The following is a 57,671-nucleotide window of genomic DNA, read 5'->3' as shown; positions in this document are numbered from 1 at the left end:
CTCCCATGTCGGTTCGCAGGTCGTTCTGGACCATCTTGGAAGCGGTGCGAATCGCTTCATGCAGCTCATCTGGATGGATCGGTTTTTCTACATAATGGACAGCATGTAAAGAAATAGCGGCTTTCAAATACTCCTTATCCGAGAAGCCGCTCATGAAGATGATATGAACTTTCGGACAAAACTCCCGAATACTGCGAGCTGCCTCAATACCGTCCATATGGGGCATACGGATATCTGTAAGCAGAATGTCGGGGCGGAACTGCTCAGCGATCCGCACGGCATCGCGACCATCTTCTGCTTGCATCACTTCATTGATTCCGCATTGCTTCCAGTCGGTCTTCATCAGAATCCCTTTGCGAATCAACTGTTCGTCTTCCACAAGTAAAAGCTTCATGATGACCCTCCCGTACACATTAGTAGATAGTTTCATTATAGTATGTTTCATTTGGATTCAAAACGGAATCTTAATTTCAGACATATATTCGAAAGTTTAGCGGGGTCATGGGAGTTTCGACCGATTCTGTTGTTCTCCTCGATATTGCCGGGGGGATAGTCCGAAATGGATACGAAATTGTCGGTGGAAGTAGGTATAGCTGTTGAAACCGCATGACTTTGCGACATAATCAAGCGACATTGCGCTGAAACGAATACGTTCGCACGCGACAGTAAGACGGACTTCAATGGCATAACTCATGATGGATTGACCAAAATTGGACTTAAACAAATTGACAGCTCTAGAGACGCTAATCCCCGCATGTTTGGCGATTCGCTCGAGGGTGAGCGCTTCTGTCGCATGTTGATCGATAAAAGTTTTTATTTGATAAGCGATGTAGGAGGGACTTAATGTTTTTCCTATGCTAGCTGTTTCATGCAGGCGCTGTAAAGTCAAGCAAAAGACACGCATTAAATAATCAGTTAATTCATCGACGGTGCCGTTCCTCCGTAACGTTTCCTTCGCCAACTGTTTCCACAGTTTCAGCAGATCATCGTCAAGAGGTATGGTTGACTTCTGCGGAGGGGAGAAATTGTCCCACCACTGGTCAATCCATGTTCCATTGCAGATCACATAGTAATCGATGCTGTTATTTTTTAAGATAAGCTCATACTTTTCACCAGGACGAAACATCAGCAGATCTCCAGGCTCAATCACAACGTATTCGTTATTAATCAACGCCTCGCAGGAACCGCTTGTCTGCAATCGAATGATGTATGTGGTTAAAAACTCAGAAGGATACCTGAGGCGCTTCTTATGGTGCGCCATGGCTACATCAATTGTTTCCGCTCGCAATTTATCCTCGCCCATCCATCATCAGTTTTCTCCTTTGTCTGCGCAAATTGTTCATGTTTAGTAACTATTTCATTATTATACAAGCTTTCTAGCCAATTGTACGCACATATTCCTTGAACAAACACAACCGCCCTTAATCAGGGCGGCTGGTGCTTATGCTTAACTTAATGAGGTTATTCAAAATAAATGGCTTTCCCAGTCTTCGAAGACTCATAGATGGCTTCTAATATTTGCGTGACAACAAGCGCTTGCTCCGGTTTTACTACCGGTTCGGTATCATGAAGGATGCATTCGAGCCACAACCGCGCTTCCAAGTCGCTTGGACTCTCTGTTTGGCCTTCAAAAAAAGCGACGCCTCCTGCGCTCAAATCAATGGTGGTCGTAGTCATTCTACCGAGCTTTTCGCTATTAATTCGGAGTCCGTCACGCATATCCGCTCCGCCTTCCGTACCGCAAAGCGTCGTTTTGGCCTCTAAAGTGTCAAGTGAGTTAAGCGCCCAACTGGATTCGAGTATAACGCTCGCGCCGTTCTGCATCGTGATGAAGGCGAAAGCCGAATCCTCCACTGTAAACTTTTCTGGATCCCACGGTCCCCAGAGATTCGCTGCGTTTTCTTTACGGCTAAGCTCGTGATAGGCCTTGCCCAAAACACATTTTGGTGCGTAATTGTTCATCATCCGAAGTGTTAAATCCAACGCATGGCTACCGATATCAATGAGAGGGCCACCCCCTTGTTTCTCTTGATCTAGAAAGACACCCCAGGTGGGAACAGCGCGTCTGCGAATCGCATGAGCCTTGGCAAAATAGATCTCGCCGAGCTCGCCGTTATCGCAAATTTGTTGCAAATACCGACTGTCTGGCCGGAAATTATTCTGATAGCCGATGGAGAGCTTTTTGCCTGTACGTTTGGCAGCATCTACCATGGCTTGTGCTTCGGCAGCCGTTTTGGCCATCGGTTTCTCACACATGACATGTTTGCCTGACTCCATGGCGGCAATCGAGATTTCCGCATGCGAATCGTTCGGCGTACATACATAGATGACATCAATGGCGACATGGGCTAGAACTTCTTTATAATCGTAAAATGCTTTTGCATCAGTTGAACCGTATCCTGCCGCTGCTTTTTCTGCTTTTTCGATAATAATGTCGCAGAAGGCAACCAATTCCAGTTCCTTCAGCTTGGAAAGTGCAGGGAAATATTTCTCGAAGGCAATACCCCCGCAACCAATTACTGCCCCTTTAAGTTTTTTCGCCATCTTAAATGACCTCCATAAACCTATAATTTTGGCTTAGCCAATCCATACTGATCTGTACACTTTCTAACGCAGGCAAGTCACAATCGTCTTGTTCGACGATGAGCCATTCTGTTCCCGCCGTTGCTGCTGCCCTAATAATGGCTGGTAAATTCATTTCACCGCGTCCCAGTTCCACCGTTTGATAACTGTCACCTTCGAACTTGCGAATGTCCTTCAAATGAATTAACGGTATGCGTCCGGCATATTTGTCGAGGTAAGCAATAGGATCGCTGCCAGCTTTATGTACCCAGCAAACATCGAGCTCACTCTTCATATTTTCTGGGGATGTGCTTCCAAAAAAGGCATCAAACCAAATTTGATCTCCATAAGCTTCAGTGAATTCAACATAATGATTATGAAATCCAAATCCGATGCCATTTCTTCTAAACTGTTCACTGCACTTGTTGAAGAAAGCAACAGTCTCGGGAAGTGCTTGTCGTTGTTCTTGCGTGATTCCAGGACAGATGACATAACGGCTTCCTATTGCGACATTCATAGCAATCTCTTCTTCAAGATGGTTTTGCAGCCGCTCCATGTTTACATGACTGCCAACGGCTTGCAGTGACAGCGTGTTCAACAGCTTCTTCAGCTGCTCAGGGCTAAACCCGTAATAACCTGCAAATTCCACACCCGCATAGCCCATCTCGGCAACTTTTTGCAAAGTCGCTGCAGCGTCTCGATTCATTTCATCTCGGAGTGTGTACAGTTGTAGACCTATTCCCATTTTGTTCATGGAAGGCTCCTTTCATTTCATATAATCGTTCATCTCTGATTTATTATAAGATGAACGATTTTTTCATTAAATGAAGGATATCATTGAAACATGAACAATCTGATTAAGTTTTCCAACGCGGGGGAGAACATTATAATCGCGATGCTTCGAACTTCACCTCCGGAAAGCGGCTATCCGGTCCTTTTAATAAGATACCTCCTTGATTTTTCAGATACGTATCGAAGAAATCCAGCATGTAGGCATTGATAATGGCGTTCGCTCTTTGTGGCGCAATCTTTCCTGTAATGCCAAGCAATTTGAATATCGGAGAAATGAATTGTACGTCGGTAAAATTCAAATGCTCCGAATTTTCGATATAGAGGAATTGCCCCCCTGAAGCGACCGATTCGCGCATGCGTTCAAGTTCTAACTTTTTGTCTTCCGTTACTTGATCCATCCACGCTCTTGTGTTACCCATGTGTTTAAGCTCTGCCTCCGTATAGACGTGGTTATCCATCACGAGCTTTAATCGTTCGAATTCGCTTTCCGAGTTCATGAACAAAAACGGCTTTCGTAGACTCTCTCGGTCACGCAGTCGATAAAGTGCGCCATCCAAGTCGATTCCAGCCGTGATTCGCGGATCGTAAGAAGCGTCATAGGCCGTCGCTCCGCCGATGGAATGACCGAACACCCCGACATGACCTAGATCTATCCTCCCTTTTAGACGACTTGGCATCTGTCCCGATTGGATGAGTCCGAATTGGTCCAGCACAAACGTCACATCGTCGGTTAACATTTTTCCCAACTTGTCGCGATTTCCGCTTTCCGTCTGGTAATCATGGTCGGGGGAGAATAAGTCGTTGGTTGAGCTGACCGTGATTCGACCGTCAGGAAACTCAGTTGCAAATGTATTGTAGGTGTGGTCGATTACGGCCACGATATATCCGTGACTTGCGAGATTTTCAGCTTGCGACGTGTGGAGGAACCTGGAGGAGCCGAAGCCGGGATTCGCAAGGATTAGCGGGTATGAAGTCTGTGCTGAAGAGATTTCGCCCCCCGAATACGTATGACTGGATACGTACTTCAGGTGCTGCAAAGTAAACCCGGGAAGGCCATAGTTCGCGGCCATATAACGTAATATCCGCGTATCGGGAATAAGAGGAGCAGGCTTGCCTGTGCCAGCTTGAGCTGGATACCATACCTGAACCATCAATTCTCTTTTGCCACCTCTGGGTCCGCCATAAATCTCTTCTCTATTGGTATCCACGAAATGTAACGATTGCATGCCTACCTTAAATTTGCCTGTCGGTTCAGATAATTGAAATACAGGAAAAGCGTACATAAGACCCGCTGTTGCTACCAGCAGGATCGCCAAAGCGGTATAAGCCGAACCCAATAGGAATCGCGGGATATGTGTTGGGCTGGATTTTTTCAAATAACGATAACCTGAAATGGCTAAGAAAATGATCGTTATGCCATACAAGCAAAATAGCTGAACTCGATATCCTTCCACCGTCCAATGAATGACCAGTATAAGTGTGGCGATCCCGCTTGCAACGAAAACTGGCATTTTACGCTGTCCTTTTTTTAATAGGATTGTTAATGCAAATAAGCCGGTGATTGACAACAAAAGCAACAATTCAAACAGCCTCATCTTGATTCTCCTTCATAAAAATTCTAATATTTTGTTCCAATCTTATCCTGCCAGAGAGGCCTAAGCTATCGATTTGGCTTACATCTACCTTACAATGTTGTAATTCGATCTCACGGTAATAGAAGACTCGTAAAACCGTTTCTTTTCACCTTGAAAGAGTGCCGCTTAAGGTTATAATAGCTTACAAAGGTACTTCATCTTTAAAATCAGGAAGGGGCGGAGTCTTATGTTTAGTATCTTGATAGTAGAAGATGATCTTAAGCTGGCGCAGCTGCTTCAATCATATATGGAGAAATACGGGTACCGAGCGGAAGCGGTCCAGGAGTTCGACCGAGTTATGGAGGTGTTCCAGCGCATTCGGCCGGATCTCGTGCTGCTCGACGTCAATCTGCCCCATTACGACGGCTATTACTGGTGCAGACAAATCCGAACGGTATCCACCTGCCCCATATTATTTATCTCTGCCCGTGACGGCAAGATGGAGCAGGTTATGGCGCTGGAGAATGGGGCGGACGATTATATCGCCAAGCCCTTCGATTATGAAGTAGTCATGGCCAAGATTAAGAGCCAGCTTCGTCGCGCATACGGCTCATACGCCTCGAACAAGAGGGAACGAACCGTGGAATGCACAGGACTCGTGTTGTATCCAGAAAGGCTTGAACTAACCTTATCCGGCAAAACCGTAGATCTCAGTCATAAAGAATCCATGCTGATGGAAACGCTGATGGAAAGCAGTTCCAAGGTGGTCAGCCGAAATTGGCTTCTGGAGAAGCTGTGGGATGGTCAACAATTCATTGACGACAACACGCTTAATGTCAATATCACGCGCATCCGCAAAAAATTAGCCGAGCTCGGCATTGAAGAAGCGTTGGAAACCGTGCGGGGAGCCGGGTATAAACTGCGGCCAATCTGGAGGGAGGAGCCATGAGGCTATTTTGGAAAGAGCATGTTCCGTTAGTGTTTATGTATGCCGGACAGCTTCTGCTGACGGTTTATATGTGCCGATTATCCGGTTTCCGAAATACCTTCGATCTTGCCTACATGTGCATGGTAAATACGGCCTTGTTCGCTTTTTACTTGATATACCGTTATATCCGACATTTTCACATGTATCAGAGGCTGACTCGTCCTCTTTCGTCCCTTGACGAATCGGCCGGATATATCGGGAATGCGCCGCTAGCGGATGCACTTGGGCATCTGCTCCAGGAGAAGTATCGTCTCTATCAGAACGATATAGAGAGGTACCGTAAGAAGCTAACCGATCATGTCACCTTTATCAATCAGTGGGTGCACCAGATGAAAACCCCGCTATCCGTTATGCACCTTGCGGTTCAGCAAGAAACCGATCCCTTTTTTGATAACATGCGAGAGGAATTAGATAAGCTGAAGAAGGGGCTCGACACGGTGCTCTATACATCGCGGTTGGATGCGTTCGAGCAGGATTTCGTGGCGGAGCCGGTGGCTCTTCGTCAGTTGGTCGGGAAAGTGGCGGCTGAACACAAAAATTTGTGGATCCGCAATAAGGTTTTTCCGGAAATTCAAGTGGATGACGGATTGATGGTTATGTCCGATGACAAGTGGCTTGCATTCGCGCTCGGCCAATTAATCACCAATGCCGTACGGTATTCGGCCGGCTTAAGCAGCCGTATCATGATTACTTCCGAAGTGCGCGGACAGCAGGTGGTTCTTGAAATTCGGGATCATGGTGTCGGAATTCCCAAACAGGACATCAAAAGGGTGTTTGACGCTTATTTTACAGGGGAAAACGGAAGACGGTTCGGCGAATCTACGGGCATGGGGCTCTACCTGGTTCGAGAGATCGCCTCGCGACTTGATCATCACGTCGAGCTTGAATCTGAGCAGGGACAAGGAACTGCAGTACGTATATGGATGAGAATCGCGCATGTTCAAGCTCTATGAACATGCTTTTTCATTACAACATTGTAAGATTCGTATAAGAATAATCGATGGGATCGTGCCAGGGGATCGGCTATGATGATGCGAGAGCGTAATGGGACTTGAAGTTGCGACTGTATGAAAGGAAGAATGAAGGATATGGATATGCTAATCGTGCGCAATTTAGGAAAAGTTTATGATGGTGGCAGCATTGCGTATAGGGCGATGAGCGACATGAACCTCGTTGTCGAGAAAGGTGAGTTTGTTGGGATAATGGGTCCATCAGGCAGCGGCAAAACAACCCTGCTGAATGTAGTATCCACAATCGACACGCCTACCTCTGGGGAAGTGTTGATAAATGGGGAGAATCCCCATTTATTATCCAAACACGATTTGGCCCTGTTCCGCAGAAGGAAGTTGGGCTTTGTCTTTCAGGATTTTAATTTGCTAGATACGCTGACGATCGGGGAAAATATCATTCTCCCTCTTACGCTGGATGGGAAAAGTGTGAAAGAGATGGATGCCAAACTCCATCTAGTGGCCGATAAACTGGGCATCACCCAAATTCTGAATAAACGAACCTATGAAGTATCGGGAGGGCAGCGGCAGAGGGCGGCCATTGCAAGGGCCATTATTCATACTCCTTCACTTCTGCTGGCCGATGAGCCGACAGGAAATCTCGACTCCAAATCTTCACGTGATGTCATGGAAACGATGGAGGCCATCAACCAAGCCGATCATACGACCATGCTGCTGGTCACCCATGACGCTCTCGCGGCTAGCTACTGCCACCGGGTTGTATTCATCAAGGATGGTCAGCTCTATAATGAATTTTACCGAGGGAACAACCGGCAAGCCTTCTTCCAACAGATTATCGATATGCTTTCGTTAATGGGAGGGAATGCACATGAGCTTTCACCGCTTCGTGTCAATTAAGAAGAGTTCCCTGGAGGGTCAATAGATGACGTTGCGACAATTTGCCTTCCGCAATGTAAGCCGGAACAAGCGGACATATGCCGCTTTTTTTCTGAGCAGCACATTTTCAGTGATGATCTTTTTCATTTATGCCGTTTTTATTTTTCACCCTACTATTACTAATTCCGGTTTCAATTGGTCGGCCCTTCAGGCAATGACGGTTGCAGAATATATTGTCTATGTGTTCTCTATCTTTTTCGTATTCTATTCTGTCAGCGCCTTTCTGAAATCCCGCAAACGAGAATTCGGCGTGCTGATCATGCTTGGCATGACCTACAATCAGCTGCGTTGGATCGTTTTTATCGAAAGCATGGTGATCGGATTCGCTTCCATAGTGGGGGGGCTTGCCGCGGGAATGCTGTTCGCCAAGCTATTCATGATGATCGGAGCCGATCTGATGCAGATGAGCCCATTGCCATCCTACATGCCTAGCCAAGCCATTCTGCTCACGCTGTCTGCATTCGTGCTGTTGTTTCTCGTCATCTCAGCGTTCACTGCCGCATTCGTACGAGCCAGCAAGCCCATCGATCTGCTAAAAGGAAGCGCCAAACCCAAGTCTGAGCCTAAATCATCCCTCTTTCTTTCCATGGCAGCGTTCTGCCTGCTTCTTGCCGGATACATCATCTCGTTCTTGGTTCAAGGAGTCTCGGTCGTTTTCGCTCTATTGCCGGTCACAGTCTTAGTCATTATCGGCACTTATTTGTTGTACACACAGTTGAGCGTGTTTGTGATTCGCACGTTAAGAAGCAACCGTTCTGTCTTTCTCCGCAAAACGAATGTACTGGTTTTGTCCGACATGGCGTATCGTATGAAGGACAACGCCCGCATGTTCTTTCTCGTTACGATCGTTTCGACAGTCGCCATTTGCGCTATGGGCGGTTTGATGGGGTTTCTGGAAACCATCCACAAGCAAATTTCGGATGCTTACCCGTTCGCTTATACCTATAGCCAAACTAACGGTGATGTCGGGCAAGCAGCCCATCAAACGAAAATAATTGAACAAGCGCTCCAAGAACGGGAAATTCGTTATGATACATTGTCCGTTCATATAGCGAACATCGAATTAACAGATGGACAATCATTGAATTTCATCCGCCTGTCCGAGTATAACAAGCTTGCGAAAGCCTTGGGTTATCAGGACCTGTCGCTGCAGGGGAATGAAGCGGCGGCCATCTGGACCATGAAAAACCGGCCGTTTCCGGAACACGCGTGGTCAGTAAAAGGAGCATCGATCATACTGGATGTGAAACAATCTGTTGCCAAGGCGGTCACGCCCCCCATGGTCGATGAACCGTTGTTGATCGTTCAGGATGGGATACTTGACTCCTTCGGCAAGCCGAGAAAAGATCAGTTTATAACTGCTTACGATACGGACAGCGCCGATTCAACGGCGGACACGGGGGAGGCCATCGCGGAGCTGCTCGGACATGCACAAACCTCCGATTTTTGGTTTGCATCTCCTGCCTATTTGGAAGAACAGATGAAGCGGACTTATAATCTGATGCTTTTCGTCGGGATGTTTGTCAGTTGCGTATTTTTTGTTGCATCGGGAAGCTTTCTCTATTTCCGGCTGTTTACCGATCTCAACGATGACAAGATGAAGTACCGTTCCATCACGAAGATCGGATTAACCGACAAGGAACTCGAGAAGGTGGCCACGCTACAGATGGCATTGTTGTTTTTCGTACCGCTCGCGGTCGCGTTCATCCACAGCTCGGTTGCGCTCTACGCTCTGCATAATCTGCTTCATGCGCCGGTGGTTCAATCGGCCATCACGGTCTGCATCGTCTTCCTTGCCGCGCAAATCCTCTACTTTCTATTGATACGTGCCCGTTATTTAAAGCATTTGAAACAAACAGCGGGCTTTAACTGATTGCTCCATTGAAGAAGAGGCTGTTTCAAAAGTCTATGTACGGTAGACTTATTGAACGCCTCTTTTCGCAATTTAACTGGATTTTCTCCATCTATTTGAAACGGATTTACCGATTTCGGTTGATTAACTGTATTTCCTGTAGTTAAATTTCTCCAATTGTATGGATTTCTCAAATTTCTTAGAATTTACCTGTACTTTTTCCATCTAATAACGAAAATACCTCAAATTCGAGCACATTAACTGTAGTTTTTACATCTAAATGTGATGCGGCAGTGGGACAGCCCCTTCCATGCAAGTAGGCACATTTTCTCGGTTGCTGTGCGAAGGGAACGAAATATATCCCCACGAGATTTTTGTGCTATAATGGACCCGATTAATGCCAGGAGATGATACCAGGATGGTGCTACGCAAGATCTATCGGAATTATTTGCAAAATAACTTGTTTATGAGGCTGTTGCTTCTCTTTTCGTTCATTACAGTGCTGACGATTATTTCGTTTTCTTATTTTATGTACTATTCGATGTCTCAAGCGGCGATTAATAGAGAGCTGGATATACAGAAGAAAGCACTGACGAACGTTAACACGTATTTGGGTGGAACCTATGATTCGGCCCAATCGATCCTTTTTGGACTCTATCGGGATAGCTCGCTGGCCTCGGGTGTTTCATTCATGCTGCAGCATCCTTTTCAAGAATATGTGCAGCACAGTTTGGAGCAGTATAATTTAGGCGGCAATAGCATGTGGAGCGATGGGTTGCAATATTTTAAAAATCAGGTGGAAGATAACAAAAATATTAGTAATTTGCTGTTATATAGCGAGGATCAACAGACCTTATATGCGTTGGGGCGCAATGGGCAGATGAAATTCGTTCCCACGAATCGCGCACGCTCTTACATTCCAGATGTGATGGCTCTTGAAAGCAAGAGTGTGGAATTGCCGAATGTTTGGGTGCGCGATGCGATCGGACAATGGGATCCCAACCTGTATGCGATTCGAACGCCGATCACGGACAAGCTAACGTTGAAGACAATTGGCCAGCAGGTCGTTTATTATAGTACGGATGGGATTTGGAAGATTTTGCAGAACGATAAGGAAGAACTGAAAGGGACGCTTCTCGTCTTGGCACCGGACGGCGGTGTGCTATTTGATTCTTCGAATCAATACGTTGGCAAACCCTATCCATATATGGATCAGATTAATGCCATGTATGAGAATAGTGGTTCCAGCCAAGGTGACTATGTGACGAAGCTAACGCAAAGCAAGGGAAATTTCAGCACGGTCAGCATCATCCCCCGTCAAGAGTTGGAGGCTACCTCGAAGAAAATCCGCAGCACGATTTTTCTTATTAGTGCCATATGCATCTTTTTCGCCATTCTCATTCCATTCTTGGTTGTGATGAGTGTCGCCAAGCGGACCAATCAAATCATCCGATTCACGCGCAAGGTGAAGCAGGGTGACCTCAGTGTGCGGATACCCGATGTACGGGAGGATGAGATCGGGCAAATATCACGGAGCTTTAACGAGATGATTGAGGAATTGAACCTCTATATTGATCGGGTGTACAAAGCGAACATTAAGCAAAAGCAGACGGAACTGACGGCGCTGCAAGCTAGGGTCAATCCGCATTTCCTCTATAATACGCTGGAAGTGATTCGGATGCGGGCCATCTCGCATGGCGCACATGATGTTGGTGAAATGATCTACAGCTTATCGGCGCTGTTTCGAAGTTTTGTCCAACAGAAGAAGGTCTATACGCTCAAAAACGAGTTGGAAGCCTGCCGTCTGTATCTGGAACTTTTCCAAATTCGTTATAAGGATAAATTTACGTATGCCATGGAGTGGGACCGACGGCTCGGGTCCGTGCGTGTGATGAAAATGTCGCTGCAACCGATCATTGAGAATTATATTGTGCACGGTTTGCGAAGCGAAAGCTCAGATAATGAGCTTCATATTCGGGTAAAGCAGGAAGAGTCGTTTCTACATGTTCAGATTGAAGACAACGGGAACGGGATTTCTCCTGAGCGGCTTCATGAATTGACGCTATTTCTGCAAGATGAGGAATTGGAAGGGGAGTCATTTGGGCTGCGCAGCATCAATCAACGGCTTAAACTGTTATACGGCAATGAATACGGTTTGAAATTACATAGCGAACCAGGCCAAGGAACGATCATTGATATTTGGTTGCCGATGGACGGTGGAGCGGAGGTGGACGATGTTTAGGGTTTTTCTCGCGGACGATGAACCTTTCATTATTGAAGGGTTGTATGACATTATCGATTGGGCGGAAGTTGGCTTGGAAATTGTGGGACATGCCAGCAATGGACAGAAGGCTTTGGACGCTTTGCAGGAAATATCGGTCGATATTTTGGTGACGGACATTTCCATGCCGATTATGAATGGACTGGATTTGATTCGGCACGCAAGAGCCATTCATCCAGAACTGAAAGTGATCGTGCTCAGTGGATTTGATGAGTTTACCTATTTGAAAGAAGGCATGCAGCTAGGCATCGAAAACTACTTGCTCAAACCCATTAACATTCAAGAACTCAAGGCTTCCCTGCAAAATACCGTAGAGAAGCTGAATACCATGAACGAGACACAGTTGGTTCAGGCATACAGCAAGCAAATTTTGAAAGACAATACGTTGCATCGCTGGCTGACGCAGCAGATTGCTCCCCTCGAGTTCTATGAACGTGCAGAACTTCTAGGGATCAACTTAGCATCCGCCTACATGGTCGCAGCGGTTCTGCGAATGCCTGTCCATGCAGATCAGGGCTTAGAATTTATAACTTCGCGGCTGAATAGCTACGAATGGGTGACCGTTTTCCTTGATATGGACGGAGATATTGTGCTGCTAGCATCCATGGATCATGTTGATGAGGGAAAAAAAGAACTGATGGCCTTGCTTCAGCTCCTTCATACCGAGCTTCAAGATCAATCGATACGCATCTCGGTGGGAACCGTGGGTCATCTACCTGATCAAGTTACGCAGAGCTATGAAGCTGCCAAAAAAGCACAGGAGTATTTCTGGATTTATCCTGAGCTGTCACTAATTGATTATCAGGAGCTGGCCATGCATCAGGAAGATCCCAAGGTGGATTTCTCGATGATAGATTGGCCCGCGTATGCCAAGCTTATTATTACCAAAGATATTGAAAACCTGCATGCGTGCATTCATAGCGATTTTAAACGAATTCAAGCACTGCCGGGAATTACGCCGCACGATTTTCGGAATATCGCCTTTGAAATGGTCATTCATTTCAAGTTGGAAATCAAAGCAATCCGCCATACAGAAGAACTGGAGGCGTATCATCTTGCTTTTGACCAAATTCGCGAGGCGGTCACGCTGGAAGAACTGGAAGCAGCCCTCCTGAAGATTGCCGAGACAACAATTGGCTTCTTGATTTCGGACGTTCGAAGTCCAATCGTGCAGCAGGTGTTGAAATATGTGCAACAGTCCTATGCGGAGGAGCTTTCGCTCAAAATGTTGGGTGCTCACTACCATATCCATCCCGTTTATTTGGGGCAACTGTTTCAGAAAGAAATTAACGAAACATTCACGGAGTATATGAACCGTTTCCGAGTAGAGAAGGCGAAAGAACTACTCAAGACAACGCATGAGAAGGTTCATCAGATTGCCAAAGAGGTAGGTTACTCCGAATTGGGTTACTTTTATAAACAATTCAAAAAATATGTCGGGATCTCGCCAACGGATTATCGTGGATTGCTCTAGGAATACTTAGAAGCAGTCTTTTTTTCATCTATACGGAGATGGTAGCGTTTTTTTCTTTAGTTTAGACAGGGTTTATTTAGTTTATCGTCTATTTGTAATTGCTTTCATGCAGTACTGTAAATATAGCCCCTACGGGCGTAGACAAACAGACGAGTATTCACTAGGGAGGACTCAAAAAAATGAAAAAAAGTTTGGTCACGACACTTGGAATGACATTAGCTGTTTCTATGGCGCTTAGCGCTTGCGGCAGCAAAGAAGCTGACGATGCAAAAGGTAATGCGACAGCGAATAAACCCGTTGAATTAATTTGGTATACAATCGGAACGCCACAGAAAGATGTGGATCGCGTTATGGCTGAAGTCAGCAAATACACGGCCGAGAAAATCGGTGTTACGGTGAAGATGAATATGACGGACTGGGGCGATTATGCTCAAAAAATGCAAGTCATGACCGCTTCCGGCACACCTATGGACATTATGTTCACGTCTTCATGGGCATTTGATTATGTGCAAAATGCACGGAAAGGTGCATTCAAGTCGATTGACGAATTGCTGCAAAAAAATGGACAAGGCATCGTCAAGGCATTGGACCCTGCTTTCCTTAACGGTTCCAAAGTAGATGGACATAATTATGGTGTTCCAGCTAATAAAGAATTACCGGCACAAGACGTGTGGCGTTTCAACAAAACGCTGGCTGATAAATATAGCCTTAGCCTAGATAACGTGAAATCATTGGAAAGCTTAGAGCCGCTGCTTTCAGCGATTAAAGCGAAAGAGCCGAACATTTACGGATTAGCTGTTGATAAAAACTATATGCCATATGTGCCTTATGACTACATCATTGAGAAAATGCCTATGGCTGTTAGCGTAGACAATAAAGATTTGAAAGTCGTTAACATTCTCGATACACCAGAAATGAAGCAAGCATTGAAAACAATGAATAAATATTACAAAGCAGGCTACATTCCAACGGAAGCGTCCACGCTGACTTCCTTGAACGATGTTCAAGTGACGGGCAAGTGGTTTGCAGATAAAGCGACCAATCAACCTTTCGCGGACAACCTGTGGTCAGCAAGTTATGGATACCCAGTCGTATCCAAAGCAGCCAGCCCAGCTTTAATTTACAACTGGTCCGTAATGGGCTCCATGCAAGCGATCTCGGCCAACTCCAAATATCCGGAGAAAGCAATGGAATTCCTGAACCTGCTTAACACAGATCCTGTACTTCGCAACATGGTCGATTCCGGAATTGAAGGCGAGCACTACAAAAAAGCCGGCAATGACACCATGGAAAACTTACCGGCATCCAAAAACTACGATATGCCTACGTTCTCCCTTGGTAATGTACTTTTGACATACAAAGATGTGAAAGACCCTGAGAACAAATGGGAAGAGTTCAAGAAATTTAACGATACAGGCGTGCCTGCTCCACTTCTCGGCTTTAACTTCGATCCAACCAAAGTCATCAACGAAATTGCCGCTGTACAGAACGTGAAAGAAGAGTTCTGGGCGACACTGATGACAGGTACTGTTGATCCGGATAAATACATTCCACTTGCAAACGAGAAATTCAAAGCAGCTGGACTAGATAAAATCATGACAGAAGCACAAAGTCAAATTGACGCTTGGAAAACAGCTAACAAAAAATAGAGACAAGCCCGAGGATGAGGTGAATGTTCTGCATTCACCTGATCTTTGTCTTGTTATCAGCGAAGGGGTGATTGTATGAACAGAATAGGAACTTTTTTCAAAGATGTTAAACAAAGCAGAGTGCTGCTGCTCATGGCATTACCGGCAACGCTTTGGTTCCTGTTCTTCTCGTATTTACCGATGGCAGGCATGGTGATTGCTTTCAAGCAGTACCGTTACAGCCGTGATGGTTTTTGGGCAAGTATTGTGGAGAGCAAGTGGGTTGGATTACAGAACTTCAAATTCCTTTTTAGTACGAACGACGCTTATATCATTACGCGCAATACCTTGCTATACAACATTGTGTTCATTATTGCAGGTCTGGTGCTGTCCGTTGGACTCGCCATTGTATTATCCGAAATTACGAATAAAAAACTTGCTAAGCTTTATCAAACAGGTATGTTCATGCCCTATTTCTTATCATGGGTCATCGTTGGCTATTTCGTATTCAGTTTCCTCAGTGTGGATAAAGGAATGCTTAATCATATACTCCCTTGGTTTGGCGTGGATCCAATTCGTTGGTACAACGATAAGACGTATTGGCCGCTAATTATTATTCTCGTGTACCTCTGGAAATCAGTCGGCTACAGTTCTGTTGTGTATTTAGCTGCAATCATGGGGATCGATAAATCCTTATATGAAGCAGCTATGATTGACGGTGCGAGCAAATGGCAGCAAATCCGCCACATTACTTTCCCGATGTTAAAACCGTTAATGACGATTCTGACGCTGCTGGCGATCGGACGCATTTTCTATGCAGACTTCGGACTGTTCCTGCAAGTGCCTAGGGATTCCGGAACGTTATACTCCGTAACCAATGTTATTGATACGTACGTATACCGCGGCCTTAAATCTACGGGAGAAATCGGCATGAGTACAGCGGCTGGCTTGTATCAGTCCGTAATCGGCTTCATTCTCGTAATGACTTCGAACTATGTTGTTAGAAAATTCGATAGAGATAATGCACTCTTTTAATGGATCATTACCGAAAGGAGGAACTGGCTATGAACGCTGTCAAACCGATGAAAAAACAAGATTTTCATAAATTACCGCCACTTTTGAATATGTTTGCTCATGGGGCCGCAGGTCTTTTTACCCTTGCCTGTGTGTTTCCGTTTCTGTTTGTAACGATTATTTCGTTCACTGATGAGAAATCGCTGAATACGAACGGATATAGCATCTTTCCGGAGAAATGGAGCCTAGAAGCATACCGTTATCTCTTCAAAGCAGGCGATCAATTGCTGATGTCCTATGGGGTCACCATCCTTGTGACGGTCGTAGGTACGCTTGTTAGCTTAATTCTGACCTCAACTTTCGCTTATGCAATTTCGCGGAAAAGTTTTAAATTCCGAAATTTCTTCGGCTTTTTCGCCTTTTTTACAATGCTCTTCAACGGTGGACTTGTGCCGACTTATATCGTCATGACGCAATTGCTCGGGCTCAAGGACTCCCTATGGGCTCTGGTGCTGCCATTAGCGGGCAACGCCTTCTATATCATGATTATGCGTACGTTCTTCAGTACCTCTGTACCGGATGCAATTATTGAATCGGGTAAAATTGACGGAGCTGGCGAATTCGGCATCTTCATTAGGCTCGTGCTGCCGCTATCCCTGCCAGGGCTCGCGACGATCGGGTTGTTCAGTACCTTGGGATATTGGAATGATTGGTTCAATGCGCTGCTGTACATCGACACGCCGAACTTGGTGCCGCTGCAATCGATGCTGATGCGGATTGAGAACAGCATGCAGTTCCTGCTTCAGAACACGAGCAACCCATCAGTTGGCATCGGCTTGCTGCAATCACTGCCGCAGGATACTTCACGGATGGCGATGGTCGTGCTTGCGACGGGACCGATTATTTTCGCATACCCGTTCTTCCAGCGTTACTTCATTCAAGGCTTGACGATCGGTGCTGTAAAAGAGTAGTGCCTTAACCAACTTCGTAGAATATAGAATGTGGAGGATTTACCGTGGAACAATTCAGACTGCCCAAAATTCCGATGCCTAAGCTGGAACTGCCCCAAGCCATTCAAGATGTCTTGTTGGAAGCCGAAGAAAAGCTGGCGCATCGTCCTAAACTTCTGCAATTATTTAAAAATTGTTTTCCAAATACATTAGAAACAACAACCAAGCTGATGCCAGATGGCACCACGTTTGTTATCACGGGAGATATTCCAGCATCCTGGCTGCGTGATTCCGTCGAACAGGTCATGCATTACGTGCCCTTTGCCAAAGAAGATACGGATCTTCAATGCATTATTAGTGGATTAATTAAACGTCATGTTCAATATATTCATATTGATCCGTATGCGAATGCGTTTAATGAGTCGGCGAACGACTGGCATTGGAACAAAGCAGACCAAACCGAGATGTCGCCATGGGTATGGGAGCGTAAGTTTGAGCTCGATTCCTTATGTTTCTCGATGCGTTTGGCATTTGCCTATTGGAAAGAAACCGAGTTGACGGATATCTTTGATGCCGGCTTCAAAGCAGCGATGGTGAAGATTTATGAGTTGTTCCTAACCGAGCAGCATCACTTCGAGAAATCGCCTTATCGGTTTACCCGTAATAACGGGATACCGACCGACTCGTTACGCAATAATGGTTTGGGCATGCCTGTGAATTATACCGGAATGGTCTGGTCAGGCTTTCGATCCAGCGATGATGCGTGTGACTTTCACTACAACATTCCAGCGAATATGTTCGCAGTTGTCGCCCTTCGCCACATGCAAGAATTCGCGGAATGGGTGTTCCGGGACATGGATTTCCTGGCACAACTCAAAGCACTTGAAGCAGATATTGATCATGGCATTCAATTGTATGGGATTTATCGTCATCCGACATTTGGTCCCATTTATGCGTATGAAACAGATGGCTACGGCAATCACTGCCTGATGGATGATGCGGGGACACCTGGTCTTATGTCGATTCCTTACCTAGGTTACGTGGCCGCGGACGACCCTATTTATCAAAATACAAGACGCTTTGCGCTCAGCAAAGAGAATCCATTTTATTTTGAAGGCAAGGTAGCTAGAGGGATTGGAAGTCCGCATACGCCGGACGACTACATTTGGCATATGGCGCTGTCCATGCAAGGGATTACGGCATCGACGGCGGAAGAGAAGCTTGAGATGATCGCGATGCTGGAAGCGACAGATGCAGATACGGGATTCATGCATGAAGGTTTTCACGTTGATGACCCAACCATTTTCACGCGTAAATGGTTTGCATGGTCGAACAGTCTGTTTTCTCAATTAGTTTATCAGGCAATGAAGGATGGTCTTCTATGAGTCGTCCAATCTTTATCTTCCATGAACCGGGATTCCCAAGCAGTTCGTGGAGCGATGTACCCATCGAGCAATTGACGGTGCAAGGGGCAATTGTCGTTGGTGCCCATGGACTTGGAGAGGCACTGCGATCAGCAGCCCACGGATGTTTCGTTAATTTGCATGCGCCGTATTTCCCGAAAGCGGCATGGGCTGACATTCTGGCCTTCTTGCAGCGCGGCGGCAGCCTGCTGAGTGTTGGCGGTGCAGCTTTTAAGCGTCCTGTTCGCTGGGAAAACGAGCATTGGCATGTGGAATCGGAGCAGACGGGCTACCACCAACAGCTGCATATTCATGAGATTCTGCGAGTGGAAGGTACGCCGATCCGTTCCTATACCACATCGGAAACTTTACCATTACTGGAAGGGCAAGAATCCTTATTCGCGCTTGCCGATACTTGGAATATGGTGCCGCATACGACGCGCGACAGCGACTTGCCACATCAGATGGGTGCTGCGGGTACGATGAGCACGCAGATTTATCCGCTGCTCAAGAGCATTGGCAAGAGGGGACGCGAAGTAGCGGCTCCTGTCGTCTTATGGGAGAATTCGCGCGGTGCCTTTATCGGTTCGCGTTGGATGTTCGTCAATGTGCCGTTGAGCCCCTCGTTCTGGAGCGAAGGCGGTGCGCAGAGCTTGGCCCAGTGGGCGAGATTCTGTGCAAGCGGTGTGACGGAGTTGTGGATCAAGCCGAATTATGCCAGCTATGAACCTGGTGAGCACGCTATGCTTACGATTCAAACGCAGCTTATCGGGGATCAAGATGCCACTAAAGTGTGGACACTGGATCTTCGTGTCGAGCATGAGAAGGGTGTGCAAGAAGCTTGGACGCATCGTATCACCTCTCAAGTTAACAAAGAATTCAATGTGGTGCGCATTCCAGTACCGCTTGATTTACAGCGCGGTTTGTATCGCGTAACGTGTAAGGCAATCTCAGAGGATGGCGAACAGCGCATACTGCGTCAAGGATTCTGGGGGCATGATGCGGGGCTTCTTGCAGAAGGTCAGCCTATCACTTGCGGACGCGATTATTTCATCAAAGATGGTCGTCCATTGCCCGTAGTTGGTATGACGTACATGACGTCCGATGTGGCTCGCAAATTCCTATTCCTGCCGAATAGCGATGTCTGGGATCGGGATATGGCCCAAATGGCCAAAGCAGGCATTAACTGGATTCGTACGGGAATTTGGACCGCGTATCGCAATATCATGCAGGTGGATGGCCATGCTTCAGAAGAAGTATTGAGAGCGATCGATGCGTTTTTTCTAACGGCCAAAAAGCATGATCTGCAGGTAACGTTTACCTTCTTCTCCTTCACGCCTGAAACTTGGGAAGGGGAGAATCCTTATCTCGATCCGCAAAGTGTGGAAGCTCAGAAGCGGTTTATCCGCTCCATCGTTTCCCGACATGTGGCTACGACTCATGTGGATTGGGACCTGATTAACGAGCCCTCGATGTTTGATCCCGCACAGATTTTCTCGGATGGACCTCGTTCCAGTCGGGATAAGTATGAGAAGGAAGCTTTCATTACGTGGCTTAAACAGCGTCATGAGCGCATTGAAGAGCTGCAAGAGCGCTGGAATATGACGCCTGCACAGCTGCCGACTTATGAAGCAGCTGTCATTCCCGAGGCGGCTGACATCAATTTCGACGTGCAGGACATGCACCGGGCGAAAAAAGGGACACGCTGGCTTGATTATTGCTTATTCTCGATGGAGATGCACAACCAGTGGGCTAAGCAGCTATACGATACCATTAAAGAAATCGTCCCTGGACATCTCGTTGTAGTCGGTCAAGATGAAGCGCTTGGCGCGCAGCGGCCTTCACCGCTCTTCTACGAAGAAGCGGTAGATTATACAACGGTCCATTCGTGGTGGCTGAACGATAATCTTGTATGGGATGGCATCTTTGCCAAAACTGCTCATAAACCGAATGTGATTCAAGAGACAGGCATTATGTATGTCGAGACCCCGGATGGACGTGCCAAACGTTCGGAAATGGAGCTACGCAGCATGTTGGAGCGCAAATATGCTTACGCCTTTGCAACGGGAGGCGCAGGCGCCATTCATTGGATTTGGAACACCAATTTCTATATGGATAATGCGAACGAGTCGCACATCGGAGCGCTTCGTGCCGATGGAACGGAGAAACCGGAAGCGGATGTTTCCTATGATTTTGGCCGCTTCATGGGCGAGATCAGAGACCTATTCCAGGAGCGGGAGCTGGAAGATATCGTGGCAGTATTCCCTTATTCCAACGATTTTTCCAATCGAAAAGTGGCATTCGATGCCACGACGGCCATGACGCGTGTGCTGGCATACAAGATGAAGTTGCCGTTCCGCGCAGCTTCGGAATATCATTTGGAGGCGCTGGAGGAGCAACCTGCGAAGCTGATTATACTCCCAAGCGCGCATAATGTGGATGAAGGAGCATGGGCGAAGCTGATCGATATTGTGAAGCGCACGGGTGCGACATTATTGGCAACAGGTCCAATCTCCCTTGACGCATACTGGAAGCGCAAGCCGCGTCTCGTTGACGAGCTTGGTGATGCTGAGCTTCATAATGTACGACGAGAAGAGATGCTTGATCTGGAAGGTACTTCACTGCATGTCTCCTATAGTCGGCGCCGCATTGCTGAAACGTTGAAAGAAGTGCGTGTTGGTGGTGGGTCAGCGAAGTCAAGTGCTAGTGGGGATCGTGTTGTAGATCTTCCTTTAGGCAATGGCCGATTGATTTGGAGCCCGCTGCCAGTTGAAATAAACGACCGGATGGACACCGTAGCGACACTGTACCGATATGCCGTGAATGCTGCCGAGTGCAGCAGCGGATTGGAGTGGCTTGAAGGCGATATCCCGGGGATTTACGGCAGAAAGCTGCGTTTCAAGGACGGTTTCATGTATGTCTTTGTCTCTGAGTTTGCCTGGGATGTGGCTGTCAAAGTTCGGGACACCGATAGTGATACGACGTACGCGTTCACCTTGGAGAAAGAGCGTTCCGTGCTCTTTGCCGCAGATAATCAAGGGCAAGTGATTTCCGTTTACCGCCCAGATGAAGTTCATATTGAAAGGAGCTAACCCATGAGCAACAAGCGAACGGCTCATATCATTTCCCATACCCACTGGGATCGGGAGTGGTACCTACCTTATGAGAAGCACCATGTGCGTCTTGTTAAACTTATAGATACGTTATTAGATAAAATGGATCAAGATGCGAATTATCGCAGTTTCTTTCTCGATGGGCAGACGATTATTCTGGAGGATTATTTGCAGGTTAGACCAGAACAGAAAGATCGCTTAAAAAAATTGATTCAGGATGGCCGTATTCTCATCGGGCCTTGGTATATTTTGCAGGATGCCTTCCTAACGAGCGGCGAAGCCAATATCCGCAATATGCAGATTGGCCATCAAGATGCGAAAGCGTATGGCGAAGTGTCGAAAATCGGCTATTTTCCCGACACGTTCGGCTTAGTCGGACAGACGCCGCAATTGATGCAGCAGTCTGGCATCACCAATGCTTTATTCGGCCGAGGCGTGAAGCCGACAGGTTTCAACAACACCGTCTCGGATGGTGATTTTGAATCCTCTTTCTCAGAGCTGATTTGGGAAGGGCCAGATGGTTCCCAGGTGCTGGGTATACTCTTTGCCAACTGGTATTCCAACGGAAATGAGATTCCCGTGGATAAGGCAGAAGCCAAAGCGTATTGGGAACGCAAATTGGCGGACGCGGAGAAATATGCTTCCACTGGCGAACTGCTCTTCATGAATGGCTGCGATCATCAGCCTGTTCAGTTGGATCTGCCGGAAGCGATTAGAGCTGCGAGCGAGCTTTTCCCGGATACAACCTTCGTTCATTCGAATTTTAACGATTACCTGGCAGCAGTTCAGCGCTCAGGGAAGCAGGAACTTTCGACGGTCAAAGGCGAACTGCGCAGCCAGCGGACAGACGGCTGGTCAACGCTCGTCAATACCGCTTCGGCGCGTGTCTACTTGAAACAGATGAATCAGCTCGGACAAGCGATGTTGGAAAAAGTGGCAGAGCCTCTTGCCGCATTCGCCCATGTCCTCAAAGTCGGGGAGACGTACCCCCACCATCTGTTCACATATGCTTGGAAAACGTTAATGCAAAATCATCCGCATGACAGCATTTGCGGGTGCTCGGTGGACGAAGTGCACCGTGAAATGGTCACGCGCTTCGATAAAAGCCGACATGTTGCCGAAGCCATTATCGATGACAGCAAGCAAGCCATCGCGGATGCGATCGATACATCTGACTTTACGCTGGCGGGCGAAGGTGCTCTGCCCGTAGTCGTATTTAATACGTCGGGTTGGGAACGCTCGGGGGTTGTCAGTATCGAAATCGATGCTTTACGCCTTTATTTCCGAGATGGCTATACGCTGGAAGAAGCGAGCGCTTTTGCCAAAACGGCGGATATCTCAGGGCGAGTACTTGTAGATGCGTTCTCGCAGCCTCTGGCATGCACGGTCGAGGATCTCGGCTTGCAATTCGGTTACGATTTGCCGGATGACAAGTTCCGTCAGCCGTACATGTGCCGAAGAGTAAGATTGACATTCGAAGCAGACAAGGTACCAGCACTAGGATTGAAAACTTACGCTTGGGTGAAGAAGGAAGCGCAATTAGCAGATTCTTCGTTGTTCACAAATGAGCGGGTCATTGAAAATGCTGCGATCCAGATTGAAATCGCGGATAACGGTTCCTTCACGCTGACGGATAAGAAGAACGGGCGCACGTATCAGGATTTGGGTGTATACGAGAATACCGGAGATATCGGCAACGAGTATATGTTCCGTCAACCAGATGGCGAAAAGCCACTGACGACGAGCGGCTTGCAAGCGCAAATCCGTGTGCTCCAAGATACGGCTTACCAGGCTTCCGTTGAAATCATCCATGACTGGGAGATCCCTGCGTCTGGCGACGATATGCTGGATGTTGAACAACGTGACTTAGTCTACTATCCGCATCGCACAGCGCAACGTTCAACGCGCATGATTCCGATGCGTATTCGCACGGTGGTTAGCTTGAGCCGGAGCGGACAAGGTGTAGAGATCGAGTCATCTTTCAACAATCAGGCGAAGGATCATCGTCTGCGGATGTTATTCCCAACTGATCTGACCGCGCAAACGCATCAAGTTGATTCGATGTTTGAAGTCGTGCAACGGGATAATGCGCCAGCCGCAGAGTGGGAAAACCCAAGCAACACCCAGCATCAGCAAGCATTCGTTGATGTTAGCGAAGCAGGAGCAGGTTTGGTTGTTGCCAACCTTGGATTGAATGAATACGAGGTTCTGCGCGATGGTCGGAATACGATTGCGGTAACGCTTCTGCGCGCGGTTGGCGAACTCGGCGATTGGGGCTTGTTCCCGACGCCAGAGGCGCAGTGTCTGGGTGAACATACGGTCCGCTTGGCGATCTTCCCGCACACGGGTGATAGTGCACAATACGAAGCCTATACAGCTGCCTACCAATTCCAAATTCCTTGGACGGTGGCACAAACCGGCATTCATTATGGCCGAATTACTTCGACCTATGCTCCTTTCCAATGGGAAGGCGAGGGTCTTGCTTTATCCTCAATGAAAATGAATGAAGCATCGGGTGATGTGCTGCTTCGTTGGTACAACATGCGTTCCCAGCATGCGGAGGTTAAGGTTAGTACGCAACTTCCGCAGCGGAATTTCTATAAGAGTACGATCTTGGAGATACCAGGCGAGCGTTTGGCCGTGGGGGCAGACGGCGGCTTGACGTTGCCAGTGGGTCCTTGTGAAATCGTAACGATCGGGATTCAGCGGTAATCATTTCCTATTATAAGTAAGAGGCAGTTTCAAAAGTCGATGTAGACTTATTGAGACTGCCTCTTTTCGTTATTGACCCATATATTATAAAACGACTTCCCGTAATTTAACTGGATTTTCTCCATCTATTTGCAACGGATAGAGCGAATTCGGATGATTAACTGTATTTCCTGTAGTTAAATTCCGTCAATTGTATCGATTTTTCAATTTACGAGGAATTTACCTGTAGTTTTTCCATCTAATCACGAAAACACCTCAAATTCGAGCACATTACCTGTAGTTTTTACATCTAAATGATCTAAATGCGATGCGGCGGTGGGACAGCCCCTTTTTCTTTTTCTCGATATTCTTTCGGGCTCATCCCGTAATTCTTTTTAAATAAACGACTATAATACGATAAACTTGATAGCCCTGCGATATAAGCAATTTCTTGTATGGGCTGGTCTGTGCATCGTAGCAACTCTAGCGAGCGTTCCAAACGGATTTGACTCATACGATCCATGATGGTATGACCGCTTAGTTTTTTGTATTTTCGGGCCAAGTGACCGTAGCTCATATGCAGGGATGCAGCCAGTCGATGGACGTCCACCTCATAACTTTGATCATCATTTAAATAGATTTCAACCTTACGGAGCAGCGCATGATCAGAGTTGGTTTCGCTCTCAATCCACCGCTTTCTTTCTGGAGACAGATCCGTTATCGCGAAAATGACTTGCACAATTTGCAGCAATACAGCCGTTGAAGAGCCGTTCCCCTTAGCTTTTTCAAAACATGTCATAAGAAGTTGACCTAGTCCGAACTCATCGGCATATATGCCAGGCTTCCAATTCGATAAAACGTTGAGCTGTTCGTAAGTTGAAAAAGTATTCACGGGGATAACCTCCGTCCCACGATCCACCTTCCACCTTAAGCATATCCCCTTATGTGGATCATGGGGTTCATAGGTATGCGCATGTTCCATACCCGGAGGGATGAGGAAGAACTCGCCTGCGTGAATATCCAACAACGATCCCCCGAAGCTCGTTTGCATATGCCCCTCAAACACATAATTGAGTTCGTACCACGTGTGGAGGTGCGGTGGGCACTGAGCGAATCCCGCAGGTATTTCTAAGAGAAGATCAATAATTTCAAGGGCAGCATCATTAAGCGTTAGGCTTCCGCTAAGTATGGTTTGATAAGGTTCTACGCCTACAAAGGGATTTTCATGCGGATGAGATGGATGGAATAGACTCATTAGGATCACCTTTACGAGAAGCTAGGATGGATGTACTTAGTATAGCACAGCTTATCGTCATGTTATTTTTGTTCAAAAACGTGTGATTCCAGTGAATATACGCAAGGGGCAGATTTTGAGAAAATGGTAAGTAACTGGCATCATGTCATGAACAAAGAGGAGAGATTACGATGCGAAAACTTCATCTATTAAGCAATGCACATCTGGACCCCGTGTGGCAATGGGAGTGGGAAGAAGGGGCGGCCGCTGCGGTATCAACCTTTCGGGCTGCTGCTGCATTTTGCGAAGAATATGAGGGGTACGTATTTAACCACAATGAAGCATTGCTATATAAATGGATTGAGGAGTACGAGCCTTCTTTATTCTGTAAAATTCAGGGGCTGGTACAAGCCGGCAAGTGGCACATCATGGGAGGGTGGTATTTACAACCAGATTGTAATATGCCTTCCGGGGAGTCCATCGTGAGGCAAATTTTGCTTGGGCGGACCTATTTCAAAGAAAAATTTGGTGTAGAACCAACAACGGCTATCAATTTTGATTCTTTTGGGCATTCGAGAGGTCTTGTTCAGCTGATGCGAAAAGCAGGTTTTGATTCGTATTTGTTCATGCGTCCCGATGATCGCGTTGCTGGCCCAGCACAAGAGTTCGTCTGGGTCGGGTTTGATGGCTCTGAAGTGCTTGCCCATCAAATACAAGACGGATATAATACGCTGCTAGGTCAAGCGCATATCAAGGTGAAAGAGAGAATCAATAAGCAAACGAATCAAGGTGTTGAGCTTGTACTTTGGGGTGTTGGTAATCATGGTGGTGGGCCTTCGCGTCTAGATCTCGATCATATCAGCGACTTGATTGCGTCAACGAATCGTACAGTTGAGGTTGTACATTCAACCCCCGAAGCCTACTTTGCGGATCTTGCCAAGGGTGCGGATGCTCTGCCTCGTCATGAACGAGATCTGAATCCTCGCTTTGTTGGCTGCTACACTTCGATGATCCGAATCAAGCAAAAGCACCGTCAGCTGGAGAATGAGCTGTACCAAACGGAAAAAATGCTATCATCTGCCGCTCTGCAAGGCTACCTTCGCTATCCCAAAGAGGAGCTTAACGATGCGTTCCATGATCTGATGGTAGCTGAATTCCATGATATTTTGCCGGGAACCTCTATTCAGCCAGCAGAAGAATCTTCCCTACGTTTGTTGGATCATGGTTTGGAAATTGCATCCAGGCTGAAAGCACGTGCATTCTTTGCCTTATCGAGCGGGCAGCGGGAAGCAGGGGAAGGAGAGTATCCGATACTCGTCTATAATCCCCATCCTTATCCCGTTCGGGGTGTGTTTGAATGCGAGTTTATGCTTGCGGATCAGAACTGGCAGGATCAATTCTCAATGCCTGTCGTCTATCAAGATGGCGTGCGCATACCTTCTCAAGCGGAGAAAGAACATAGCAATCTCAGTTTGGACTGGCGCAAAAGGGTCGTGTTCGAGGCTCAATTATCGCCTTCCGCCATGAACCGATTCGATTGCAAGATGGAATTATTGCCTACGAAGCCTAAACCGCAGGTGGTGCTCGAAGACGGTAATATTCAGTTCCGAACACCGCTACTACTCGTAGTTATTAATACGCAAACAGGATTGATGGATCAGTACATCGTCAATGGTATTCCTTATCTAAAAGAAGGAGCTTTCCACCCCTTGGCCATTACGGATAACGGGGATCCATGGCGGATGGACACGGATCGGTTTGAGGGTGTGAAAGGAGCTTTCCGTCTTATGTCCCCCGAAGAGGGGACAGCTTTCTCGGGTATTTCTGATGGCCAAACCACGCTCCCTTCAGTCAGGGTGATTGAAGACGGTGAAGTACGTACCGTCATTGAATCGCTGTTGAGCTATGGTCAATCTGCGGTCGTTCTCACGTACAAACTACCCAAACATGGGACGGAGATCGAGATCCATGTGCGTACATTTTGGCAAGAGAAGGACACGATGCTGAAACTTGCCATTCCAACTGTACTTGAAGACGGCAACTATGTAGGGCAGACTATATTTGGCGTGCAGTCTCTTGAAACAGATGGAACCGAAGTCGTTGCGCAAAAATGGACAGCGCTCATGTCCGAAACGGATATAGGAGCCGTTACACTCATCAATGATGGGATCTATGGATCGGATAGTTCAAATGGTGTAATGAGACCTTCCCTTCTACGAGGGGCGGCTTACACCGCTCATCCCATTCTTGATCGACCATTGATGCCTAATGATCGTTTTTCACCGCGAATCGACCAAGGGGAGCGAATGTTCCGGTTCTGGTTGAACGCTGGTCATAAATCGGAAAGACTCGCAAGTATTGACCGAGAGGCGCTTCAATGGAATGAGAAGCCGTATGCACTTTCGTTCTTCCCCCACGGGGAAGGGCAGATCCCTGCTGCCGCTGTGCAACTCGATGATGATGTCATCCAGATGACGACCTTCAAGCAGGCCGAACACAGTGATGACACGTTTATCTTGCGATTATTCGAGCCAACAGGACAAGCAAGATCAACGGTGGTTAGGGTTCCCCACATGGACATGAAAGTCCGCCTTGATTTCCATGGTTTTGAAGTAAAGACATGTAAGCTAGATCTGAAAATGCGAACCCTATGTGAATGTGAGTTAATGGAAGAGTAAGAAACACGAAACCGTCCTGATCTAGGACGGTTTTTTCCGTTATTTATAGAGAAAGAGATGTGCAGAGCTTTAACTGATTAGCAGATCTAACGTTGAGCTTGAGCAGGGTTAACTTTAAGAAAAATGAGTCATATTCAGCGCTGTGAGTGCTTGCTATGATCAAAACGTGAAGTCAGGGGTTCACGTCGGTCAAAGAAAGGAGGGGAAATAAGGATGGTCAACGAACACAATTATGGCAATCGTAAGCCAAGCATTTTCAATCGAATAGATAAAGGGAAATATGTGCTTCTGATGTTTTTGCCTTGTTTGGTGTATTACATATTGTTTCAATACGCCCCGATGTTCGGGATCGTCATAAGCTTCAAGAACTACAACTTAGTGAAAGGGATTTGGTCGAGTGACTGGGTAGGACTGAAATATTACATCATGTTTCTCCAAGACCCAGGCTCATTAAATCTAATTAAGAATACCTTCTTACTAGGGTTTTACTCCTTGCTTTTTGGTTTTGCGCCGCCGATCCTACTCGCACTGCTGCTGAATGAGCTGAAGAATGCGCTGTTCAAACGGTTCGTCCAAACCGTCAGTTATTTGCCGCATTTTATATCCAATGTCGTTGTCGTAGGGATGATTGTCACGTTTCTCTCGCCTTCAGGCGGATTGATTAACGATATCATCCAATCGCTAGGCTTTCAACCGATCAATTTCATGATGGAGCCTGGATTGTTTCGTACCATTTATGTAACATCCGGTGTATGGCAAAGCTTTGGCTGGGGATCTATTATATATCTTGCGGCCTTGTCGGCAATCGACCCAACGTTATACGAAGCGGCAGAGATGGATGGTGCTTCACGATGGAGGAAAATGTGGCACGTCACTTTGCCAGGTATTGCGCCTGCCATTGTTACGTTACTTATCCTAAGTGTGGGCAATATTACGCAAGTTGGTTTCGAGAAGGTGTTCCTGCTTACGAACCCGATCAACCTGAAAACGGCGGACATTCTAAGTACCAATGTGTATAAAATGGGGCTTATCGGAGGGCAATACAGCTACGCATCTGCGGTTGGATTGTTTGCTTCCATCATTAGTTTAGTTTTTCTCATAGGTACGAATTACATGAGTCGCAAAATTACGCAAACTAGCCTATGGTAGAAGGGACATCGTTATGAAGCAAAGAATCACGGTATTTTCCATTTTTAACCTTTTGCTCATGCTTGGTGTGGTTGTGGTAACCCTCTATCCCTTTCTTTACATGCTAGCGGTTTCCTTAAGTGATAGTACGTATGTGATGAAAGGAAGCGTTACTTGGTACCCCAAAGGGTTTAATTTGGCTATGTATGAGCTGGTATTGAAGGACCCTCGCATTATGAAGGGATTCCTCAATACGTTTCTGTACACGGTACTGGGCACACTCATCTCCTTAACCATAACAGCTTTCGGGGCTTATGCCATCACCAAAAAAGAAATGATGTTTGCAAAAGGCTTTACACTTATGGTTGTCATTACGCTATTCTTTAGTGGCGGCATGATTCCGACATTTCTTGTCGTCAAATCGTATAGGCTCATGGATACCATCTGGGCGATGGTGCTCCCGAATGCGGTGAACTCATGGAATCTGTTAGTGATGACCTCATTCTTCCGAGGTATACCGAAGGAAATCGAAGAGTCGGGTAAAATGGATGGCCTAAACGACATTGCGATCGCCATACGGATCGTATTCCCAATGTCTAAAGCTGTGTTTACGGCGATCGGATTATTCACAGCCGTAGGTTTGTGGAACGATTTCTTTACTCCTCTGTTATACCTCAGAGACGTTCATTTATTTCCGTTATCTGTCGTATTACGCAATATTATGCTTGCTGGACAGATGGCAACTGAAGCAACCAGCGCTCAGGGCGATACCATTGTCACGGAGTCGCTGAAATACGCGGTACTTATGGTAGCAACGCTGCCGATTTTGTTGCTGTATCCCTTTTTGCAGAAGTATTTCGATAAAGGGGTTTTGGTGGGTTCCATTAAAGGATAACCATTATAAACACACTAGTTATAGATCAATTATTCATAAAGGGGAAGTTGTGAATGAGAAAAGTTGGCTTAGTAGCACTTCATATGGCCGTGGTCCTTACCGTTCTTGCAGGTTGTACAACAAAAACAGACACTCAGAGTCCGTCTCCAAACACCAGCGTAAGTCCGGGAAGTACGGCAGCCGCAAGTCCAGCTGTGACGAAGAATACGTTCACTGCACTGCTTGAAACCAATGCAAGTTGGCCGTACAACAAGGATTGGCCGATCTGGAAATACATTGAGGAGAAGACAGGAGCAACTTGGAATGTTCAGCTTCCTTCAGGAAATTTGCAAGATACGACGACGCTCAATGTCGCTTCCGGATCTGTGCCGGACCTGACGTTCGGCTATACACCGATGGCCAATACCTATGGCATTCAAGGGGTGTTTGCCAATATTCTCGACTACACGGATATCATGCCTAATTTTAAAAAATGGATGGAGAAATATCCGACTTACGTGAAAGCTTCCTTGGCTTCTGACGGGAAAATGTACGTATTTCCAAATGAAGGTTATGGAAAGGCCAATGGGATGAGTTGGTTATATCGTCAAGATATTTTCCAGAAAAATAATGTAAAGACGCCAACTACGTATGATGAATTTTATCAAACCTTAAAGCAGCTCAAGCAAATTTATCCCGAATCCACACCTTTTGTTTTCCGGAATGGCTTGAATATTCTTAGCAATATGGCCCCTTCGTTTGATACGAATGGCGGTTATTATCTCGATAAGAAAACGAATAAAGTGAAGTTTGGTCCTATTGAACCTAACTATAAGAAGATGGTAGAGTACCTGCACAAGTTTTACGTTGATGGCCTGATTCCGAAAGATTTCCTGACCGTAGATACGAAACGTTGGCAAGATATGATTTCGACGAATAAGAGCTTTGTGACGAATGATTACATCGTACGAATTGATTTCTTCAACACGCCAATGCGGAAGGAAAATCCGGATTCTACGTTAGCCTTCATGCCGCCTGCTTCGGGATTTGCTGGTGCGAAACCGTTGCTCCTGAACACCCAATCTGTTGATGGTGGGTTGATGGTTTCGGCCAAGTCGAAGAAAATCAAAGAAATTATGAAAATGATGGATTTCTTCTACAGTGAAGAAGGCAAAACGATGGCAAGTTGGGGCAAAGAAGGCGAAACTTTTACCGTGGAAAACGGGAAAAAACAGTATAAGCCGGGCTTGTTCACTAATGCAACGGAGCTTGCCAATAAATTTGGCTTAACCACGCTGGGCACGTATACCTGGTTTGATTTTGATGCGTACAAATCGATTATCTCTCCAAGCCTGCAATCCGCTTACGATGAGGCTGACAAGTATATGGATGTGTACAGCCCATTACCAAAAAATACGCAGCCAGAGCTCGATACGTTATCCATCACCGGAAAAGCGGTAACGGATGCTTATTCCGAGAGTATTTCCAAGTTTATTGTAGGTCAACGAAGCTTGGATGAATGGGATCAATATGTGGAAGAGCTCAAAAAACAAGGACTTCAAAAGACACTTGATGTCTATCAAGCTGCGTTTGACCGGGTTCAGAAATAAATCGAATCCCGTAATATAGGGGTTGGATATCATTCCCCGCATCTGCCATTTTGCGAAAGGGCTTGATTTACGCTTAACGCGGGTGCGGGTTTTACTCTTTTATCTAAGTGAGGAGAGATGAATGCGTGGGAGTTAAACGAGGAAAGCAAAGGTTAGTTCGATTTACTGTGCACTGTTTATTAGTAGCAATTCTAGTTGGACTCTTTCTTCCGATTAATCAACGTGTGCAGGCCGAAACGAGTAACATGGTGTTGAACGCAGGCTTTGAAACGCAACTGACAAATGGAAATCCAACCGATTGGACGATTAAGGAATATACCGCAGGGCCTGTTGTAACGGTGGATAGTGCTGTTTATCATGAGGGAACCCGTGCAATTAAGATCGATGCAGCTGCGGGAGGGAGAAAGAGTGTAGCTCAAAATATTTCCTCGATCACAGCAGGGCAATCTTACAATGTTTCTTCTTGGATTAAAACTGAAAATGTAGTTTCTCAAGAGGGAGCACGAATAAGAATTGGTTTTTATGATGGGGTGAATGTGCTCACTGGCGCTCAAGTGTATACATCCGGTCTCAAAGGCAGCAACAATTGGCAGCTTGTGAATAAAACGGTGCAGGCACCCGTCGGAACTGTCAAACTGGCGATTGAACTGATGCCAGATGTAGGGACAGGTGTTACTTGGTACGACGATGTCAAAGTAGTACCTGTTTATCCCGTGCAAGGAATAACGTTGGACCTAACGTCAGCCCATCTTTCGATTGGGCAAACGACAGCTTTGCATGCTTCACTTACACCAGTGAATGCGACAAATCAACAAATAACGTGGACCTCTTCCAGTGAGAGTGTGGCCACAGTGAACAGCGGGGGGACAGTAACAGCAATCGGTTATGGAACAGCCATGATTACAGCTACAAGCGAGGGGGGATTTAGCGCGCAATGTTATGTATCCGTCGGGGATACGGGAGTGAGTGTGGGTCACATCACTGTGAATACGAATCGAGTCACCGCTGCAGTTACAGATACGATTAGACTGTCGGCTGTCGTGTCGCCGTCAAATGCGTATGACCAGCGGGTGGCATGGACCTCTTCCAATCCTGCTGTTGCGACAGTAGATAACAGCGGCAGCGTTGTGGTGGTTGGGCAAGGAACGGCAACGATTACCGTAACAACCGTAGATGGCAATCTAACTGCATCAACGATAATTAATAGTAACAGCCTGCTGCGAAACGGAAGTTTTGAAATGGTTTCGTCTGGGAATGTGCTTCCTGAAGGCTGGTCACTTACGAATTATACGTCAGGGCCAGTGGCTAGCGTGGACAGCACGACAGTCAAGGACGGTGGAAAATCACTCAAGATTGATGCCTCCAGTAGTGGCAGAATTAGTGTCGCTAGAGAGATTACCTCCATTACCGCTGGGAATCATTATAAATTCTCAGCGTGGATCAAGACGAGCCAAGTGCTATCCGTCGAAGGAGCACGGGTCAGGATTGGTTTCTATAACAACTCGAATGCGCCTATTGGTTCAACGGTGTTTGTAGGTGGGATTAAAGGAAGTCAAGATTGGAAGCTTGTTGAGAAGATTGTCCAAGCGCCGGCAGGCGCCGTGAAGATGAGGATTGAAAACATGCCGGACACAGGCACGGGTATGATCTGGTATGACGGGGAAAGTGTCATTCCATGGGTGTATGCCGAGGGGGTTAGCGTCACTCCGGCTGAGTTGACTTTGCAAGTTGGCGAGAGCAGTGTGCTGAACGCATCGATTGCTCCGGTAAGTGCAACCAACCAGGGTGTGACATGGGCAACATCGGATGGGAGTGTTGTTAGCGTAAGCAATGGTACTGTGACCGCTATCCGTCAAGGCATTGCAGGTGTAACCGCGACGTCCCAAGATGGTGGATTCCAAGCCGCAAGTATTGTACAGGTCGGAGGAAATACCGATATCACCGTACCCGATTACACAGCAACAACAACGTTTGGCGGTTCGGTTGGCGGGCAGGTGATTGCCATTGATGCGAACAACCATCCCCTCTCGTACACCAAGCTGGCAGAGCCGAACTACGGGACGGTTCGTGTCAATAACGATGGTACCTGGACGTATAAAGCGAATCCGGGGAGCCAGACGACCGATCGCTTTTATATCGGGGTAATCGACAGCAACGGCAGTTCTACGTATGCGACTGTGACGATCAGCATACAGCCCTTATCGACCCCACTAGCGCCTTACGCCAACGTGCATCCGAGTCTTTTCCTTGATGGAGCCAAGGTAAATCAGTTGAAAACGGCTATTCTATCAGGCGGAACCCATGCGGACATTTGGCAGGAAATTAAAGCGAAGGCGGATGCCTATGCGGTAACCACGCCTACAGCCTACTACGTGGATACCTATGATGGCGAATCATGGCAAAGAGACACGGCTGATCATACGATCTATTTGGCCTTAGCCTATCTAATCGACGGAGATATCAAATATTTCAATGCTGCGAAAACTTATGCGCTTGCTTCTGTCAATTACCCAACGTGGGGAAGAGGTGCTCTTCAGAATACCGATCTTGCTGCGGGACATCAATTATTAAGTCTTGCCATCGTCTATGATTGGCTGTATAACGACCTGGATTTGACAACGCGCAATGCCATTAAGCAAAAGTTGGAATCGCGCGGAAACGAAATGTATCTGAAGGCGAGTGGTCAGCCTTTTGAAGGTCAAAAATATAACATCTACTGGACGGAAAGCTACTTACAGAACCATATGTGGGTGAGTCTAGGTGGACTTACAGCGGCAGGTATTGCACTCTATGAAACTGGAGAGAATACGCTTCCTTGGCTGACGTACTCGATAGGTAAATTTGATAAAGTACTGCAAGCCTTATCGGAGGATGGAGCTAGCCAAGAGGGGTATCCGTATTGGCAATACGGGCTTGAATACTTATTGAAGTATGGCGAGCTTGCTCAGAAATTCCTAGGCATCGATATTTACACAGGCAATCAGTGGCTTGAGCAGGCTTCAACGTATGCAGCTTATATGCAGTTACCTAAGAACAGTTGGAAATCCGACGTTAATCATCTTAATTTTGGAGATGATGCCAATGTGAACTGGTATGGTCCTGATATGTCGTTAAGACTTCTAGCAGGTAAATATGGGGATGAACTTGCACAAGGTCTTGCAGGCGAGATCGATCGTGCCAATATTGAATCTGACAATGTGAAATATGGCAATCTGTTGTGGTATGACCCGACGGTGGCGGAAGGTTCGACGAGCAGCCTGCCTACCCTGCATCTGTTTGATGATCTAGGCATCGTTTCGGCGAGATCTGACTGGTCCGGAGACGAATCGGTTGTCGCCTTCAAAAGCGGCCCGTCGATCGGGCATAAAGCACTCCATATGAATAAGTCCGAAACGTTCGATAACTGGGGCGTGGATCATGCGCATCCTGATGCTAATCATTTTATGATATTTGGCAATGGGGAATGGTTAATTCGAGACGATGGGTATGCGAATAAGCGGACGTCCAATCATAATACGCTATTGATCAACGGAATGGGCCAATTGGGTGAAGGAGGACAATTCCTCAATAACCTTCCTCTGCAAAGTGTAAAGTCAGAGCCGACTATTGTAAAAACCGTATCCACAGCTGTGTACGATTACATGCTTGGAGAAGCGGCTCAAGCTTATGATAGTACGCTGGGTCTTCAGAAGTATAAACGTCATCTCATCTATATAAAGCCGGATATTCTTGTGGTCGTGGACGATATTGAAGTCAATGAGCCGAAAAATCTGGAGCTCCGCTTTTTCCCGGAAAGCCAAAACATTCAATCGTTAGGAGATGGCAGCTATCTGACCACCGGTGGGACGGCGAATTTAAGATATAAGGAACTGACAGGGGCCAATACAGTTTCAAGCGTAGACTATGTGCCTTATGTAACAGAAGAAAGCAACATGGATCGACAGGCATTTCGGTTGATCAATACCACGCAAACCCATTGGGCCAATGCTGCGGCATTCTCTTGGTCCGATTCGGAAAGTATCCCGAAGAGCGTCACATTGACGAAGCAAGGGGATACATGGACCTTTGAAGCAGAAGGAACCGCGGTTGCCCTGAACCTATCCACAGATACGGTTCAAGGGGTGCAAGGATCAGGGGGAGGCCAAACAGGCAACGACGCGACATTGGATGCGATTGTTCTAAATGGTAAGTTCATTCAAGGGTTTACTTCCGGCGTATTTAACTATACCGTGCCGAAGTCTTCGAAATTACCGCAGGCAACGGTTTCAGCTATCAAGCATGATAAGAATGCGACGGTGCAAACGACTTGGAGTGGCAACGCGACAGGAACAGCAACAATTCAAGTGACGTCTGCGAACGGTACGGTCACCAACACATACACGCTCACGGTGGAGGATTCTTCCTTGCTTACGGTAGCTGGAGCAGCAAGCAATGTTGTGAGTGCCGATTTTGGCGCAGCCAATGGAATCGATGACAACATGGCGACCATTTGGTCGGCCAAAGCGGATTCCTCGCTTGTGACATCCGACAATCCGCAAGGCTATCCGTGGCTTCAAGTTCATCTCGGTAATGTCAAGAATGTGAATCAAGTGGATATTGCTTGGTATTTGGGCCATCAACGTCAAGCGACCTTTGATATTGAAGTATCGACTAACGGCACGGTTTGGACGAATGTCTATTCGGGCACAAGCAGCGGAACAACGGCGGAGTATGAAAGCTATACGTTCTCAAGTGTCAGTGCAAAGTATATACGGATACTTGGACATGGTACGAATCAAAGTGTCTACACGAGTATCAAAGATGTGAATATCTATAAGCCAACCGTCAATTAAACAGTAGCATCCATGTGTAGAATAGCCATGTTTCTCGAGGTGTTAGCGAGAACATGGCTTTTTACCGACTTCTGATGTGAAGATGAGCTAACTATGAATAGAACAGCACATTTCCTTCTAGGTGCTGCTTGTTCTACACTGATAGGTAAACATGATATAATTTTGGCAACTAGAGGGGGGCGCTAGGTATGGCCAATATACGACCTTTTCCTAAGAAGGCGGGTTCACTATTTTTTAAATTACTGATCAGTTTTATCGTTATTACGCTATTGCCGGTTTCCTTTAACTTTGTTTCGTATGCCTTTTTTCGGACAAATCTGGAGGAGAAATTAATAGAGAACAACAGCGTTCTAACCGACACTACTGTCAAACATTATGAAGATCAGATCAGAACCATTAAGAATTTTACGTTTACCCAGTATTTAAAAGTCAACGCCAGCATCGTGAATTGGAACAAAGTGCGCGGAATCGATTATGTGGCGGTAACTCAACTTCGCAATGAATTGCAAGGGTATTTAACGAATCCGTCACTGTATTTGTACAACATGATTTTTGTGTTGAATCGGCTTGATCTGGCGTTTGATAAAGATGGATCAGCTTCCTTACATGATATGTTCGATAAATTTTATTACAATGACACGTATACCTATGATTTTTGGCAAGGAGAAATAAGGGGCAACAATGGGATTACCATGTATCCGTCCTCGAATTTTGCACTAAAAACGATGGATATTCAAAAGTACAGCGGCAGCCTAATGCCGCTCTTATTCAGCAGCGACAATAAAAGCATTGCAATCATCGCGCTGCTAGATAATGAAAAAATGGCTGCGGAATTTTATAAGTCCGCCTCACCAGAGAATAAGCTCTTTATTTTAAATGAAAAGAAAAACATGTTGTATGCTTCAGATCATGCCGGGACAATGACCTTTCCACCGATGGATGAACAGCAAGGGCATATGAAAGTGGGAGCATCGTATCTCTTCTATCAAAAAGGGACGCTAAGCGGGTTTACCTATGTCAATGTGATTCCTACAGCTTCGATCGACTCGCAAATTTCAAAATTGAACCTTATACTGGCTACCATTCTCATCATTTCACTATTGTTAAGTGTTGCCGCCTCTATTTTCTTCAGTATGAGGTTGAATAATCCGATTCGTAAAATCTTAGAATCCATTCGTCAGCTCAATGTCTCCAACCCGCCGCAAAGTCAAATTAAAGAGTTCAATGTCATTAGTGAGAAAATCAATGATCTGATTCGCACGAATCTTGTCATTCATCAAGATCTGGACCGTCAAAATTCATTGCTTAAATATTACGCGTACACGAATAAGTTTAAAAATATTCGGGGCTACGCGAAGGAAGCTAATATCCCTCCAAACATTGATAAACCTTTTATTTTGATTGGTTTTCAACTTTTATTTAAATCCCGGCTAAAGACAGATATGGATATTGCCCAGGATAAAGCGGCTAATTTATTCAAGGAGTTTGTCAATGCCGATTTGACGGAAGCATTCGAGGAGTCGGTTACGTTTCAGATTGAAAACGACATTATCTTATCTCTGATATTCATGGAGGAAGATCAACGGTCGCGAATCGAGGTCTTTCTGCAGCGTTGGAAGCAGGTCTTCGATCTGGACCGGGAGTACTGTCTTGTTTCGATCTCGGTGAGTGACAGGTACGAGGACTCCTCCAAATTTTCCGATGCGTATAATCAGATACTGCTGCTATTGAAGGGACGGCGAATGGGTGACGATACGCAAATTGTTACGGAAGCTGGGCCCAAGGATGCTGTTCATTCGGATCATGAAGAAGAGCGAGTGTTCTATGCTAACTTGGAAAAGGGCAATGCGATCGAATTGATTCAAATCGTAAAGCGACGCCTTCACTACCTCGATCGAAAAGGGGCGACGATGCGACAGCTGCATGATTATGCAACAGAAGTGATGCGTAAAGTGAACAAAGCTTCCGGGAGAGAGTCGGGGATTTCGGTTTTCGCAGAACGTTCCTTGCCTCGGACTGCTCCTTACGAGAATGTTCGGGAATGTTTTACTTTGGAACAATTGGAACGATACTTTGAGTGGTTCCTCCAGATGGAATTGGCGGTAATTCGCAGGAAAGTGGAGGAAGCCGATCCGATTATCGATTATGCAACGGACTATATCAACACACATCTTGGGGATGATATTACCTTGGAATTAGTTGCCGATAAGCTGGGGATTACAGGGACTTATTTATCAACCTATTTTAAGAATAAGAAAGGCGTTAACTTCAGTGATTACATCAACAACGTTCGTATGCGGAAAGCGCAAGAGTTATTAGCGACGACCGATCTGAAAGTGCTCGATATTGCCTCCATGGTGGGGTATTACAGTGTAAATGCGTTTATTCGCAAGTTTAAAAAGCATACCGGTGTTCCGCCAGGGGAGTATCGCAAAGTGAAAGTTGATGTTTAAACAATTCTAAAGATGCTTACGTACAACTCATTGTACGTAAGCATCTTTATCTATGTGTACAGTACCCAGAATAGTAGGGAGCACGATTTAATTTAAACTTACTTTTGGTATACTAGTTTAAACCATTCGCTGTTGGATGAACAAAAATAAACGAGGAGTGATTACGATGCCAGAAAACGATATCTTACAGGCACTGCGATTAAATTATTTGTATGCAGAAAGATATAGTTTCCCTAAAGGGTGGAATTTTCACGAGTCTATGATCCCATATTCCATGATCCGATTTATTGAAAAGGGTAAGGCTATATTCATGATCGACGAAAATACGTATCAACTGGATAAGAATGATATGATTTACATTCCTCAAGGAAGTGCGCTGTCGTGTCAGGCATTGACGGATGATTTTACATTCATGAGCATACGTTTCACAGCTACTTTTCCACTCATCGATAGTGAAGTTTGGTCTGAAATTTTTGGGTTTGATACGAAATTGACGTGTACAGATCCACAGATCAACTATTATTTTCACAGTATTATCAGAGAGAAGGATTCAACTAACAGGGGGAAGCATTATACACTTAGGGGCTACCTGGAATTAATTGTAGGTTATTTAATCAGTTCGTCTGAAGCATATTCTGTGAAACCGAATAAGCATAAAAAATTGAAATTAGATAGAAAAATTGATAACCGGGTTGAGCTCGTTTTGGATTATATGCTGAACAATTATAAAACCACGATTAGCATCGAAGAATTGAGCAAGATGGTAAGTCTCAGCACCTCTTCGTTTCGCAGATTGTTTAAACAGCACACAGGCAAATCGCCAAGTGATTTTATGACCGATCTTAAAATGGTTGTAGCGGCCAAGAACATATTGGAAACGGACGAGCGGATATCCGATATTGCGTATCAAGTTGGCATCGAAGATCCGAATTATTTCTCTAGAGTGTTTAAAAAGCATTTCGGAGTAACGCCTTTCTCCTATCGTCAGTTGGCAAGGGAATAGTCAGATTATTCATTATCATGATCGAATTGTGCTAGTATTGGTTGGTTTGCTATGTGTTAAAGCGGATATGTTTCCGTTAGTATTAGGGATAGAAAATGAATGTTTATGAATGGAATGCCAATTTATAGGTGATTATCAGTGCGTACGCTATCACATATAATTGGTGTTCTGGTCCTTTCTTAGAGAGGGACATTTATAATTGTTCATTTCTGGTAGCATTATTTGATCGTGAGTTTTAAGGGGTTTGTTATATTCCAGTATCGGAGAGGGGTCAAACAATGAAAAAGAAATTAGCGCTCGTCCTACTCGCTTCAACCGTACTTGCAACCGCTTGCAGCAATGGAAAAGAGGAATCTAATGCTACGCCCAATGTTAACAAAGGGGCAACCACGACTTCGGCAGCGCCATTAAAAGGGGAAATTGTTTTCTGGCATTCCTTTACGCAAGGGCCAAGAAACGACTATATGAAACAAGCTGCTGATGATTTTATGAAAAAGAATCCGGAAGTCAAAATTAAAATTGAGACATTCTCATGGGGTGAATTTTACACGAAATGGACAACGGGTTTGCTGTCAGGGCAAGTGCCTGATGTGAGTACAGCCCTGCCAAATCATGTGGTTGAAATGTTGAATTCCGAGGCGATTATTCCAATTAACGATGTGATTGACAAGATTGGAAGAAGTCGTTTCTATGAAGCTCCTCTGAAAGAAGGCACGAAGGATGGTAAAAATTACTCCATTCCGATTTACTCGCACGCTCAAGTTATGTGGTATCGCAAAGATTTGTTGAAAGCTGCAAACCTGGAAGTACCTAAAACCTGGAGCGAACTGTTTGAAGCGGCTAAGAAAGTGAACAATCCGCCGAACGTTTACGGTCTGTCCGTTCCAACCGGATCCGGCGATCTGATGGCTACCCGATTCTTGAACTTCTACGTGAGATCAGCTGGAGAGACATTGATTACGAAAGATGGGAAAGCGAATCTGACAAGTAAAGCCGCACTCGATGGCATTCAATATTGGGTTGATATGTATAGAGCGACATCTCCAACCGGTTCAATTAACTTCAAAGTATTAGACCAAGCTACGTTGTTCTATCAAGGCAAGACGGCTTTCGACTTTAATAGCGGCTTCCAGATCGGCGGGGTGGAAACGAACTCTCCTGCTTTATTAGACCAAATCGATGCAGCTCCTATGCCGAAGCTGAATGCAAGCGATGCGGACCGTGGCATCGAAACTTCCAATATCCCAATGGTCGTATGGAAAAACAGCAAGCACCCGGAAATTGCTAAAGCTTTTATTGAAAGCTTGTATGAGAAAGACAAATACATTAAGTTCTTACATTCTGTACCTGCAGGCATGCTGCCAGCAATGAAGGATATTGCCGAAGATCCAGCGTTCCTCGACAACCCGACGATCAAGAAATTCAGCAATGCGGTTAAAGTTATCGGCAATGCGATAAACAGCGGAACTGCGATCGGTATGGAAAATGGTCCTTCGGTCCAATCGGGCATCATTACGAGTCAGAATGTGATTGAAATGATGTTTCAAGACATTATCTTGAAGAAAGACAAGGCGAATATAGAAGAGGAAGCTAAAAAAGCCGAGAAGAAATTAAATGACTTATTTCAAACGGCAACCAAATAGTTAAATGGAGGGGGAGGAGCTCCCTCTTCCTCTTACTTAACTTCTCATGAGTGGAGTGAACCGGATGGGCACTAGAAGGCTGAAAAGATTGAATTCCACGGGCTTATTATTCATCTTGCCTGCGGTTCTAATCGTGGTATTACTGCTAATTTACCCTATAATTTCAAGCATTTACTTCAGTTTTACCTCGAAAAACTTAATTAAAGTGAATTACGCTTGGGTATGGTTAGATAATTTTACATGGGTTCTTACCAACCCGGATTTTTACCATGCATTTGTTAACTCGATCAAATGGACGGTATATTCGATAATTGGCCAGCTATTCCTTGGCTTTGCCAGTGCTCTGGCGCTCAATAAAATTCCAAGGTTTTCCGGCATTTATCGCACCTTATTAATTATTCCTTGGGCATTCCCGGCCATTGTGATCGCTTTCTCATGGAAATGGATTTTAAACGATGTCTACGGTTTCATTCCGAATTTGTTAACCACCATGGGAATTACAGAGAACAATATTAACCTTTTTGCAGAACCTGATTATGTCTTTGCAGCGGTAGTTTTTATTAACATATGGTTCGGTTATCCCTTGTTTATGGTCAATATCCTGTCTGCGCTCAAAACAATTCCAAGCGAGCAATATGAAGCTGCCGTCATGGACGGGGCAACCGCTTGGCAATCGTTCTGGTCGATTACGGTACGGCATATTAGGGGTGTCATCGGCTTATTGCTCGTGCTGAGAACCATTTGGATTTTCAATAACTTCGATCTTTTGTATTTAATGACGGGCGGTGGCCCTTCCGATATTACGACGACCTTGCCTATTTTCGCGTATAAAGCTGGTTGGGGGATGAAGCAGCTTGGCGTCGCCTCTGCCATAACGATTATCTTGCTGCTGTTTCTGCTTTGTGTTTGTTTAGTCTATTTCAGATTCCTGAATAAATGGGAAAAGGAGGATCGCTAATGAATCGTGTAGGCACCAGTAAGCTTGCTATGTCCTTCTTATACGTTTTACTCACGGTACTTGCCATTATAGCGGTCTTTCCTTTGATCTGGATCATCTTATCCTCTTTCAAGTCGTCCGGTGAAATGGCCAGTCACCCCTTGGCGTTTTTTCCGAAGTCCTTTACGTTCTCGTATTATGACAGGGTTCTGAACAATTTGCACTTCACGACCAATATTAAAAACAGTTTGCTCGTTTCCTTATCGGCAACTGTAATCACGATCGTCGTTTCCTCGTTAGCTGCTTATGGCATTGTTCGTTTTTTCCCAAGAGCGGGGAAGAAGATGACCAAACTTTTAATTACAACGTATATGTTTCCGCCTATCTTGCTAGCTGTGCCCTATTCGATCATCATCGTCAAATTCGGATTGGTGAATACATGGACAGGGCTTGTCATCACCTACTTATCCTTCTCCATTCCGTATGCCATATGGATGCTGACCGGTTTCTTCCAAACTGTTCCTATTGAAATTGAAGAGGCTGCCAGAGTGGATGGTGCCGGGAAACTAAGAACATTCGTTCAAGTTGTGCTGCCGATTGTGGCACCAGGCGTTGTAGCAACAGCTATTTATACGTTTATTAATACATGGAATGAATTTCTGTTCGCCTTGCTGCTCATCAACAGTTCAGCTAAAATGCCGATTTCCGTGGCGTTATATTCATTGACCGGATCGGAAATTCTGGATTGGGGAGAGATGATGGCCGCTTCGGTTATTGTTATCGTACCATCTATCGTATTTTTCATGTTGATTCAAAAGAAGATTGCCGGAGGGCTGTCAGACGGTTCTGTTAAATAAATATATAAGCGATTTTTCGGGAGGAGTTTCATCTATGAGCACATTAAGCACAGTGAATTATGGCGTTATAGGTACAGGTTATTTCGGTGCAGGGTTAGCCAGATTAATTAATCAGTTGGAAGGTGCCAAGGTTGTAGCGGTGTATGATCCGGAGCATGCGGAGTCGGTCGCCAACGAGTTGAACTGTGATATTGAAAAAGATATTGAATCCTTGTGCAGCAGACCCGACGTACATGCCGTTATTGTAGCATCCCCGAACGGTTACCATAAAGCGCCCGTTGTGTGCGCAGCTGCCCATGGGAAACATGTATTTTGTGAAAAGCCCATCGCGCTATCCTACGAGGATTGCAATGAGATGATTACGATAACAAAGGAAAACGGACTTATTTTCATGGCTGGCCATGTTATGAATTTTATGAACGGCGTACGAACTGCGAAGCGTTTGATTAATGAAGGAAGAATTGGTGACATTCTGTTCTGCCATGCAGAGCGCAACGGTTGGGAGGAAGCGCAGACCGAGGTAAGCTGGAAAAAGAAAAGAGAGATTTCAGGGGGACACCTCTATCATCATATACATGAACTGGACTTTATCCAGTTTCTCATGGGACCTGCCGAAAGAGTTTGTATGACAGGGGGCAATGTTGCTCATCAAGGAGAGCGATTCGGCGACGAGGATGATATGCTGTTCATTTCTCTGGAATTTGCCAATCATCGGTACGCTACGCTGCAATACGGTTCCGCATTCAGATGGAGCGATCATTTCGTCAAAATTCAAGGAAGCAAAGGCGCCATTCTTATCGATATGCAGGATGTCAAAGTAGTCCTGAAAACGCCGGAGGGCGAAGAAAGATTCCTGCTTCACGAATCGAAGGAAGTGGATGAAGATCGCACGCGTATTTACAAAGGGTTGGAGATGGATGGAGCGATCATGTATGGAAAACCAAGCGCTACACCTCCGTTATGGCTGAGCGGCATTATGCAGAAGGAAATGGTTTATTTCCATGGCATTATGCAAGGATCCCCTGTGGAAGATGAATTCAAACCGCTGTTGGATGGAACGGCGGCCAGAGCGGCGATTGCAACGGCAGACGCACTGACTTTATCGCTAAAGGAAGACAGGAAAGTTAGCGTGAAGGAAATTACCGATAAAAGGATGGTAAGTGTATGATCTACGACAAGATAACGAATTTGGATCAGTACGCCTTTGCCAACCCGAGACTTATGGAAGCCGTTCAGGATATACGAAGCAACCTACGGGAAATGGCGTTTGCCACAACAAGTTTTACCAAGAACCAAATCACGTTTACAACGAGTCCGAAAGAAGAGAAACGGTTTGAAGCGCACAAGAAATACATTGATATTCACTTGGTTTTAGAAGGAAGAGAGTATGTTGAAATTTCAAATACGGATTGTTTATCCAATCTAACGGAATATGACAGCCAAAGTGATATCCAATTTGGCGATGTAACATCAGATCTTAAGTTTACAGGATACTTAGAAGAAGGTTACTTTCTGATTTGTTTCCCGGAAGATACGCACTTGGTGGGAGCACACGTGCATCGTGAAGTTGAGGTAACTAAAATTGTTTATAAAATCGCTTTCTAACGGGAGAAAGAAATGAACCCATAAATTCAGGGGCACAATTGGGTAAGCCTAGTTGTGCCCTTTACCTTTTACGCAAATCAATAATCGGTTAGTCGCATCTGTTTCCGATATGCTTGTGGACTTAACCCGGCAGTATTACGAAAAGCGCGACTAAATTCACTAAGTTCGTTGTAACCAACACGTCGTGAGATTTCGCTAATGGACAAATCGGTCTGAACGAGCAGCTCCTCGGAAATCTGGATGCGATGGTTTCGCACATACTGAGAGGGTGGTTGTCCCATCTCTTTTCGAAATAAATAGCTGAAATGACTCGAACTTAAATAAACATGAGCAGCTAACTTTTCTAGCGAGAGTGATTCATGAGCATGCTCCTGGATATACGCACATACTTGCACAATTCGAGGATCAATAGTGGGAAGTGGATTCGGTAATTGTGGTAGAAGTAATTCCATTAATAGAGCAAACCATTGCTGGACGGCGCCTTGAACCCGAAGAAGCCCAAGAGATGTAGTTAGTTGCGTGTGCTTATCTTCATTAGCGTCAATGTGTCGTTGCAGCGTGGTGGCAAATTGCTCGAATAAGACGACAGATGTCATCCATAGCTCGGAGAGGCGAGTAATAGCATCACTGTCCGTTAATTTGGTGATTATCGGAAATTGATAAGATTCGTGAAAGTTGAACGGTCCCAGCTTGATCATACAGCTAAGTGATAAGTAACTTACGGGATCGCCAGACTGTTCCGCAAGAAGCTGGTACGGTACACCTGGTGGAAATACAATGAGATCGCCTTTACGAACTGTATGTGTTTCATCCTCGATTTGAATCGTACGAATCCCATCCAGAATGAGCCAGAAGACGGGGATTGGATTTCTTACAGGACCGAAGCTGAAATCATGTGGTTTTAACATATGTCGAATCCAACTGGGTTGGAAACTAAATTCTAGCCGTTGTGAATCAGGATACAGAATAAACAATTGAGGACCTCCCACTCGCAGACATCGTAAGAATTGTCAAATATACCGTTGATTGTGACATGGAATCTAAGTGTTGTAAATAGTACGTTATAGTTGGGGAAATTATTGTACATTACACTTATGGAGGCGTTGATTTCGTGGAAAAAACCAATCAGAAACCAAACATTGTGTTCATTCTCGCAGACGATATGGGGAGCTGGGCGCTTGGTTGTGCCGGCAATAGTGAAATACGTACACCAAATCTAGATCGACTCGCTGCGGAAGGCATGCGTTTTGATAACTTCTTTTGTACCTCGCCGGTTTGCTCGCCAGCACGTGCGTCGATATTGACTGGAAGAATCCCTTCCCAGCATGGGGTTCATGATTGGATTCGCTCAGGCAATGTCAACACGAGTGAATTGAACGAACAAGTAAGAGCGGAACCGGTATTTGCCGATGAGCGGACCGCGGTCGATTATTTAGCTGAGCAACCGACATATACGGAGCTGCTGGCTCAAACCGGATATGCCTGTGCATTAAGCGGGAAGTGGCATTTGGGCAACAGCACCGTCCCGAGAAAAGGATTCGATCGCTGGTTCTCAATCGCCAGAGGCGGCTGCTCCTATATGAGACCCGATATCGTGGAGAACGGAGAGGTGAAAATCGTCGAAGGGTACGTAACCGACATGATTACAGACAACGCAGTGCAATTTTTGGACGAAATGTCGCACTCGGGCTCTCCATTTTATTTGAGCGTTCATTATACAGCGCCGCATTCGCCTTGGGATCGGTCAGAGCATCCGGAATCTTTTGTCGCGCTTTATGAAGATTGCCCGTTCAATTCAGTGCCTGAGTTGCCGTTACATCCGAACCAGGCACGCACCGCACCGACTGGAGAAGGGGATAAACGTAATGAGCTCTTGCGTGGATATTACGCATCCGTCACAGCCATGGACGAAGGAATTGGCAAGATCATGGACATGTTGGAAGAACGGGGGCTTCGTGATAATACGTTAATCGTGTTTACGGGCGACAATGGTATGAACATGGGACATCATGGAATATGGGGGAAAGGGAATGGTACATTCCCATTTAATATGTATGATACATCAGTGAAGGTACCTGCTATTTTTAGCCATACTGGTGTTATTCCTGCGGGGCAAGTACAGCGTGAGTTGATTAGCCAATATGACCTGTTCCCTACCTTGCTCGACTACGTTGGGTTATCTAATCCCGAACAAGAGCGGCTGCCAGGTCGAAGCTTCTACGATCTACTAGTAGACTGTACAGGTGAAGGCCGAGAGGACATCGTCATCTATGACGAGTATGGACCCGTTCGAATGATTCGCACCCGAGAGTGGAAATACGTACATCACTATCCGTATGGACCACATGAGCTTTATGATCTAGTGAATGACCCCGATGAGAATATGAACAGGGCTGAAGAGAGTGAGTATCAATCTGTGATAGAAGAACTCCGAATGCGCTTGGGAACTTGGTTTAGCAAATATGCCATTCCTGGGAAGGAAGGTATTTCTGCTCCAGTTACTGGGCTTGGACAGATGAAGCCGCTCGCGCCAGGGGTAACAGAAAGTAGTGCGTTTAAGCCGTTAGTGAAATAGTAGATTCGGAATGCTGTCTGCTACACACATGGTGAATGCCATACGAAAAGCTGTCGCTGAAACAGCCACAGATGAGGAGGGGTTCCGATGAAACGATCCATCTATATCCGGTTGCTGTTTCATTTGACAGTTGCTGTCGTTCTGATTACATGTCTGGCGGGGGCGCTCGTATATCGCTACACGACAGCTATGCTGAAGGATGAAATTATCGGTGCCAATAATGAATTGTTGTTGCAGACGAGCAAGATTGTTGATCAATCGCTTGGCGAAGTTCAGCAAATCGCTACGACACTAGCATTGAACAGTGATGTACAGAAATCAGTGTGGTTTTCGTGGAATTTAGAAGAAGAATATCGGTTTCTGAAAAATACAGGAGCCCTATTCGATGAACGAATCAATTCATCCAATTACATGCACTCCATTTATTTGTACAGTTCTGTCAATCGGAAGTTAATATCGAGTTCAGGTATTACCGACATGACCGACTTTTCATACCGTCAGGTATTGGAGCGTTTTGTAGAAGGGCGGAGCACATCAGCCTGGGTAGCGGCGAGCATGTTGACTGCCGAAGGGGCTCGAGAAAACGTCATTAGTTTTCTAATTACCGTCCCGTTCAATAGCGTGGATAAGAAAGGCGTCTTGCTGATTAACCTCAAGGAAGATGTGCTCTATAATGCTGTTGTTAATACGAACAACCGGAAACTTGGCAATGTCGCGGTTCTGAATGTGAACGGCGAAGTACTGTCTTATAAAGATAAGAGCATGCTGCTCGAACCTTTCGAGCAAGCGGATATCGAACGAATTCGCCATGATAAAGAAGGCTATTTCGTGGAAATAATCGGCGGCAAGAAGATGTTCGTATCATTTCTGAGCTCATCGTTCAACAACTGGATATACATTACGTTAAACCCACACGGGGAGCTGTTCAAACGTTCCAATGAAGTGATTCGGATTACACTGCTTATCTCAGTAATCAGCTTGGCAGTGGGTGTGTTACTGATGGTAATTGTCTCGAGAAGGCATTACCAGCCTGTACAAAATATGATGCAAGCGCTCGTATCTTACATGGAGAAGCCACTGCCAAAGGTTAAATACGGGGATGAGTTCAGATTTATCCGCGAGTCGATCGATCAGCTGCATCATGAAAATGAGGAGTTCAAGACCAAGTTTCGCGGCCAGGAGCTCATATTAAGGGATCATTTCCTGCTGAATCTGCTCTCTGGCAAAACGGCCGACCAGGCTGAAATGATCAGGCAGTTGAACTATTATCGTCTTGATCTAGAGCCAACCCACTTTCTTGTGATAGCAATTCGGGTTCATTTGAACGGGAATATGCTCAGGTCTCCTGACGAACAGTTGCGTAACCTGATCCACTTCCAGATTCGCACCATCTGCGAGGACGCTATCGCTTTATTTGGCAAAGGGGCCTACATTAGCTGGTTTCATAAGCATGACGTCATCATTCTCAACACGGGACATTGTGATTTGACCACTCCTGCTAGTGACAAGGCGAAGGAATTTGCGTTTCGGGTCAAAAACGAGGTGACTTCGAAACTGGAAGGTGTCAACGTTACATTGGGAATCGGCGGGAACTACGAGCTTATTACGGAAATACCGCTTTCCTATAATGAAGCAACAGAAGCACTTCTGCACGAAAGAATCGCAGGGATTGGAAGCATTTTGTCCATTCACGACTTAAACGTCAACCGTGCCAATCGGAACCACTTTATCGCGTACCGTCAGCATGTAGACAAACTTATCGGCGATCTGAAGTCTGGCCATTTAGACAAAGTCAAAGACACGAAGAATACCATCATTAACCAACTCGAACATGACGGTCATTTCGGTCTTAATTACAAGAATATGATCTTGTTTCACTTGCTGAATGCACTCTCTACGGTTTGGGTGGAGCTTGCTGTGTCCGGTGAAGAACCAGTCGAGCAAGTCAACCGATGGCATTATGAATTCGCCAAACTTCAAAATTTAGAAGAAATCAGTCTTTGGCTAGACGGTATCATTACCTATATCGCGGACGATCTGGCACATAGGCGAGATAATAAGAACGCGGAAGTTATCGCCAAGTTAGTGGCGTATATCCACAATCATTACCGAGAACCAATCGGTCTTCAGATGCTAGCCGATATGGCTTACATGAACAGCCACTATGTATCGAAGCTGTTTAAGGAAATGACGGGATCTACGTTTATCGATTATTTGACGGATACGCGCTTCCGTGAAGCGTGCCGGCTCTTAAAGGAGACGGACCGCCATATTAATGATATCGCCGAAGCAACGGGGTTCGGACAGAAGCAAAATTTGATTCGCACATTCAAAAAAATGATAGGTCAGACGCCGACCGAGTATCGGAATCGGGACGTTTTGGAGCGACTGGAGAGCTTGAATCGGAATAATTGAATCCAATCCCATCAATTGATACCCAAGAAAAACGATAAATGAAACCGTTGCCAACAAGTGAATCTTGAGGACGCCTCCCCCTTCATTTTATGCTCAAACTGCATACAAGACATGCAGATAACAAGCATAAAGGAAGGGGGAATTTGGTCTATGGCAGTACCAGCGACCACATCGCGGGCACAAATCGATAGTCAGAGACGGGTGTTATGGAAGCGCATCGTATCCAACCGCTTTATTTATTTGATGCTTGTGCCTGCGATTGTTTATTATGGTGTCTTTCATTATTACCCGATGTATGGCGCCCTGATCGCGTTCAAGCAATTTAGCATTACGAAAGGGATTATCGGAAGTCCATGGGTAGGATTGAAACACTTCGAGACGTTGTTCGCGCTCGATAAGTTCTGGCAAGTGTTTTGGAACACAATTGTGATCAGCTTGTACAGGCTTGTTTTCGGCTTTCCGCTGCCGCTGTTTGTGGCGGTATTAATGAATGAAGTTCGCAAAATGGTATTCAAGCGCACGGTGCAAACCATTATTTACTTGCCTCATTTCATTTCCTGGGTCATTCTGGGCGGACTGTTAATCAATCTGCTGTCTACCGACAGCGGTGTTGTGAACAACGCGATCCGTTCGCTAGGCGGAGATCCGGTAGGCTTCCTGACGGATGAAAGCTATTTTCGCAGCACGCTCGTCTGGTCGATGATCTGGAAGGAGTTTGGTTGGAACACAATTATCTATATGGCCGCCCTCGCCGGAGTCAATCCACAGTTGTATGAGGCCGCATTGGTGGATGGGGCCAACCGGTGGCGGAGAATCTGGCATATTACGCTGCCGTGCATTCGCAGCACAATTATTATTTTATTGATTTTGCGAATTGGCCATTTAATGGAGGCAGGTTTCGAACAAATATTCGTGCTGTACCATCCCGGCGTCTATCAAACATCCGATATTATCGACACCTATGTGTATAGAATTGGGCTAACCGAAGGACGATTTAGCCTAGCTGCAGCGGTCGGATTATTTAAGTCGGCAATCAATTTCGTCCTGCTTATTATCGCAAATCGACTGGCGCGCATGATGGGTGAGCAAGGTATTTACTAAAACGGAAAGGAGGCATGCAGCATGGTTCGTAACAGTTTCGGCGGAAAATTATTTGACGCAACGAATGTACTATTTTTGGTGCTGATCACGCTGTTGACACTGTACCCGTTCTGGGACTCGCTCATCGTCTCGATCACGCCGATGCAAGAGAGTATGTCGTCCAGCCTTCATCTCTATCCGAAAGCGATTACATTCGAAGCTTACAGCTATATTCTCGGTCTGAAGCAGTTGTGGGTTTCGTACAAAGTCAGTCTCATCATTACGATAGTTGGGACAGCAATCAGCATGATAGCGACCACATTGGCTGCTTACGCACTCTCCAAGAAGCAGTTGCCAGGCGGACGCATCATCATGTTCATGATCGTATTCACGATGATGTTCAGCGGGGGGATCATCCCGAACTATCTGGTAGTCAAACAGCTTGGAATTATTAATACGATGTGGTCCATGATGATTCCCGCAGCGATTCAGACGTATAATCTGATACTGATGCGCAGCTTTTTCTCGTCTGTTCCGGAAAGCTTGGAGGAGTCTGCCCGCATCGACGGCTGCCATGATTTTGGCATATTGCTGCGCATCATCGTCCCATTGTCGCTGCCAGCCATCGCCACCATATCGTTATTTTATGCGGTGTCGAAGTGGAACGAATTTTTCACAGCGGTTATGTATGTGACAGATAAGGAAATATGGCCTCTCCAGTTATTTATGAGGTCCATGCTAATTGATAACGAGGCCGCTTTCCAATCCGGAGGGGACAGTCCCTTTCTGCTCGGTCAATCGATTAAGATGGCAACGATCATGATTTCTACCATTCCAGTCATGCTGATCTACCCTTTCTTTCAACGGTATTTCGTGCAAGGGGTCACGCTGGGAGCAGTTAAGGAATAAAGGTTCGTAATAGAAGAGGAGGATAATCAATGCGAAAAAATAATAAATGGCTTGCAATTGCCCTTACGGGGGTGCTTGCGGTATCTGTAGCAGGTTGTGGAAATACCGAGAATGAGTCTGGAGCGGGCGGCGCTGGAACGAATAAGGAAGACCAGAAGGTCAAAATCGTGTTCCTGACCCCAGGTGACGGTGCCGCCAAGGCGATTAATGCAGGGGATCGAATTATTACCGAAATCAATAAGAAGCTCGGGATCGATCTGGAAGTTAAACTCGTACCGGAAAACGGCTTCGAGAAGATCAACGTTGCTATGGCAACGGGAGATTTGCCTGATATCGTGACCATCAACTATCCGTCTCCATCATTGAACCAATGGATCACCGAAGGCTTGCTCTTGCCATTAAATGACTATTTGTCTGTCATGCCGACGGTGAAGGAGAAGCTCGAGAAGCAACTGTCCTGGACTGCCGTTAATGGTAAATATTACGGATACCCCTTCATTGAGGAGCGCTCGAATACCACCGTCGCTTACCGCGCGGACTGGCTTGAAACTCTTGGTCTGAAGGAACCCCAGACGCTGGATGACTTCTACACGGTGCTCAAAGAAATCGCAACGAAAGATCCCGACAAAAACGGAAAAGCCGATACGTACGGACTGACAGGCAGCAAAAGCACTGGATTCAACGGGTCGTTCAATTTCGTCATGTTTGGTTATGGTTTGCCTCATGGCGATTGGGTACTGGACTCCGCAGGAAAGGTCGCTCCCATATTTGAGCATCCTGCTTTTAAACAGAGTGTTCAATATTTGCGTAAATTGTGGGACGAGAAGCTGATTGATCCGGAATTTCTGCTGAATGATACGCAGCAGCGGGAGCAGAAGTTTTTCCAAAGTAAAGTCGGATTTATGGGCACTCCGCTGTTCCGTCACGTGAACCGTCTGGAAACGAGCTTACAAAAGGTGAATCCGCAAGGGAAGCTTGGATTTATGGCACCGCCGGCCGGACCGGAAGGCAAGCGAGGCATGGCGAGTGCGCCGAAGGGCGGTCTGTTCACAGCCGTTACCAAAAACGCCAAGGATCCGCAAAAAGCGGCTAAACTAATCGAGTTTATGCTATCTAAGGAAGGCCGCAGCTTGCTGGAGCTTGGCATCGAAGGCGTTCATTATACGAAGGCAGGCGATAAAATCACTTACAATGAAGAAGAACGGGCCAAAGACGGGTTTGCTTCCAGTGGCTGGTCGCATCCACTCGCGTGGGGCAGTGTCGTTTGGCCACTTACAGAAAATTATTTGCCTCAAACAGAACCTCAGGCTGACCGTGCGAAGCAGTCCGTAGATATTGCGACCAAATACCTGGTTCCTAATCTCGTTAATGTGACGACCGCAGAGGAAGTAGAGATGGGCAGCGTGTTGGGCGAGCTATTGGGTCAATATTATCTTGACATGATTGCCGGTAAGAAGGACATTGACGCTGGATTGGCCGAGCTATCCAAGAAATGGCGTGATCAGGGCGGCAACAAAGTTCTGGAAGCGGTTAACAAGGCGTATCAGGCACAACAGAAGAAGTAAGGAAAGAATGGGTATGCGGAACTCTGTTAATCGAGGTACGTGCAACCTAAATGACCGTCAGGATGAACTTCCTGACGGTTTTTCTCGATCTGCTCGCAAAAAGGACAAGAAAAGATAAGGATGTGTATAGAATCTCGTAGATTTGCATGACCGCATATTTTACTCTTAAGAGAAGAATCATGATGTTTTCATAGTTATCAAACTGATAAGTAATGTTAAGGAGAGTGATGGATGATGGACGATCGCGCTAGCATACACCCAGCACCGCCGGAATCGTATGTATATTTACCGACGGGTTCGACGCTAATCAGCAATCCGATGGATTTAAAAGGATACTCCAAATGCAGAATCTATGTACAAGCAAACGTTGCAGGAAGTATTGATGTTGCTATAAGCGGCGCGCCGAATGAAGGCGGAATGTATACGGATGAATTAAGTGTCAATGCGGTGAAGACTGGAATTAACGTAACAACTTCGTATGTCCTGGATAATGTATCCCGATTTGTAAAGGTAAAATGTGCGAATCTAACTGGCAAATGGACGATCTGGGTAGTACCAATTTGGTGATGAGAAGGGGGTTGCTGTAATGGCGAGGATGAAGATCGAGGATATGGCATTGAGCTATTCGGGCACATGGACTCATGTCAGTACAACGAGCGGAAGCATGGATAGCAGACATGATTCAGATGGAACTGCAGCGGCTAATGCGTCGGCAATATGGAAGGCTTATTGTACGAGTATAGAAATTTATGCACTGAAGGCGCCAACCTTCGGAATGGCGGATATTTACATTGATGGGGTCATCCATGGTGAAGTGGATTATTATGCGCCCACTGCGCAGTACGGAATTATGATCTATGAGGTCATCGAACTGTCTGCAGGTTACCACACCATAGAAATTCGCAAGAAAGAAACGAGAAATCCCAGCTCAACAGGCAACTACATTTCGATTGATTATTTGTATGCCGAATTGGTACAACCGCAGCAATCTCAGTATAAAAGTATCGTCTGCATCGGTGATTCCATTACTTTCGGAGCCAACGTCTCTGTAAGACCAGACAACTTATACGGTAGAAAGCTGCAGCAAATGTTGTTTCGTCCTGTCAGTATCCATGGTTTATCCGGAGCGGATGTCAGTACGATTACCAATGTGATAGAGTCTGTTGTCGCATCTAGAAATCCGGACTTGGTGTTATGGCTAACAGGCATGAACAATACGAATCCTAAGGCTTCCTTAGAAATTGGTTTAGATAAAATGAAAGCCTACCTCCCCCATGCAGACATCATCGTGGCCACGATTCAATATAATACCTATTACACATCGGCACAAAACGTCGTCAAAGTAGACGAAGTGAAAGCGGCATGCGCAGTGAAAGGGATTCCGTGCGTGGACATGTATAGCCCGACATTAGGAAACACGTATTTGAATAAGCCAGAGAATACCGTACATCCAGGCGATGAAGGGCAAGGTGTACTCGCTTCCTTGTTTTATCAGGAAATCATTAAGAAGTTCATAATCCCAAGTGTCTAAAAGTAGAAAGGTACAAGAATATGGATATGAAAATGGGTCCATCCCGTATGTCGGAAGATCGGCCTATGAAGGCCGTCATTATTGGCGCAGGCAATCGAAGTTTGATTTATGCTTCGTATGCTTTGCAGCATCCAGATGAATTGCAGATCGTTGGCATTGTTGAGCCTAATCTAGAACGTAGGCAATTAACGGCAGAACGCTTCGGTATTTCTCCAGACAACTGCTTTGCATCCGTTGAGGAACTTGTTGTTCATCCCCAATTAGCGGATGCGGCTATTAATGGAACGATGGATCAACTTCATCTTGAAACAACGCTGCCACTTTTAAAAGCGGGATACGATGTTCTGTTGGAGAAGCCGATCGGCGTAAGTGAAGAGGAAGTACTTGAACTGTACGAAGCCGCGAACTTCTATCAACGGACCGTGATGATTTGTCATGTAATGCGGCATGCTCCATTTTATTTGGAAATCCGTAAGCAAATCGAAAGCGGAGTAATCGGGGATATCATAGCCATACAGACAGAGGAAAATGTAAGCTACCACCATATGGCGACTTCTTTCGTGCGGGGGAAATGGAATAGTTTAGCGAATTGTCACTCCTCCATGCTATTAGCCAAATGCTGCCATGACTTAGATATGATTACTTGGATGAAAGGCAGCGTACGACCGAGGAAAGTTAGTAGCTTCGGAGGATTATTCCAGTTTCGAGCGGACAAAGCCCCGGAAGGCGCTGGTACTAGGTGTCTTGTTGATTGTCCAATTGAAGCCACATGTATCTATTCCGCGAATAACATGTATATCGAACGAGATTTATGGGGCATTTATGCGTGGGACACTAGATATGTAAGCAGTAATCCAACCCTCGAAGAAAAAATCCAATCGCTGCGAACTTCCAATCCATACGGGCGCTGCGTATGGCGCTGTGATAATGATGTTGTTGATCATCAAACCGTTATCATCGAATTCGAAGACGGAAGTACAGCATCGCACAATCTAACAGGAGCCACCTCCAAGTCGTGTAGAACGATTCATATCACGGGGACAAAAGGTGAAATTTCCGGTACGATGGAGGAAGGTTACTTCTTGGTTAGGCAGCCAGATACAAGGCCTGGTCATTTGTACAAGGAAGAACGGATCGAAACGAATGTCACCTCTGACATGCATGGTGGGGGCGATTTGCGGCTGGTTGCAGATTTTGTTCGCAGCTTGCGGGGAATTAAACTTTCTCTGTCTTCGACATCTCTAGAGAAATCGATATATGGCCACCAAATCGGCTTTGCGGCAGAACGCTCAAGAGCTGAGAATACCATTGTGGAAATTGGCTCCTTAGTCGATCGTGCATAAACGACATATATAGAACGAAACTGTCTGCTCGAGCTATTCGAAACTCGAGCGGATTTTTTGTGTAACCGTTTATTTGGATACAAGAGGAAAGTGTAGGTAAATGTCGAATAGGTTTGTCAACTATGCCGGTTGTAATTAGTAAGGACGTATTGAACACGATGGGGGGTATTCCAACATGATGCACTTAAACTGGCAGAATTGGTGGTTTTCTATTTTCACAAAACTGTTGGCATTATTACTCATTATGATATTGCCTGTGTATGCAATGGCTATTCATAGCAATGAGTCCGGGTCGCACCTAGTCAGCAATGAAATTTCATCCTCGCTCCAAGCACAAATCAGCTTCTACCATAATTCCCTTAACAAAGAAATCGATCGAATGATTCAACTTCAACGTCAATATGTGGTTGATGATGACTTGTTAAACCTCAGCGTAATTGGAGAAGGTCTGCCTGACTACGATCGTTCACTGATGATGCGACAACTTCAACTTAAGCTGAATCTAATCAAGAACTCCGGCATCTACGCAACTGTAGCTAAAGCGTATATCCCCTCGCTTCAACGAATCATAAGCACAGATGATCTCACAACAGCGCTCCCCTCAGGACAAATTGAACAATTAAAAAAAGAACGAGAGCTATTTACGAACGGTACGCCTATATATGCTAGAGATGGCAAGCTGTTTATACGGGAATTTTACCCCACCAGAGCAGTCACGCCTGAACGTGATCCCGTATTTGTTCTGGAGACGGAGATTTCCGTGAATGAACTACGAAATTTCCTCTTGCAAATATCTAGCTTTAAGAAGAGCGGATCGGCTCTCGTCAGCGATGCATGGCGAATTTCGAGCGATGAGAACAATGAAGCTATGACGCCAATCATTGAGCTTGTTCAAAGTCAGGTGGCTAAGCAATCAGTAAACGGGAGATGGATAGAAAACATTCGGGTGAACAACCAAAACTATATTACGGCCTTTGAGTACGCCTCAGATTCGAACACAACACTGCTTGTGTTCGTGCCGGAGTCAGATATACTTGGGCCGCTGGAGAAATATAAAAAGTTCATTCTGCTTATGTCCATCGCAACCATTGTACTGATTGTGCTCGTTTCTTATTGGATCTATCAGGTCATTCATAAGCCGCTTTCTAAAATGGTACGTGCCTTCCGCAATAT

Annotated in this window: 40 protein-coding genes (2 of these 40 cut by a window edge); 33 read left to right on the top strand and 7 right to left on the bottom strand. The window is 45.9% G+C overall.

Annotation, left to right across the window (positions count from 1 at the left end; all coding sequences use genetic code 11):
- The 5 genes from AC58PV_RS01915 to AC58PV_RS01895 all read right to left on the bottom strand — a co-directional run.
- Positions 1 to 394: the 5' end (the start) of a response regulator gene (locus AC58PV_RS01915; protein ID WP_497430606.1), read on the bottom strand. Its footprint begins 1,160 nt before the window's first position; the window shows 394 of its 1,554 coding nt (coding positions 1–394); its start codon is at positions 392 to 394; its stop codon lies off the left edge, out of view.
- Positions 395 to 499: 105 nt separating this feature from the next.
- Positions 500 to 1,303: an AraC family transcriptional regulator gene (locus AC58PV_RS01910; protein WP_497430605.1), complete on the bottom strand. Its 804-nt coding sequence runs from the start codon at positions 1,301 to 1,303 to the stop codon at positions 500 to 502.
- A 158-nt stretch (positions 1,304 to 1,461) separates the two neighbouring features.
- Positions 1,462 to 2,544, bottom strand: coding sequence for a Gfo/Idh/MocA family protein (locus AC58PV_RS01905; RefSeq protein ID WP_497430604.1), 1,083 nt, complete (start codon positions 2,542 to 2,544; stop codon positions 1,462 to 1,464).
- Between the two features lies 1 nt (position 2,545).
- Entirely contained in the window at positions 2,546 to 3,316 is a 771-nt protein-coding gene (locus AC58PV_RS01900; RefSeq protein ID WP_497430603.1) for a sugar phosphate isomerase/epimerase family protein, read from the bottom strand.
- 130 nt (positions 3,317 to 3,446) lie between these two features.
- Positions 3,447 to 4,949: an alpha/beta hydrolase family protein gene (locus AC58PV_RS01895; protein WP_497430602.1), complete on the bottom strand. Its 1,503-nt coding sequence runs from the start codon at positions 4,947 to 4,949 to the stop codon at positions 3,447 to 3,449.
- Between the two features lie 226 nt (positions 4,950 to 5,175).
- Here AC58PV_RS01895 and AC58PV_RS01890 point away from each other — a divergent pair, with 226 nt between their 5' ends.
- From AC58PV_RS01890 to AC58PV_RS01835, 12 genes are all read left to right on the top strand, one after another.
- On the top strand, positions 5,176 to 5,877 hold the full coding sequence (locus AC58PV_RS01890; RefSeq protein WP_497430601.1) for a response regulator transcription factor: 702 nt from the start codon (positions 5,176 to 5,178) through the stop codon (positions 5,875 to 5,877).
- Positions 5,874 to 6,869 carry a sensor histidine kinase gene (locus tag AC58PV_RS01885; RefSeq protein ID WP_497430600.1) on the top strand — a complete coding sequence of 332 codons (996 nt, stop codon included), beginning with the start codon at positions 5,874 to 5,876 and terminating at the stop codon, positions 6,867 to 6,869. The genes AC58PV_RS01890 and AC58PV_RS01885 overlap by 4 nt, the downstream gene beginning before the upstream one ends.
- A gap of 135 nt (positions 6,870 to 7,004) precedes the next feature.
- The gene (locus tag AC58PV_RS01880) at positions 7,005 to 7,781 is read left to right on the top strand and encodes an ABC transporter ATP-binding protein (RefSeq protein WP_436239491.1); all 777 of its coding nucleotides are present in this window, start codon (positions 7,005 to 7,007) and stop codon (positions 7,779 to 7,781) included.
- 25 nt (positions 7,782 to 7,806) lie between these two features.
- The gene (locus tag AC58PV_RS01875) at positions 7,807 to 9,693 is read left to right on the top strand and encodes an ABC transporter permease (RefSeq protein WP_497430599.1); all 1,887 of its coding nucleotides are present in this window, start codon (positions 7,807 to 7,809) and stop codon (positions 9,691 to 9,693) included.
- 397 nt (positions 9,694 to 10,090) lie between these two features.
- Positions 10,091 to 11,914: a sensor histidine kinase gene (locus tag AC58PV_RS01870; RefSeq protein WP_497430598.1), complete on the top strand. Its 1,824-nt coding sequence runs from the start codon at positions 10,091 to 10,093 to the stop codon at positions 11,912 to 11,914.
- Positions 11,907 to 13,427 carry a response regulator gene (locus tag AC58PV_RS01865; RefSeq protein WP_497430597.1) on the top strand — a complete coding sequence of 507 codons (1,521 nt, stop codon included), beginning with the start codon at positions 11,907 to 11,909 and terminating at the stop codon, positions 13,425 to 13,427. Before AC58PV_RS01870 ends, AC58PV_RS01865 begins: the two co-directional genes overlap by 8 nt.
- Before the next feature lie 179 nt (positions 13,428 to 13,606).
- Positions 13,607 to 15,076 carry an ABC transporter substrate-binding protein gene (locus AC58PV_RS01860; protein WP_497430596.1) on the top strand — a complete coding sequence of 490 codons (1,470 nt, stop codon included), beginning with the start codon at positions 13,607 to 13,609 and terminating at the stop codon, positions 15,074 to 15,076.
- A 75-nt stretch (positions 15,077 to 15,151) separates the two neighbouring features.
- Positions 15,152 to 16,090, top strand: coding sequence for an ABC transporter permease (locus AC58PV_RS01855; RefSeq protein ID WP_068665052.1), 939 nt, complete (start codon positions 15,152 to 15,154; stop codon positions 16,088 to 16,090).
- A 29-nt stretch (positions 16,091 to 16,119) separates the two neighbouring features.
- Positions 16,120 to 17,040, top strand: coding sequence for a carbohydrate ABC transporter permease (locus AC58PV_RS01850; RefSeq protein ID WP_497430595.1), 921 nt, complete (start codon positions 16,120 to 16,122; stop codon positions 17,038 to 17,040).
- 44 nt (positions 17,041 to 17,084) lie between these two features.
- A complete protein-coding gene (locus AC58PV_RS01845; protein WP_497430594.1) occupies positions 17,085 to 18,404 on the top strand; it encodes a glycoside hydrolase family 125 protein in 1,320 nt (439 codons plus the stop codon).
- Positions 18,401 to 21,514: a beta-galactosidase gene (locus tag AC58PV_RS01840; RefSeq protein ID WP_497430593.1), complete on the top strand. Its 3,114-nt coding sequence runs from the start codon at positions 18,401 to 18,403 to the stop codon at positions 21,512 to 21,514. The genes AC58PV_RS01845 and AC58PV_RS01840 overlap by 4 nt, the downstream gene beginning before the upstream one ends.
- Before the next feature lie 3 nt (positions 21,515 to 21,517).
- On the top strand, positions 21,518 to 24,247 hold the full coding sequence (locus tag AC58PV_RS01835) for an alpha-mannosidase (protein WP_497430592.1): 2,730 nt from the start codon (positions 21,518 to 21,520) through the stop codon (positions 24,245 to 24,247).
- Between the two features lie 298 nt (positions 24,248 to 24,545).
- Here AC58PV_RS01835 and AC58PV_RS01830 read toward each other — a convergent pair whose 3' ends face one another.
- Complete coding sequence (locus tag AC58PV_RS01830; protein WP_497430591.1) at positions 24,546 to 25,481, bottom strand: AraC family transcriptional regulator; 936 nt, start codon at positions 25,479 to 25,481, stop codon at positions 24,546 to 24,548.
- Between the two features lie 170 nt (positions 25,482 to 25,651).
- Here AC58PV_RS01830 and AC58PV_RS01825 point away from each other — a divergent pair, with 170 nt between their 5' ends.
- The 12 genes from AC58PV_RS01825 to AC58PV_RS01770 all read left to right on the top strand — a co-directional run bounded on the left by AC58PV_RS01825 (position 25,652) and on the right by AC58PV_RS01770 (position 45,080).
- Positions 25,652 to 28,138 carry a glycoside hydrolase family 38 N-terminal domain-containing protein gene (locus AC58PV_RS01825; RefSeq protein ID WP_497430590.1) on the top strand — a complete coding sequence of 829 codons (2,487 nt, stop codon included), beginning with the start codon at positions 25,652 to 25,654 and terminating at the stop codon, positions 28,136 to 28,138.
- A gap of 213 nt (positions 28,139 to 28,351) precedes the next feature.
- Positions 28,352 to 29,287: an ABC transporter permease gene (locus AC58PV_RS01820; RefSeq protein ID WP_497430589.1), complete on the top strand. Its 936-nt coding sequence runs from the start codon at positions 28,352 to 28,354 to the stop codon at positions 29,285 to 29,287.
- A gap of 13 nt (positions 29,288 to 29,300) precedes the next feature.
- Positions 29,301 to 30,161, top strand: a complete 861-nt coding sequence (locus AC58PV_RS01815) for a carbohydrate ABC transporter permease (protein WP_497430588.1) — start codon at positions 29,301 to 29,303, stop codon at positions 30,159 to 30,161.
- A gap of 53 nt (positions 30,162 to 30,214) precedes the next feature.
- Positions 30,215 to 31,750: a type 2 periplasmic-binding domain-containing protein gene (locus AC58PV_RS01810; protein WP_497430587.1), complete on the top strand. Its 1,536-nt coding sequence runs from the start codon at positions 30,215 to 30,217 to the stop codon at positions 31,748 to 31,750.
- 125 nt (positions 31,751 to 31,875) lie between these two features.
- A complete protein-coding gene (locus AC58PV_RS01805; RefSeq protein ID WP_497430586.1) occupies positions 31,876 to 36,582 on the top strand; it encodes an Ig-like domain-containing protein in 4,707 nt (1,568 codons plus the stop codon).
- A 188-nt stretch (positions 36,583 to 36,770) separates the two neighbouring features.
- Entirely contained in the window at positions 36,771 to 39,035 is a 2,265-nt protein-coding gene (locus tag AC58PV_RS01800; protein WP_497430585.1) for a helix-turn-helix domain-containing protein, read from the top strand.
- Positions 39,036 to 39,201: 166 nt separating this feature from the next.
- Positions 39,202 to 40,038 (top strand): AraC family transcriptional regulator, encoded by an 837-nt coding sequence (locus tag AC58PV_RS01795; protein WP_497430584.1) that lies wholly within the window; start codon positions 39,202 to 39,204, stop codon positions 40,036 to 40,038.
- 278 nt (positions 40,039 to 40,316) lie between these two features.
- Positions 40,317 to 41,681, top strand: coding sequence for an ABC transporter substrate-binding protein (locus AC58PV_RS01790; protein WP_497430583.1), 1,365 nt, complete (start codon positions 40,317 to 40,319; stop codon positions 41,679 to 41,681).
- A gap of 64 nt (positions 41,682 to 41,745) precedes the next feature.
- The gene (locus AC58PV_RS01785; RefSeq protein ID WP_497430582.1) at positions 41,746 to 42,639 is read left to right on the top strand and encodes a carbohydrate ABC transporter permease; all 894 of its coding nucleotides are present in this window, start codon (positions 41,746 to 41,748) and stop codon (positions 42,637 to 42,639) included.
- Entirely contained in the window at positions 42,639 to 43,475 is an 837-nt protein-coding gene (locus AC58PV_RS01780; protein ID WP_497430581.1) for a carbohydrate ABC transporter permease, read from the top strand. The genes AC58PV_RS01785 and AC58PV_RS01780 overlap by 1 nt, the downstream gene beginning before the upstream one ends.
- 34 nt (positions 43,476 to 43,509) lie before the next feature.
- Entirely contained in the window at positions 43,510 to 44,643 is a 1,134-nt protein-coding gene (locus tag AC58PV_RS01775; protein WP_497430580.1) for a Gfo/Idh/MocA family protein, read from the top strand.
- The gene (locus AC58PV_RS01770) at positions 44,640 to 45,080 is read left to right on the top strand and encodes a NanQ anomerase/TabA/YiaL family protein (protein WP_497430579.1); all 441 of its coding nucleotides are present in this window, start codon (positions 44,640 to 44,642) and stop codon (positions 45,078 to 45,080) included. The genes AC58PV_RS01775 and AC58PV_RS01770 overlap by 4 nt, the downstream gene beginning before the upstream one ends.
- A 77-nt stretch (positions 45,081 to 45,157) precedes the next feature.
- Here the strand turns inward: AC58PV_RS01770 and AC58PV_RS01765 are convergent, their stop codons facing one another.
- Positions 45,158 to 46,054, bottom strand: a complete 897-nt coding sequence (locus AC58PV_RS01765) for a helix-turn-helix domain-containing protein (RefSeq protein ID WP_497430578.1) — start codon at positions 46,052 to 46,054, stop codon at positions 45,158 to 45,160.
- A gap of 137 nt (positions 46,055 to 46,191) precedes the next feature.
- Between AC58PV_RS01765 and AC58PV_RS01760 the strand changes: the two genes are divergently transcribed.
- The 9 genes from AC58PV_RS01760 to AC58PV_RS01720 form a co-directional block, all read left to right on the top strand.
- Positions 46,192 to 47,655 (top strand): sulfatase family protein, encoded by a 1,464-nt coding sequence (locus tag AC58PV_RS01760; RefSeq protein WP_497430577.1) that lies wholly within the window; start codon positions 46,192 to 46,194, stop codon positions 47,653 to 47,655.
- An 87-nt stretch (positions 47,656 to 47,742) separates the two neighbouring features.
- Complete coding sequence (locus tag AC58PV_RS01755; protein ID WP_497430576.1) at positions 47,743 to 50,070, top strand: helix-turn-helix domain-containing protein; 2,328 nt, start codon at positions 47,743 to 47,745, stop codon at positions 50,068 to 50,070.
- A gap of 150 nt (positions 50,071 to 50,220) precedes the next feature.
- Positions 50,221 to 51,171, top strand: a complete 951-nt coding sequence (locus AC58PV_RS01750) for an ABC transporter permease (RefSeq protein ID WP_497430575.1) — start codon at positions 50,221 to 50,223, stop codon at positions 51,169 to 51,171.
- 21 nt (positions 51,172 to 51,192) lie between these two features.
- The gene (locus tag AC58PV_RS01745) at positions 51,193 to 52,059 is read left to right on the top strand and encodes a carbohydrate ABC transporter permease (protein WP_497430574.1); all 867 of its coding nucleotides are present in this window, start codon (positions 51,193 to 51,195) and stop codon (positions 52,057 to 52,059) included.
- 29 nt (positions 52,060 to 52,088) lie between these two features.
- Entirely contained in the window at positions 52,089 to 53,624 is a 1,536-nt protein-coding gene (locus AC58PV_RS01740) for an extracellular solute-binding protein (protein WP_497430573.1), read from the top strand.
- Positions 53,625 to 53,855: 231 nt separating this feature from the next.
- On the top strand, positions 53,856 to 54,191 hold the full coding sequence (locus AC58PV_RS01735) for a hypothetical protein (protein ID WP_497430572.1): 336 nt from the start codon (positions 53,856 to 53,858) through the stop codon (positions 54,189 to 54,191).
- Between the two features lie 19 nt (positions 54,192 to 54,210).
- Positions 54,211 to 55,155, top strand: a complete 945-nt coding sequence (locus AC58PV_RS01730) for an SGNH/GDSL hydrolase family protein (RefSeq protein WP_497430571.1) — start codon at positions 54,211 to 54,213, stop codon at positions 55,153 to 55,155.
- A gap of 20 nt (positions 55,156 to 55,175) precedes the next feature.
- On the top strand, positions 55,176 to 56,498 hold the full coding sequence (locus AC58PV_RS01725) for a Gfo/Idh/MocA family protein (RefSeq protein WP_497430570.1): 1,323 nt from the start codon (positions 55,176 to 55,178) through the stop codon (positions 56,496 to 56,498).
- 175 nt (positions 56,499 to 56,673) lie between these two features.
- Positions 56,674 to 57,671: the 5' portion of a sensor histidine kinase gene (locus AC58PV_RS01720; protein WP_497430569.1), read on the top strand. It continues 778 nt past the right edge of the window; the window shows 998 of its 1,776 coding nt (coding positions 1–998); its start codon is at positions 56,674 to 56,676; its stop codon lies beyond the right edge, outside the window.

This window comes from Paenibacillus sp. J22FR83 (genome assembly GCF_059691955.1).
This window is presented reverse-complemented; position numbering and strand designations above follow the sequence as displayed.

Coding starts and splice junctions, on each gene's coding strand:
- AC58PV_RS01790 (WP_497430583.1), top strand. CDS start 40,317: ATGAAAAAGAAATTAGCGCTCGTCCTACTCGCTTCAACCGTACTTGCA.
- AC58PV_RS01895 (WP_497430602.1), bottom strand. CDS start 4,949: ATGAGGCTGTTTGAATTGTTGCTTTTGTTGTCAATCACCGGCTTATTT.
- AC58PV_RS01910 (WP_497430605.1), bottom strand. CDS start 1,303: ATGGGCGAGGATAAATTGCGAGCGGAAACAATTGATGTAGCCATGGCG.
- AC58PV_RS01735 (WP_497430572.1), top strand. CDS start 53,856: ATGATGGACGATCGCGCTAGCATACACCCAGCACCGCCGGAATCGTAT.
- AC58PV_RS01885 (WP_497430600.1), top strand. CDS start 5,874: ATGAGGCTATTTTGGAAAGAGCATGTTCCGTTAGTGTTTATGTATGCC.
- AC58PV_RS01830 (WP_497430591.1), bottom strand. CDS start 25,481: ATGAGTCTATTCCATCCATCTCATCCGCATGAAAATCCCTTTGTAGGC.
- AC58PV_RS01730 (WP_497430571.1), top strand. CDS start 54,211: ATGGCGAGGATGAAGATCGAGGATATGGCATTGAGCTATTCGGGCACA.
- AC58PV_RS01785 (WP_497430582.1), top strand. CDS start 41,746: ATGGGCACTAGAAGGCTGAAAAGATTGAATTCCACGGGCTTATTATTC.
- AC58PV_RS01855 (WP_068665052.1), top strand. CDS start 15,152: ATGAACAGAATAGGAACTTTTTTCAAAGATGTTAAACAAAGCAGAGTG.
- AC58PV_RS01770 (WP_497430579.1), top strand. CDS start 44,640: ATGATCTACGACAAGATAACGAATTTGGATCAGTACGCCTTTGCCAAC.
- AC58PV_RS01775 (WP_497430580.1), top strand. CDS start 43,510: ATGAGCACATTAAGCACAGTGAATTATGGCGTTATAGGTACAGGTTAT.
- AC58PV_RS01800 (WP_497430585.1), top strand. CDS start 36,771: ATGGCCAATATACGACCTTTTCCTAAGAAGGCGGGTTCACTATTTTTT.
- AC58PV_RS01865 (WP_497430597.1), top strand. CDS start 11,907: ATGTTTAGGGTTTTTCTCGCGGACGATGAACCTTTCATTATTGAAGGG.
- AC58PV_RS01820 (WP_497430589.1), top strand. CDS start 28,352: ATGGTCAACGAACACAATTATGGCAATCGTAAGCCAAGCATTTTCAAT.
- AC58PV_RS01850 (WP_497430595.1), top strand. CDS start 16,120: ATGAACGCTGTCAAACCGATGAAAAAACAAGATTTTCATAAATTACCG.
- AC58PV_RS01840 (WP_497430593.1), top strand. CDS start 18,401: ATGAGTCGTCCAATCTTTATCTTCCATGAACCGGGATTCCCAAGCAGT.
- AC58PV_RS01880 (WP_436239491.1), top strand. CDS start 7,005: ATGGATATGCTAATCGTGCGCAATTTAGGAAAAGTTTATGATGGTGGC.
- AC58PV_RS01755 (WP_497430576.1), top strand. CDS start 47,743: ATGAAACGATCCATCTATATCCGGTTGCTGTTTCATTTGACAGTTGCT.
- AC58PV_RS01745 (WP_497430574.1), top strand. CDS start 51,193: ATGGTTCGTAACAGTTTCGGCGGAAAATTATTTGACGCAACGAATGTA.
- AC58PV_RS01810 (WP_497430587.1), top strand. CDS start 30,215: ATGAGAAAAGTTGGCTTAGTAGCACTTCATATGGCCGTGGTCCTTACC.
- AC58PV_RS01860 (WP_497430596.1), top strand. CDS start 13,607: ATGAAAAAAAGTTTGGTCACGACACTTGGAATGACATTAGCTGTTTCT.
- AC58PV_RS01870 (WP_497430598.1), top strand. CDS start 10,091: ATGGTGCTACGCAAGATCTATCGGAATTATTTGCAAAATAACTTGTTT.
- AC58PV_RS01780 (WP_497430581.1), top strand. CDS start 42,639: ATGAATCGTGTAGGCACCAGTAAGCTTGCTATGTCCTTCTTATACGTT.
- AC58PV_RS01890 (WP_497430601.1), top strand. CDS start 5,176: ATGTTTAGTATCTTGATAGTAGAAGATGATCTTAAGCTGGCGCAGCTG.
- AC58PV_RS01825 (WP_497430590.1), top strand. CDS start 25,652: ATGCGAAAACTTCATCTATTAAGCAATGCACATCTGGACCCCGTGTGG.
- AC58PV_RS01750 (WP_497430575.1), top strand. CDS start 50,221: ATGGCAGTACCAGCGACCACATCGCGGGCACAAATCGATAGTCAGAGA.
- AC58PV_RS01740 (WP_497430573.1), top strand. CDS start 52,089: ATGCGAAAAAATAATAAATGGCTTGCAATTGCCCTTACGGGGGTGCTT.
- AC58PV_RS01835 (WP_497430592.1), top strand. CDS start 21,518: ATGAGCAACAAGCGAACGGCTCATATCATTTCCCATACCCACTGGGAT.
- AC58PV_RS01725 (WP_497430570.1), top strand. CDS start 55,176: ATGGATATGAAAATGGGTCCATCCCGTATGTCGGAAGATCGGCCTATG.
- AC58PV_RS01875 (WP_497430599.1), top strand. CDS start 7,807: ATGACGTTGCGACAATTTGCCTTCCGCAATGTAAGCCGGAACAAGCGG.
- AC58PV_RS01905 (WP_497430604.1), bottom strand. CDS start 2,544: ATGGCGAAAAAACTTAAAGGGGCAGTAATTGGTTGCGGGGGTATTGCC.
- AC58PV_RS01815 (WP_497430588.1), top strand. CDS start 29,301: ATGAAGCAAAGAATCACGGTATTTTCCATTTTTAACCTTTTGCTCATG.
- AC58PV_RS01900 (WP_497430603.1), bottom strand. CDS start 3,316: ATGAACAAAATGGGAATAGGTCTACAACTGTACACACTCCGAGATGAA.
- AC58PV_RS01795 (WP_497430584.1), top strand. CDS start 39,202: ATGCCAGAAAACGATATCTTACAGGCACTGCGATTAAATTATTTGTAT.